Below are 54,785 nucleotides of genomic sequence, written 5' to 3'. Positions count from 1 at the left end.
GTCTCGCCCGGCACGCAGGCCGCCTCGGCGATCTTCCAGATCTGCTCGTCGGTGGTCACGCCCAGCTCGGCCAGGGTCGTGGGCAGACCGACCTCGAGGCAGTAGTCCTGGACGTCCACGAACTCCTCCTCGGGAACGCCCTCGAGCACCAGCTGGACCAGCGTGCCGAAGGCGACGCAGTTGCCGTGGGGCGCGCTGTGGCCGCCCAGCGAGGTCAGGCCGTTGTAGAAGGAGTGGGCCGCGGCGCAGTTAACGTTGTCGGCGCCCACGCCGGAGAGGTACACGCAGGCCTCGACGACGTTCTCGAAGGCAGGGGTGACCACGTGGTTCTGGCAGGCAACGATGGCCTGGGAGCTGTAGTCGCGCAGGGTCTCGTAGCAGAGCTTGGCCAGCGCCATGCCCGCGCGGGTGATGCCGGTGCCCTCGAGGCTCGGGGACTCGGTGCGGATGGACGCGCGGCCCTCGAAGTAGGTGCCCAGGGCGTCGCCCATGCCCGCCACGAGGAAGTGCACGGGTGCGTCGGCGATGACCTGGGTGTCGACCATGACAGCGGCGGGGTTCTCGGGATAGAAGAGGTACTTGTCGAAGCTGCCGTCGTCGTTGTAGATGACGGAGAGGCCGGTGCAGGGCGCATCGGTCGCGGCGACGGTCGGGATGATGACGACCTTCTTGCCGGAGTAGTAGGCGGTCGCCTTGGCGGTGTCGACTGCGGAGCCGCCGCCGACGGCAACCACGGCGTCGATGTTGTCTGCCTCGACGATCGCCTGCATCTTGGCGATCTCGCCCTTGCTGGAGATGCCGCCGAAGACCTCGTAGCGACGGTAGTCGTCGGCGTCGCCGAAGCTCTGCTCGATCTTGTCGTGGCAGGCCTTGTAGCCGCTGTTGGAGCACACGAACAGCCAGCGCTTGCCCATGTAGCCCATCTCCTCCTGGAACTTCAGGAGGGCACCCTTGCCCTGGACGTACTTCAGAGGCTCACGCATCGCACGCAGACGCTTCATGACAATCCTCGATTCAGTCATGGCGGATGATGTCGCCGACGCCGTCCGGCGGCTGGCAGCAATACATGTTAGGGCAACAATTGCGGGCGACTTGCCGCGTTCGGCAACTTTATGCCCCGGATTTATTCACTGGCTTGGACAAGGGGACCTCGTCTGCCTGGCGGAGTCCCCTAGAGGCGTGCGGCGTAGCTCGCGATTGCCGCCCTGACCTTCTCCACCTGGTCCTCCTTCACGACGTCCAGGTAGGCCGGCGTCACGGAGGCGAGGTAGGCCGCGTCGAAGGTTCCCGCGTCCTGGCGGGCGAAGCCCTCCTCCATCAGGCGCTCGGCATCGTCGCGCCTCTCATCCTTGACCATGCCCATCACAAAGTCGTGGAACATCTTCTGCGGCATGTTCATGCGCGTCCTCCTTGGGGCCAGTCCTCTCGCTTGCCTGCGGGCATCCATTCTCGCCCAAAGCCTCGTGTCAACAAATGCCATCCGGCAAGTTCACGTCAAAGCCCGAGCGCTTGGACGGATTGGACTGCTCCGCCGTCATGCAGGCTTTGCCGAGGCTATGCCTCCAGCGCCTGAAGCAGGGAAAGCAGTCGGTCCGGGCTGGCGCAGGGCACCACCGCGTTCTGGATCAGCGCCTTGTCCTCTGTGACGAGGTAGCTCGCGTGAATGCGCTGAGCTGCGGCCATGATGAGGTCATCCTCGAAATCAGGGTGCACCACCTGCAACTTGTCTGCATACCAGCAGTCAGATGCGTCGAGCCCCACCGGCATCGCGAGCTGACGCATGTTCCTGACGCACGCCCATGCCGCATTCGTTGCCGCGAGCGCCGCAGATTCCGTGAGCCCGCCGTCCGCCCTGCGAGAGCAAATCTTGAACTCGGTCTTCAGCAGGTAGAAGATGTCTGCTGCTGACGAGATGGAGAAGTACAGCTCCAGCTCGCGCTCGAGGGCAAAGGTAATGAAGTCTCGCGCCGCGTCATGACCAGGACGACTGCCCAGGTAGTTGTTAATCCAAACGTTGGTGTCAAGGAGGAGCCTGCTGGGTCGCTGCATTATTCCGACACCTTTGGCGCATCCGCATCCGGGCCGGCAGCATGGCCTAGCCGCTCCCACGCCGCTCGTTCGCGTAGCTCCTCAAGCGGGGTCGCATCAGAGAGGCAGAGCTCAACCGCCCTGGCAGAGAGGCCCGAATTGCGAACGATGTCCCATCCTTCGTGGAGCGCCGCGAGCCGGTCAGTCACACCGGGAGAAGCACTTCCCTCCGCCTTGGGAGGCAGGAGACTCGCACCAGAAAGAACCTCTGCCAGCAGCTCCGGTTCCTCCTCATGTCTCACGGCGAGCTCCCACAGGCCTCGGACCGCCTTGGTTGGCGTGAGACCAGCCTTCATGAGGACCTTGTCCCCTCGCTCCTTCAGCGAGGCGTCAATGCGAGTGTTCATCTGGACCACCATGACGTCCACCTTCACACCTCACCTCACACTGTGACAAATGCTCGTATAGCAAAGATAGCATATGTATAGCGCAGGAGCTCTGGTCGAGGAGTCAAGAACAACTGAGGAACAGGGCCCGCAAGGTCGCACGCCGGACATGCCCACGCGGATGTGACCACGGCGAACGTGCATGCGCAGGCGGCTCGAACTTCACCCATCGCGGCGCGACTACACCGTGATCTCTATCTGGTTACCCTCGAAGTTACCGCATCCCGCGATGTCAACAGGCCGGGGAACCGCCGGTCCGTGCCCGCGCGACGCCCGGACAGACCCAGAGCGCCCGGCATCGTCGACCGCATAAACGAGTTTGGAAATCTTCCGCGCTTGCACTAGGCTTCTGTTTTGTTAGCCAAGGCATACACGCAGAGGGGAACCCATGAGGTACGTCTACATCGCCGTCGGATGCGTCACGCTCGCCCTGGGGACGCTGGGGGTCGCCCTGCCCATCCTGCCGAGCGTACCGTTCTTCCTCGTGACCCTCTACTGCTTCTCGCGCAGCTCGCAGAGGTTGCACGACTGGTTCGTGGGCACGGGCTTCTACCAGAAGAACCTCCGGAGCTACGTGCAGGAGAGGGGCATGAAGCGGGCCGCCAAGCTGCGCGTCATGGCGATGGTCACGCTGCTCATGGGCATCGGCTTCGTCATGATGCACTCGCTCTGGGCCCGCGTGGTCCTGGGCGTCGTCTGGATGGGGCACGTCGTCTACTTCATGGGAGTGGTCAGGAGCCTGCCCGAGGAGTAGGTGGAGCTGGCCCCGCCACTCCTCCGGGCGGGGTCGCAGGCAAGGGCGTCGTTCAGAACTCGCCCGAGATTTCAAGATCGTGCGCTCTCAGGCGAGTTCTGAACGATTCGGTTCCGACGTGGTCGCCAGTCAACGCGACCAGGACCCTCTCCCCTGCCCGCCTCCCCTACCGCAGCCTCCCCACGAACACCAGGTACGAGTACAGGTACAGCCAGGCCGTGCCTCCCAGGATCAGCGCGACGAAGAGGCCAACGAGCAGCTCGCCGCCAAGCGCTCCCGCGAACAGAGCCAACGCGAGCATCGCCGCGCCCCACACCACGCTGACGATGCCGCCCATGCGCTGGGTGCGGTCCCAGTTGTGCTCGTCCGCCAGTGCCCAGGGGGTCTTCACACCGAAGGTGTAGTTCTGGCGCACGCGCGGCATGTAGTTGCCCAGGGCAATGAGCAGGACGCCCAGTCCCGCGAAGGTCAGGCTCCCGACCAGGCCACTCCCCTCGGGGATGAGACCGAAGACCGTCGCCTCGGTGACCCAGCTGAACGCCATCATGTACAGGCTGAACCCGCAGACGAAGCCGCGCCACACGCCCCAGGAACGCTCGTAGCCCTCCCGACGTGGGTCGATGGACGGAATCACGCGGAACAGCAGCAGGAACAGGAACGGCAGCGCCGCCAGTATGAGCGCCATGTACCTCGGTCCATAGCCGTTGACCTCGCCGGATGCTCCCCAGTGCGTGGGGACCAGCTCCGGAAGGCTGGGATACGCCAGCAGGTGCGCCACGAAGTTGACGAGCGCGACTGCGGCCAGCACATAGATGAAGCGCCGCGAATGCCTCTTGACCGCCATTGCGACCTACCTCTCTCCAAACGAGTAGAACCACTCCATGACCTCTTGCAGCACAGTCATGTTGAGGTGATAGACGATGCTCTGGCCCTGGCGCTCCGAGCTCACCAGGCCCGCCGAGCGCAGGATGCCCAGATGGTTGCTGATCGAGGGCTTCGAGATGTCGAACTGCTCGGCGATCTGCCCCGCGCTGAGGTCCCCCGCGCGCAGGAGCTCGAGGATGCGCCGTCGCGTCGGGTCCGAGAGCGCCTTGAATGCCTCCCCCGCCATCCGCTTCTACCTCCTCGTTTTAATATTTAGCCAAATGACTAATTACTGGACGAGAGTATGCACGCGACGCGGCCCGAAGTCAAGCGGGAACGCAAGTCGCACGAGGGCGTGAATGGCACGAATGCGTAAGTGGCACGAAAAGGCGTTGCGGCGTCCTGGAACTCCTGGGAACATCGTCGTCTGGGCAGACGAGAATCAATGCGTACGCACTAAATTCAGCTCTTCTCGCCTGAATTGATGCGAACGCACAAAATCTATTAGCTTTCGTTATAATTGATGCGAGCGCATTCGAGAGGAGCGACGATGCCAGAGACGCGTGTCACCAACGCAAGGGACCTCGGCGCCCTCATAAGGTCCACGCGCAAGGAGCAGGGCTTCACCCAGGCCGAGCTCGCCGAGGGCTCGGGCGTGGGAATCACCTTCGTCTCGAAGCTCGAGCGCGGCAAGGGCAGCTCGGAGTTCGACAAGGTGACCCAAGTCGCCCGCATGCTCGGCATCGACCTGTTCGCGCGGACGAGGGGGTAAGTCATGCCAACACACGGAAATAAGCTCTGGATTCTGCGCCATGGCGGATCGAGCACCCTGGTAGTTGGAGAAATCGACCTCAGCACGCGACAACTCGAATACTCACGCCCATACCTCGCCGATCGTACGCAGCCGGCCCTATCGCTTTCTCTACCCCTCCGTGAGGATCCCTTTGCCGAGGCGGAGTTTCGCCCCTACCTCGAAGGCCTTCTCCCGGAAGGAGAGGACCGACGTTCACTCGCGGCCAAGCTGGCCGTCCGAGACGATGACTACCTCGCCATGCTGTCCAACAGCCTCGAATGCATGGGCGACGTAGCTTTTTCCAGGGAGCCAGTCGATGAGGCAAACGACCCGTTCGGAAGGGCACGATACGAGCCGATTGGCATGAATGAGGTATCGGAGGCGTTGTCGAGCTCAGATGCAACCGCCCAGGCCAGCCTGACCTCTCGCCTCTCCCTCACTGGAACCCAACATAAGATGGGGCTCGCCCGATGCCCGGACAAGGAGGGCGAGTCCGTATGGCTGCGCCCCCTTGGGGGAGCAGCCTCTACGCACGTACTTAAATCCGGACAGTTAGACGCCATTCCCGAGCTCGAGTATCTCGTCATGTCCTCTGCCAGCAAGTGCGGAGTCACTGTACCCAAGGTCGAGCTCATCGCCTTGGGAAGAGGTCGACTCGCCATCTGCGTCGAGCGGTTTGATCGACAGACAACGGTCCTCGAGGACGGAAGGCTGGCGGTGCGAAGGCTCCACCAAGAAGACCTCGCCCAGTCGCTGGGAATCTATCCCGGGTCAAAGTATGCGGAGCTTGACCCAAGCAGTGCGAGCGCCATAGCGCACCTGCTGCGGAATCACTCCTCTCAGCCGCTTAGGGACATACAGGGCCTTGCCCGCATCATGCTGCTCAACTATCTGGTAGGAAACTGCGACAACCACCTCAAAAACCTCTCGCTCATGCACGAGGGGGCATGGACAAGGCTCGCTCCGGCCTATGACATCGTTCCGACCACGCTCTTCGATTGCTTCAGCAGGCAGATGGGGATGCGAATCGGACGCCACGGCATAATCGACGAGGTCATACCCGAGGACTTCGTGGAACTGGCGAACGAGCTTGGCATCAGCGAAGAGCTCCTACGCCGCACTGCCAGGGAACTGTGCGATGCACTTCCTCGAAGCATTGACGAAGAGGGAGAAAGGCAGGCCCGAACAGGGTTCGAAGCGCTCGCCTACGACGCCGAGAATCTGATCGCAGACATGCTTCCCAGGAAGGCGACATTGGAGAGCTTCGCGCAACGATAACGTGGATGTGGTTTCCTACTCCAGCAGACCCTCCAGGTTGTGGCGGAAGCGCGCACGGTCCTCCGAAGCGAAGGCCGCCGGTCCCTTGGTGCGGCCACCCGCACGGCGGACCTTCTTCTCCTCGTACCGGATGAAGAGCTCCATGTCTATGGTCGCCCTGTCGAACACGCGACCGCGCACCCCGATGGCGGCGGCGCCCCTGCCCAGGACCATCGCCGCCAGGCCGATGTCCTGGGTCACCACAACGTCCCCCGGCTCCAAGCGCTCCGTAATGGCGAAGTCCGCACTGTCCGCCCCGACGGAGACCGCGAGCACGTCCACCCAGAAGCCGCGACGGGCGTGAGCGACGTCGCGGGGGTCGTCTCGCCTGACATGTCGCTCCAGGTTCTGCGTGCTGTTGCCGGCGATTACCACGGGCACGCCGCGCCTGCGCGCCACGGCAAGAGCGTCGGCCGTCACGGGACACGCGTCCGCATCGATGTACAGCGTGGTCATGCGGCTCCTCTCGCCTGGGCGCGCGGGATGGGCGTGCCGTCGGGCCGTTGCGGGGTGGCGTGCCGTCGGGCCGTTCTTTACTGGTGGGAGTTTCCCCAACGAGAGAAAACCTTAGCAGTAAAGAACGCGGCACATCGCATGGTGCGGCGGCCTGCGGGTGGCGCGTTCTTTGCTGGCTCTGCTTGCGGGCGTCGTGTTCCCTACTGGCCCAGCTTGCGGGTGGCGCGTTCTTTGCTGGCTCTGCTTGCGGGCGTCGTGTTCCCTACCGGCTCTCAGCGACGAAATCTCGCCATCCAAGGCGAGAAAAGAACGCCGACCGCTGCATTTGCCCACATGAGCTGCGGCGGCGTGTTCTTTATCGCCCGCATCAAAGCCACGATGCTTCGATTCGCCCGAGTAAAGAACACGCCGGAGTAGCTGGTCGACACGAGTGCGTCCAACGCGTCTGAATGACAAGCAAGAACGTCCAATGCGTCTGAACGACACGCCAGTACGTCGCACGCGTCTGGGTGACACACGAGAACGTCAAACGCGTCTGGACGTGGCGCGCCAACTGGGCAAACGTGGAGCGGCCAGACGCGTTGGACGCTTTCGGCGAAATAATGCGCGTGTTGGACGTACTCGGCGATATTATGCGCGCGTTGGACGTCGTCGGCGATATTATGCGCACATTGGACGCAGTCGCGAGCAGCAACGCGCGTGTTGGACGTCATGGCAAGCGAGAGAGGCGCACCGTGATGCCGTCGACAAAACGACGCACGTGCCAGGCATGGCTGCAGGCGAGAAAGGCGCACCATGACATCGACGTGCGCGTCGCTCGCCCACACGTCGCACGCTCCCGCACGCACGCCGCTCCCCGCCGACACGAAAAACAAGCGGGCCGGCACACCGCCGACCCGCACGCGAGCTCACGTTCCAACCGCCACTACGCCGCAGCCAACGTCCCGCCTACAGCCACTTCTCCGGGAGCTTCTCTCCCTTGGCAGCCGCCTCCTCCGGGGTGTCCGGGTCGAACGACACCGGGTCCGCATTGGCGTCCGCGCCACCCATGCCGTAGGTGGGACGCGCCGCCTCGTACTGGATCTTGCGCGCGGTGCCGCGCACGTCGGCCTCGGGCATGTTGTCGTAACGGTGGCAGGCGCAGAGATGACCCCCCACGACCTCCCTGAGCTCCGGCGCAGCGACGTCACAGGCTCCCACCTTGGCGAAGCAGCGGCTCGCGAAGCGGCAGCCCGCCGGCGGGTCGATAGGGCTGGGCACGTCTCCCTGCAGGATGATGCGCTTGCGCGAGAGGTGTGGGTCGGGCGACGGGATGGCTGAGAGCAGCGCCTGCGTGTAGGGGCAAAGCGGCTCGTGGTAGAGGTCGTTCTTCTGGGCGACCTCCATGAGCTTGCCCAGGTACATCACGCCCACACGGTCGGATACGTGCTTGACCACGTTAAGGCCGTGCGCGATGAAGAGGTAGGTGAGTCCCAGGTCCTCCTTGAGGTCGTCCAGGAGGTTGAGCACCTGCGCTTGAACGGAGACGTCCAGCGCGCTCACGGGCTCGTCGCAGACGATGAGCTTGGGATTCACGGCCAGGGCGCGCGCGATGCCCACGCGCTGGCGCTGGCCGCCGCTGAACTCATGGGGATAGCGCCTCTTGAGGTCGGGCCTGATGCCCACGCGCTCGAGCAGCTCGTCCACGCGGGCGTCGATGGCCTCCGCGGGCAGGATGCCGTTGGTGACGATGGGCTCGCTCACGATCTGCTCGACGGTCATGCGCGGGTTGAGCGAGGCGTAGGGGTCCTGGAAGATCAGCTGGATGTCGCGGCAGAGCTCGCGACGGCGCTGCTTGCTGGCGTCGGTGATGTCCTCGCCCTCGAAGTAGATTCTGCCGCCGGAGGGCTTGAGCAGGCCCACCAGCATCTTGCCGATGGTGGTCTTGCCGCAGCCGGACTCGCCCACGAGGCCGAAGGCCTCCCCGCGACGGATCTTGAACGACACGTCCTCGACCGCGCGCACGTAGGAGGTGGGCCGGCCGAAGAAGTTGGTCTCGGCCACGAAGCTCTTCGAGAGGTTCTTGACCTCCACCAGGACGTCGTCGCGCGTGGGATCGCTCTTGGGGTCTGCCATGGGCTACTCCTCCCCCTCTTCGTACAGGAAGCAGCGGACGCTGCGGCTGGGGTCGCCGGGGTAGGGCCTGAGCTCGGGGCGCTCGCGGCGGCAGCGCTCCATGCAGCGGTCGCAGCGGTCCGAGAACGGGCAGCCCGAGGGCATGTCCAGCGGGTTGGGCACGGTGCCCTTGATGGTGTAGAGGCGCTTGGAGTCGTCGTCCTCGAGGCGCGGAATCGAGTTCAGGAGGCCCAGCGCGTAGGGGTGCAGGGGCCTCTCAAACAACGCGACCTTCTCCGCCTCCTCGACCACCTCGCCGCAGTACATGACCACCACGCGGTCGGCCACCTCCGAGACGACTCCCAGGTCGTGGGTGATGAAGAGCACGGCCATGTCGAACTCGTCGCGCAGCTGGTAGATGAGGTCAAGGATCTGCGCCTGGATGGTCACGTCGAGGGCCGTGGTGGGCTCGTCGGCGATGAGCAGCCGCGGGTTGCAGGCCAGCGCCATGGCGATCATGACGCGCTGGCGCATGCCGCCCGACATCTGGTGCGGGTAGTCGCGAGCGCGATCGGCGGGAGAGGGGATGCCCACCACGCGCAGCATCTCGACCGCACGCTCCCAGGCCTGGTCCTTCTTCATGGGCGTGTGCGTCTGGATGGCCTCGACGATCTGGTCGCCCACGCGGTAGACGGGGTTGAGCGAGGTCATGGGCTCCTGGAAGATCATCGAGATCTTCTGCCCGCGTACCTGCTCCATCTCCTTCTCGGAGAGGGCCAGGAGGTCCTGCCCGTCGAAGCTGATGCTGCCGGAAGCCACGTGGCCCGGCTTCTGCAGGAGCCCCATGATACTGAGGGAGGTCACGCTCTTGCCGGAGCCGGACTCGCCCACCACGGCCAGTATCTCTCCGCGGTCTATGGAGAAGCTCACGCCGTCCACGGCACGGACGGTGCCCTTGCGGGTGGGGAACTCGGTGACGAGGTCCCTCACTTCGAGAAGTGCCATGCTAGCGCCTCCTGCTCTTGGGGTCGAAGGCGTCGCGGATGCCGTCTCCCAGCAGGTTGAACGCGAGGACGGTGAGGGTGATGGCGAGGCCCGGGAAGATCATGACGTGGGGAGCCTGGAAGATGTAGTCGCGGCCGCGGCCCAGCATGTCGCCCCACTCGGCCTGGGGTGGCTGGACGCCGAGCCCCAGGAAGCCCAGGGCGGCGGCGTCGAGGATGGCGCCCGAGATGCCCAAGGTGGCACGGACGATGATCGAGGGAGCCACGTTGGGCAGGATGTGACGGAAGATGATCTTGGCGTCGGAGTCGCCTATGACGCGGGCGGCGCTGACGTAGTCGTTTGCCTTGACCGCGAGGACCTGGCTGCGCACGATGCGCGCGTACTCGGGGATGGACACCAGGCCGATGGCGATGACCGCCTTGTCGATGCCCTTGCCGAGCGCCGCCATGAAGGTGATGGCCAGGAGGATCGAGGGCACGGCGAGCATGATGTCCATGAGGCGCATGATCACCGTGTCGGCCCTGCCGCCCTTGTAGCCGGCGATGGCGCCCAGGGTGACGCCCACCACGAGCGACAGCGCGACCGAGATGAGGCCGACGGTGAGCGAGACCTGCGCGCCCACCATCATGCGGGCCAGGATGTCGCGGCCCTGCTGGTCGCAGCCAAACCAGTGCGCGGCGCTGGGCGCGGCGAAGGACTGGGTCAGGTCCTGCTCGTAGGGGTCGTACGGGAGCACGCCGGGGGCGATGGCCGTGACGACGGCTATGAGCACGACGAGGCCGATGAAGACCAGGCTGGCCATGGCCGGGCCGTTGTGGCTCAGCGAGTACCAGACGTCCTTCCAGATGGACTCCGCCTTCTGCGGCCTGGCGGCGTCGACGCCCTTCGTGGGCCCCATGGGCTCCTGCCCGGAGTCGAGTGTCTTCTCCACCAAGATCACCCCTCTTCCTGCGAGTACTTGATGCGCGGGTCAAGGTAGGCGTACACGATGTCCACGATCAGGTTGATGACGACGAAGATCACGCCGATGAGAAGCACGGTGCCCTGGACCACCGGGAAGTCGGACTTCAGGATGGAGTCGACCACGTACTTGCCGATGCCGGGCCAGGCGAAGACGGTCTCGGTGAGGAGGGCACCGCCCAGGAGGCTGCCGAACTGCAGGCCGATGACGGTGGTGACCGGCAGCATGGCGTTGCGCAAGGCGTGATGGCGGTCGACGCTGCCCTTGGGCAGGCCCTTGGCGCGGGCGGTGCGGACGTAGTCCTCGCCCAGGGTCTCGAGCATGCTGGAGCGCGTCATACGCGTGATGATGGCCATCGAGTAGAGCGAGAGCGCGAGGGCCGGCAGCACGATGTGCTGCAGGGCGTTGCCCAGGGCCTCGAAGTCGCCGGAGAGCAGCGTGTCAAGGATGAAGAGGCCCGTGCCGCCCACCGGCGCCAGAAGCGGGTCGATGCGCCCGCCCGAGGGCAGGACGTGCAGGGTGCCGGCGAAGAGGATGATCATGAGCACGCCGGACCAGAAGATGGGCATCGAGACGCCCACCAGCGCCACGAAGGTGCTGAGGCCGTCCACGAAGGAGCCCTTGTGGACCGCCGCGAGCGCGCCGAGCACGATGCCGAGCACGGACGCCACGATGATGGCGACGATGGCAAGCTCGACGGTGGCCGGGAAGCGGCTCATGATCTCGGTCGTGACGGAGGTGTGGGTGTAGTACGAGGTCCCCAGGTCGCCGCGGAGGGCCGATCCCAGGAAGTTGAGGTACTGCACCACGATGGGGGCCGTAAGCCCGTTCGCCTCTCGCCAGGCCTGCATCTGCTCCTGCGTGGCATGCTCGCCGAGCACGACGCTGGCAGGGTCGGCCGAGAAGACGCGCATGATCAGGAAGACCACGATCGAGAGGCCCAACAGGACGGGAATCGCCTGCAGGACGCGCTTGATCACATATCTCAGCACGTGTCTTCCTCCTCTCTCTTCTCATCTGTTCGCTCTTGTCGGGTCCGGCGACATGCGCCCCTCCGCGCGCGCCACCAGAAGCGCGACTCGGACCGGGCTCGCGTCCGGCCCGAGTCGCAGCGTTGCCTCGGGATGTCCCTCGGCCTTGGATGGGGGCGTCTCTCCCCCGTCCAGGGCTAGGCAGACTTGGTGCAGTTCCTCAGGAACACGACCGCCGTCGGGTGGTAGACGTAGCCCTCGACGTTGGCCTTGTGGCCCAGGAGGTTCTGAGAGTGCGAGATGGGCAGCCAGACCTGGTCCTCGGCCACGATCTGCTCGCACTGGTGGTAGACGTCGTCACGCTCGGAGCCCGCCGGAGTCGAGAGGCCCTTGGCGATGAGCGCCTTGTACTCGTCGTTGGAGTAGCGTGCGACGTTCATGGCGGTGTCGTCGACCGAGAGGAGGTTCATGAAGTTGTCGGGGTCGCCGTTGTCGCCGTTCCAGCCATAGAAGCAGACGTCGTAGTTGCCCGCCTGGACGGCGTCCTTGTAGGAGGTCCAGTCGAACTGGTCGATGGTCATGTCGACGCCGACCTTGCTCAGGTAGCCCTGGACGGACTCTGCGAGCGCGGTGCCTCCCTTGCCGTTGTAGGGACGCGACACCGAGTAGGTGATGCACTTGACCTTGGTGATGCCCAGGGCGGCGAGCTCGGACTTGGCCGCGTCTGGGTCGTATTGGGTCTGCTGGATGTCGGAGTCGTAGGGGGCCATCCACAGGGGCATGACGGAGTTGGCGTAGGTGGCGTAGCCGTTGTAGAGGCTGTCCACGAGCTCCTGGACGTTGACTGCCTTGGCGAAGGCCTTGCGGGCGTCGGCGGTCTTGAAGGTCTCGCTCTGGGTGTTGAAGGCGAGGTAGTTGATGTTCATGCCGTCGGTCTTGTAGACCTTGTCGCCGTTGTTCTCGACCTGGCTCACCACGGCCTCGTCGATGCCGCTGATGATGTCGGCCTCGCCGTTGGCCAGGGCGGTGACGCGCGAGGCGCTCTCGGCGATGAAGCGGAAGACGATGTTCTTGGCCTTGCCGGCGTTGTCCTTGTCCCAGTAGTCCTCGTTGCGCTCGAGCTTGATGTCGGAGTTCTTGGTCCAGCTCACGAACTTGTAGGGACCGGTGCCGACGGGGCTCTCGTTGAGCTTGCCGCCCTCGGCGGCGGTGGGGCTCACGATGGGCGAGGCCATGCACATGGCGAGGTTGGCCAGGAAGGCGGTGGAGGCGGCGCGCAGCTTGATGACGAGGGTGGTGTCGTCGGGGGCGTCGATGGAGGCGATGCCGTTGCCGTCGGCCTCGGAGCCAAAGGTGAAGGCGGCGTAGGGCATGTCCTCGGTACGCTGGGGCTCGAGCTGGCGCTCGATGGAGGCCTTGGCCGCAGCGGCGTTGAAGTCAGTGCCGTCGTGGTACTTCACGCCGGTGCGGATCTTGAAGGTGTAGGTGAGGCCGTCGTCAGAGACCTCGTAGGACTCGGCGAGACCTGGCTTGACGGCGCAGGAGTCGTCCTCGTACTGCAGGAGGTTCTCGTAGACCTGGACCATGACCATGGCGGACTCGCCGTCGTCGACCATGGCGGGGTCGAGGCCGCGGGGGTCGGAGGCCTGGGCGAAGGTGATGGTGAAGTCGCCGTCGGCGGACTTGGAGGAGCCGCCGGCGCGCTGGCTGCCGCAGCCGGCGAGGGCGAAGGCACTGCCCGCGCTGACGGTCGCCATGGCCTTGACGAAGTTCCTTCTGGAGATCTGTGCCTTGGTGCTAGCCATGTGTACTCCCTCTCTGATGCACAAAGCCTGATATGGCGTCTTGGCCCACCGAGCCGCCGCCCCTCACGGCTATGGCTGCGGCGTAGCGGCCTGTGCGTATGTTTGCATCAGAAATGCAAGGGAGTGATTAAAATGGCGATTTTGAGAAGAAAAGTTTCTTGATACGTAACCAGTTGGACACTTTGCGTCCTTTTTGCGGCTGCCACCGACGCACGGCCCCTCGTCAGTGCAGGGCGGCCTCCGGCGAGAGGGACGATGGGTCGTGGCGTTGTGAACTCCAATCCTAACCATTTTCTTCAGATATCGATAAATGCCTTTGTGTGGAGTACAATCGAATCTAATAGATGACATTGGCTTATAAGGAGTGAGGAATATGGCAGGAACTTTGGCCAATGCGGCACTCTCCACCAAGGTCACGTCTGACGAGAAGACGCTCTTCACCCAGATATGCGACTCCATCGGGACCTCCCCCAGCAACGCGCTCAGGATGTTCGTCTCGGCCTTCAACCGCAGGGGAGGATTCCCCTTCGACCCCTCCAACCCCTACGGCCTTCCCCGCACCACGCTCAGGGCGATGGAAGACGCCGAGCAGGGACGCGTCACGGGCCCGTTCGAGTCAAACGAGGAGATGTGGGCCTCCATCTTCGACGACGGAGAGTAGCCGTGCTGAGCCTGGCCTATACCTCCCAGTTCAAGAAGGACGTTCGTCGCAGACGCAGGCAAGGCGCGGACCTAGAGAGGCTCGGCGAGGTGATCACCCTCCTGCGCAAGGGAGAGGTGCTTGGGGAGCGCTTTCGTGACCACGCCCTCGCCGGCAGGCTTGGCGGGCACCGTGAGTGCCACATAGGCCCGGACTGGCTGCTCGTCTATCGCATCGACGATACGCGCCTCATACTGACCGCCGTTCGCACCGGATCGCACGCCGAGCTCTTCGGCCTCTGAAACGCCCGGCCCCTGCCTTGCATGGCAAGAGCGGGGCGAAGGCCCCCGTCCAAATGGTCGAGCGGCCCCGTCCACGTTGCCGCAGGGCGGGGCCGCTCGAATGCCGGTCTATTCGCGCGTGGGGGACGGGAGCCTTAGAACTCCGCGTTGCCCACCGTGCGGGGGTGCGGCAAGACGTCGCGGATGTTGTCCACGCCGGTGAGGTACATGACCAGGCGCTCGAAGCCCAAGCCGAAGCCGGAGTGGTGGCAGCCGCCATAGCGGCGCAGGTCGCAGTAGTAGCGGTACTGCTCGGGGTCCATGCCCAGCTCGCGGATGCGGCTCTCGAGCACGTCGAGGCGCTCCTCTCGCTGGGATCCGCCGATGATCTCGCCGATGCCGGGAACCAGGCAGTCCGCAGCGGCCACGGTCCTGCCATCGTCGTTGATGCGCATGTAGAAGGCCTTGATCGCGGCGGGATAGTCGGTCACGAAGGTCGGCCTCTTGAAGTGCTGCTCGGTGAGGTAGCGCTCGTGCTCGGTCTGGAGGTCGGCGCACCAGCTCACGGGATACTCGAACTTCGTGCCGGCGGCCTGGGCATCCTCCAGGATCTTGATCGCGTCGGTGTAGCTCACGCGCGCGAAGTCGCTCGTGGCCACGTGCTCGAGGCGCTCGAGCAGGCCCTTGTCCACGAAGCGGTTGAACATGTCCAGCTCGTCGGGGCAGGTCTGTCGCACGTAGTTGATCACGTACTTGAGCATCTGCTCGGCCACGTCCATGTCCTGGTCGAGGTCGCAGAAGGCCATCTCGGGCTCGACCATCCAGAACTCGGCGGCGTGGCGGCGGGTGTTGGAGTTCTCGGCGCGGAAGGTGGGACCAAAGGTGTAGACGTCGCCGAAGCTCAGGGCGAAGTTCTCGGCCTGGAGCTGGCCCGAGACGGTGAGGCTGGTCATCTTGCCGAAGAAGTCCTGGCTCCAGTCGACGCTGCCATCCTCGAGCAAGGGCGGGTTCTTGGGGTCCAGGGTGGTGACGCGGAACATCTCCCCCGCACCCTCGGCGTCGCTCGCGGTGATGATGGGCGTGTTGACGTAGACGAAGCCGTTCTCCTGAAAGAAGCTGTGGATGGCGTAGGCCGCCACGCTGCGCACGCGGAAGATCGCCCGGAAGAGGTTGGTGCGGCTGCGCAGATGCTGCTGGGTGCGCAGGTACTCGCGGGTCTGGCGCTTCTTCTGCATGGGATAGTCGGGGGCGGAGGGGCCCTCCACCACGACCTCGGAGGCCTGGAGCTCGAAGGGCTGGGGGCGGTCGGGCGTCAGGCTCAGCGTGCCGCGCACGACGAGAGCGGAGCCGACGCTCTGGCCCACGAGCTCGTCGTAGCGCTCGCCCAGGGACTCGCGGTTGAGGACGACCTGCAGGTCCTTGAAGCAGCTGCCGTCGTTGAGGGTCACAAAGCCGAAGTTCTTCATGTCGCGGATGGAGCGGACCCACCCGGCGACCGTCAGCTCCTGGCCGCCCAGGCGGTCCATGTCTGCGTAGAGCGTTGCGATCTTTGTGCGCCTCACGAGCTTCCCCCTTGGGTTGTGCGATAAGTAGCTTGGTGACGGACGCCTGTGGGAGAGGCGCCGGACGCGTCAACCCATTGACTGTATCGCAAGTGGAGCCGCACGCACGCGGGGCACGGGCCGCCACGACAAAGGCCCATCGGGACGGAGGACCACCATGGAACACGTGAGCCACGCGGAGCGACCCGACTACGGGCTACTCGCCGAGCAGGTCAGGGCCCTCGCGGAGGAGGACCCGCGCTGGATGCCGCTGCTCTCCAACGCGTCGGCGCTCATCTACGAGGCGCTGCCCGACGTCAACTGGGCGGGCTTCTACCTCATCCCGGAAGGTGAGGGCAGGCTCGTCCTGGGGCCCTTCCAGGGGAAGGTCGCCTGCGTGCACATCGAGTTGGGCCGGGGAGTCTGCGGGACCGCCGCCGCGACGGACGAGCTCCAGCTCGTGGAGGACGTCCACGCCTTCCCGGGTCACATCGCCTGCGACGGCGCGAGCGCGTCCGAGGTCGTCGTGCCGCTGCACGCGGACGGCCGGGTCGTCGGCGTGCTCGACATAGACAGCCCGATGCGCGGCCGCTTCCTTCCCGAGGACGCCCGCGGACTCGAGCTGGTCGCGCAGGCGCTGGAAAGCTGCGCGCGCTAGCCGCGCACGTTGCTCTTGCCGCTCACGCGCTCGATCTCGAGCACGGTCACCGAGGTCTTGGGCAGCGCCGCGGCGATGTAGCGGATGCCCGCCTCCATGTGGCCGGGCGCGTACTTGCGCAGCAGGGCCATGAGCCCCGCGCGCTTCTCGTCGTCGTCCGCGGCGGGACGCAGACGCCCGAACGCCATGGCGGAGGCGTACCTCGTGGTGAACTCCGCAGGCTGGACGTCGTCCTGGGCGACCACGGTGATGCATGCCCTGCAGCCTGCGCCCAGGTTGGTCAGGCGATGGCCGCCCTTCATGGAGCCGTGCAGGTAGATGCGGCCGCCCTCGAGCGCGAAGCTGATGGGCACGCCATAGGGCTCGCCGTCGGGGTCCACGGTCGAGAGCACCGCGTTCGACGCGGACGCGAAGAGCGCGAGTGCCTCCTCGCGGCCCAGCTCCCTCTTCGCACGTACCATCTTGAACTCCATGGCGCTCTCCCCTCTTGCCGTGCGCAGTCGTGCCCATTTGCATGATAGTCAGTCTGCCAAAAGGTATACCCCGACGGCCCGTGCTACGATGTCGTCAGGAAACAGTTAGCCAAAGCTAATTAGTGGCAAGCGGGCAAGGGAGACACATGGGCGAGAGGGACCACCTGCCCCTGTTCGGGGTGGGGCCGGCATACGTGGCGTGCATCCTCCTGACGACGGCTGCGGGAATCGCGGCGACCAGGCTCGGCATGCTGCCACGCGCAAGCGTCCTCGAACTCGAGCTGCCGCTCGTGGTCGCGGGTGCCATCCTCGCAGCGCTTGCCGTGGCCGTATGGGTCATGGGAGCCGTCGTGTCCAAGATCGACGCCCACGTGGAGAGAAACGAGCTCGTGACCACGGGCGTCTACGCCTGGGTGAGAAATCCCATCTACTCCGCCTTCCTCATCGCCTGCCTCGGCGCGATCCTCGTCGCCGGGAACCTCTGGCTCCTCGTCCTGACACCCATCCACTGGCTCGCGCTGACCCTGCTCATGCGGCGCACGGAGGAGCGCTGGCTTGCCGAGCTGCACGGCAGCACGTACCTGGACTACTGCAGGCGGGTTAACAGGGTCGTGCCCTGGCCCCCTCGTCGCAGGGCGTAGCCCAGGGTCGCGGCGCGGCGACTCCGCCGCCCCGCCAGCTGCCGCAAAACGCATGCGGACTCGCAACGTTCGAGGCGTACACTCCTCCCAAGGAACGACCACCCCGCCCCACGAGGGTCGCGGGGCCACAGCCCGGCGATTGGAGCCATCATGGAGAAGCGCCACATCGACCCCTACGAATACGCGAGCGCCATCACGAAGGCCAACGCCCGTGGCATCCTGCTCACCACCAAGGCCGAGGGCGAAGTGGACACGATGGTCATAGGCTGGGGGCTCATCGGAACCCTCTGGGGCAAGCCCACCTTCACCGCCTTCGTCCGCACGAGCCGCCACACCCATGCCCTGCTCGAGAAGAACCCCCAGTTCACCATCAACGTCCCCCTCGACCGCCTGAGCAAGCGCATCTTCGCCGTCGCCGGCACCAAGAGCGGCCGTCATGTGGACAAGGCGGAGCTGCTCGGGCTCACGCTCGCGAATGGGAGCAAGGTGGACGTCCCCGCGATCGCCGAGGCACCTATCACCCTGGAGTGCAAGGTCGTCTACGGGCAGATGATGGACAGGGACGCCGTGCCCAAGGCTACGCGCGAGCGCTTCTACCCCGCAGACGTCACCGACGTCGATGCGAGCGGGAGCTGCTACTACCACGAGATCTACTACGGCGAGATAGTCGACAGCTACGTCCTGGAGTAGCACTGGGACGACGAGGGGGCACGCCACGGGCACCACGCCCAGTCCGCAGCTGCCGGCAGGTCCCGAGGGGAGAGTCACGTGAGGTTCGACGAACTGGGAGACCCCAAGGCACCGACGATACTCATGGTGCCCGGTTCGTTCTGCACGGGCGATTCGGAGCTGCCCATCGCTCGTCGGCTGTGCGACCGCTTCCACGTCGTCACCGTGACCCTCGACGGGCACGTGAAGGGCGGAGGCGACTACCTCTCGAAGGAGGCATCAACCGAAGGCATGGTCTCGTGGCTGCACGGACGTGGCATCGACCACCTTGCCATGGCGCACGGGACCTCGATGGGCGCGATCAGCGTGCTTGACGTCGCTCGGGAGGGCTCGGTCTCTGCCGACGTCTGGTTCTACGACGGCGGACCCTTCTTCGACCTGCCAAGGCCGGTCGAGAACCTCATGCGACGGCTGTTCCGCCGCGTGCTGGGAATCGGGAGGAGGAGGCCGGACGGCACGCCATGGAAGATCGACGTCGACAAGGTGCTGGAGGGCAGCGTGCTCAGGCACTTCCTGGGAGATGACGCACCGATGTACCGGGAGATTCTCGGCAACTGTGCGGAGGTGTGCACGTTCGTCTCGGACGCCACGCTGACCAACGAGTGCAGGACCTTCTGCGAGTGCAGGCTGCCTGAGCTGCCGCCCGACGTGGTGCGCCGTAGCGTGTTCGTCTGGGGCAGCAAGGAGTCGGCACGCGCATCGCGCAAGAGGGTCCAAAGTACGTACCCGGATGCGGAGTTCATTGACGCAGAGGGCTACAACCACTGCGGCCTCCAGTGCGTCAAGCCCGACGAGTACGCCCGTTTGCTGTCGGAGAAGATCGCACAGGGAAGGAGAGGGCCATGTCGTTGACATACCTGCTCGAATACGAGTCGCCCATCGGGACAGTCGTGCTCGCAAGCGACGGCGAGCGCCTGTGCGGCCTCTGGTTCGAGGGACAGAGATATTTCCAAGACAAGCTCGACGTGCGGCTGGGACATCCAGGGGAGCATCTGGGCGAGAGGGACGTCATACGAGGCCCGCAGGCCCGGCGCGCACCGGGCATCTCCGCCGCTTGTGACTGGCTCGACGCGTACTTCGACGGCGCCCCTTCCCCCACGCTGCCTCCCCTGGCCCTGAGAGGGACCCCGTTCCAGGAGGAGGTCTGGCGCGAGCTCGAGGTCATACCATGCGGGACGCTGACTACCTACGGCGACGTCGCACGAGCGATCGCTGCCGGGAGGGACGACGGGACGAGGGTCTCAGCCCGGGCAGTGGGCGCGGCAGTCGGCCACAACCCCATAAGCGTCATCGTACCCTGCCACAGGGTGGTCGGCTCGACGGGCAGCCTCACCGGCTACGCGGGCGGCATCTGGCGCAAGACGTGGCTGCTCGAGCACGAGGGCGTCGACCTGAGCCGGCTCAAGGTCCCCGCGACGTGAGACGGACAGACGGCCCAGAGCAGCCACCGAGGGGGCTCCTGAGGGGGCTCGAAAGGCGATGCCAGGCGGCGCGACCATAGCACGCGCGCACAGACAGGCGGGGCGGACGACATTCGCGCGTCCACCCCGCCATTCTCGCCCAGCCCCCTGATCAGGCCCTATGCCTCGAGTACGAACTCCGGGTTGTCTCGGGTGACGATGCCCTTGTTCTGGACCGTTGCGCCCAGGAGCTCCTCCAGCTGCTGGGCAAGCTCGTCGATGGCGGCCCTCAGGTCGCCCGCGCGCTCCGGCTGCAGGTTCTCCATGATGAAGACGCAGTGCGGGGTCTGGTCCGTCACCTCGGTGCGCTGGCCGTCACGCCAGTTCCAGCAGCGGCACACGGCGCCCGCATCATCGATGTAGGCAAGCTCGCCCGGCAGCGTGGGGTCCGACTCGTCCTCGCCGATGGGCAGGTACTCGTCGCCGCCCTCGGTCACGGCCAGGCGGAAGGTACCCTCGAGGGCGTCTATGTTCTCGGCGCCGATGGGCAGCGCGTACTTGAGCGAGATGGCGTTGGAGAGGTCGACGGAGGGATTGATGTGGCCAACGGGGTTGTCCTTCAGCACGCGCTTGAGCAGGTTCTCGACCGAGCAACGGGCGCCCTTCTTGGTCTTGAACCTGCGGTAGGCGTCGCGCCACACGGCCACGACCTCGTTCTCGCTGATGGTGTTGCTGGTGAGCCAGTCGCTTGCCTTGAGGTTGGCGCGGTCGAGCAGGCGCGCTGCCTTCTTCGCCGCCTCCTCGCTCACCTGGTCGGTGGGCAGGATGCCGTCCACGGCAACGATGCCGATGGATGCTTCGGGGAAGAGCTCCCAGAACGAGTCCTCGGCGACGAACTTCTTCATGCGTCCCTCCTTCTGCGCGGCCGGGCGGCGGCGCACCTGATGTCTTGCCACTGCGGGCATCCTAGCACGAGTGCTGCATGACACCCTCCTAAGTAGGAATATTTTCTCTCGCCTAACCATCTATTCACAGATAATATGCCATACATATGCAAAATTAAGCGGTAGAGAATGAATAGGCGCAACAAGTTGAGAGGGGTAAGCGCCTGCTAGGACGGCCACCCCTCACGGACGTGACGCAAGGAAGGGTCCTCCCAAGCCCAAAAGCTGCATATTGGTCGCAGGACCCAGGCTGGCGCGGACACCAAGGCGGGTGCCGGCACTAGAATGGTGCCCAGGGCAGGCCCGCGCCCCGGGCGGGGCGACGCGGCCCCACCCGCGCAGGCGAAGGCCGAGGCCCACTTACCGGGCAAGGCAGGAGGCAGCATGTCCAAGCAACTCAGCGGCACGGCGACCAAGGCCCTTGCCGTCGCGGCAGCAACGCCCGTCGCGCTGTTCGCCGCCTACTCGGCGGTCTCGCACCTCTACTATCGCAGGTCCAACATCGCCACCGCCTCAGAGGTCTACAACCGCGTGACCTCCGACAAGAACCGCATGGCAGACCCCATAGCCTGGGACAACTACATACTCGCCCACGCCGAGAGCAACGAGCAGCGCTACTCCCTGCCACCCCTCGTGGGGCTGCGCGTCTCGGTGGAGGACAGCGACTTCGAGGGCATGCAGACCTTCGTCCTCAACCGCCGCAACCTCAACGACCGCGCGGTCGTCTACCTGCATGGCACGTGCTTCGTGAACCAGCCCACCATCTATCACTGGCGCTTCCTCGACAGCCTGGCCCGCCGCACGCGCGCCGAGGTCGTGGCGCCCATCTACCCGCTTGCGCCCGTCCACGGCCACGACGAGGCCTTCGCCGCCATCGAGGGGCTCTACCGCTCCATGGTCGAGAAGTACGGCGCTGACTCGGTGACCCTCATGGGGGACGCCTCCGGCGCGGGCATCGCCGCCTCCTTCTGCCAGCTGCTCCCCGAGCTCGGGCTGCCCCAGCCGGAGCGGCTCGTGCTCATCTCGCCCTGGGTGGACGCCAGCCTGGCCAACCCCGACGTCGCCGCCTATGAGGCGGCAGACCCCATGTTCGCCCTCCAGGGCCTGCGGCGCATCGCCCACACCTGGGCCAAGGGACTGGACATCAACGACCCGCGCGTGAGCCCCATCAACGGCGGCGTGCGCATGCTTCGCAACGTGATGGTCTTCACGGGCACGAGGGAGCTCTTCCACCCGGACGCAGTCCTCTTCCACCAGCGCGTCAACGCGGCGGGCATCCACTCCGAGCTCCATGTGGGCTCGGGCCTCAACGCGAACTACCCGCTGTATCCCATCCCCGAGGCAAACCGGGCGTTGGAAGAGATCGTCTCGGCCGTTTCGATGGACTAGCACCGACACGAACGGGCACGGCGAGGGGGGCGGACGCACGGCGAGGCGCCGCTCCGTGGGGCAGGCCGCCAGCACGCGACAACGGACAAGCAAGACGGGCAGAGGGAGGAACGTGGACGGATATCGCATCGAGCACGACTCCATGGGAGAGGTGCGGGTTCCCACGGACGCGCTCTGGGGCGCCCAGACACAGCGCTCGTACCAGAACTTCCGCATCGGGACCGAGACCATGCCCCCCGAGCTCATCCATGCCTTCGCGCTGGTCAAGAAGGCGGCGGCCCAGGCCAACGTCGAGCTTGGCTGCCTCGAGCCCAGCGCCGCCACCGCGATCGAGGCCGCCTGCGACGAGCTGCTCGAGGGCCGTCACGCGGACGCCTTCCCACTCAAGGTCTGGCAGACGGGGTCCGGCACCCAGACCAACATGAACCTCAACGAGGTCCTCGCCCGACGCGGCAACCAGATCGCAGGCGAGAGGGGCCTCGCCCTCTCGGTCCCGCTGCACCCCAACGACTCCGTCAACCGCAGCCAGAGCTCCAACGACACCTTCCCCACCGCCCTGCACGTGGCGGCCGACCTGGCCGTGACGCAGCGCCTCATCCCCGCCGCCGAGCGCCTGGTGGCGACCCTCGCGCGGCTCGAGCGCCAGAACGAGGGCATCGTCAAGTGCGGCCGCACCCACCTTCAGGACGCCGTGCCCATAGCCTTCAGCCAGGAGATATTTGGCTGGCGCGGGCTCGTGGAGTCCGCCGTCGAGGAGCTGCGCGCGAGCCTCCCGGGCCTGCGCCGCCTCGCCCTGGGCGGGACCGCCGTCGGCACGGGTCTCAACGCACCGGCGGGCTTCGACAGGCTCGTGGCGGCCAGGCTCGCCGAGCTCACCGGCGAGCCCTTCCAGACCGACCCCAACAAGTTCCACGCGCTCACCGCCAAGGACGCCGTGGTCTTCTCGCATGGCGCCGTCAAGGCGCTGGCGGCGAACCTCATGAAGCTGGCCAACGACGTGCGCTGGCTGGCCTCGGGCCCGCGGCTGGGCCTGGGCGAGATAAGCATCCCGGCCAACGAGCCCGGCAGCTCCATCATGCCGGGCAAGGTCAACCCCACCCAGTGCGAGGCGCTCACCATGGTCGCCGTGCAGGTCATGGGCAACGATGCCGCAATCGGCTTCGCCGCGAGCCAGGGCAACTTCGAGCTCAACGTCTTCATGCCCGTGATCGCCCACGACTTCCTGCAGAGCGTGCGGCTGCTCTCGGACGCGATGGCGTCCTTCGACGAGCACTGCCTGAGCGGTCTCAAGGCCAACCGCGAGCGCATGGAGCGCAACCTCCACGACTCGCTGATGCTCGTCACCTGCCTCAACCCGCACATCGGCTACGAGCGGGCCGCACAGGTGGCGCACAAGGCGTACGAGGAGGGGACGAGCCTGCGCGAGGCCTGCGTGGCGCTGGGCTTCCTCAGCGCGGAGGAGTTCGACCGGGTGTTCAAGCCAGAGGAGATGGTCTAGCAGATGAACGAGACGAGCGAGCGCAGTCTGAGGCTGCATGAGGAGCTTCACGGCAAGATCGAGGTCATCGCGCGCGCCGAGGCGCGGACGGCGGAGGACCTCGCGCTCCTGTACACGCCGGGCGTGGCAGAGCCCTGTCGCCAGATCCAGAGGGACTACCAGAGGAGCTGGGAGCTCACGCGCCGCGGCAACCTGGTGGCCGTCATCACCGACGGCACGGCCGTCCTGGGCCTGGGGGACATCGGTCCCGCCGCAGGCATGCCCGTGATGGAGGGCAAGTGCCTGCTCTTCAAGGAGTTCGGCGACGTCGACGCCATCCCCCTCTGCGTAGACACGCACGACGTGGACGAGTTCGTCCGCACGGTGCAGCTCATCAGCAAGAGCTTCGGCGGCATCAACCTCGAGGACATCGCCGCGCCGCGCTGCTTCCAGATCGAGCGCAGGCTCCAGGAGCTCTGCGACATCCCCGTCTTCCACGACGACCAGCACGGAACCGCCATCGTCACAGCCGCAGGCTTACTCAACGCCGTGCGCCTGACGGGCAAGCGCATGGGCGAGCTCAGGGTCGTCATGAGCGGCGCGGGGGCGGCGGGCATCGCCATCGCCACCCTTCTCATCCACATGGGCTTCGGCGACGTCATACTCTGCGACCGCCAGGGTGCCATCTACGAGGAGCGCGACGGGCTCAACCCCGCCAAGGATGAGGTCGCCCGCATCTCCAATCGCGCACGCGAGTCCGGATCGCTCGCGGACGTCCTGCGCGGGGCAGACGCCTTCATCGGCGTGTCGCAGCCAGGGCTCCTCACGAGCCAGATGGTCGCGACCATGAACGAGGGCATCGTCTTCGCCTGCGCCAACCCCACGCCCGAGATCATGCCCGCCGAGGCGCTTGCGGGAGGTGCGAGGGTCGTGGCAACCGGCAGGTCCGACTTCCCCAACCAGATCAACAACGTGCTGGTCTTCCCCGGCATCTTCAAGGGCGCCCTCGCTGCCCGCGCGCCCAGGATCACGGAGGAGATGGAGGTCGCCGCGGTGCACGCCATCGCCGGCCTGGTGACGGACGAGGAGCTCAGCGCGGAGTTCATCATCCCCAGCGCGCTGGACAGGCGCGTGGCAGACGTGGTCGCCGCCGCGGTCGCCGAGCGCGCGAGGTCCTAGCCGTTTGGTGCCAAGGACTTGTTTACGCCTCGGTACCGACAAAGTTTGCGCCCCGGTAGCGACAAATAGGGAGGCTCCCGCCAAGCAGTGGACTGTCGAGGCCTGCGGCGAGGAAGGGGCCTCCCGTGTCGCGGCATCCCAGCACAAGGCCGGCCCCGAGGGTGCGACGGACTCTGGTCGAGCACGTCGAGTCGGGACAGCGGGTCGCCGAGGCCTCCCGTCTATGCCACTCGTCGTCGGCGTAAACAACGTCATGGCGCACAACAGCTAGGACGAGCCGGGGGGTTAGCCGGCTGGGGTCAGCTGCGGTGTCTTTCGCTTTCAGGGTCCGCGACCGATCCAGTCGCGGCCCCTCTCCCCCACAGGCAAGCGTCGAGTGCGCAGTCTGAAGGCTTCAGCTTGCGCACTCGGCTTCCGGCCACCTGGCCTTTCGTGGCGAGAGGGGCGGTTTTCGCCGTCGAGTGCGCAATTCCGACCTTTAAGCTTGCGCACTCGGCGGGGATTCCAGGCGGGAAGACCGAACGAAGTGCCAGGCGAGAGAGACGCGCTACCCGAGACGAAACCCTACTCCACGAAGTAGGAGGCGCAGTTGAGCGGGGTCTCGTACACGTCGACCTGACTCACCGGCATGCCCTCCTCCAGGAGGCGGTCGGCGAAGTAACGGGCGAGGTTCTCGGCCGTCGTGCGGAAGGGAAGGACGCTGAGCGAGAATCCCTCGTCCTCCTCGAGTGCGCGGATGGTGCCCGGCTTGAGCGAGCCCTCCTCGACCAGGAAGCTGTGGTCGAGCTCGGCCACGAGCGAGCGCAGGGCGCGCTTGAAGACGCCGAAGTCGATGACCATGTCGCGCATGGTCCCCTCGTCCTGCAGGCTGGGCTGCCTCAGGTAGGCGACGACCCGCCAGCGGTGACCGTGGAGGTTCTCGCACTTGCCATAGTAGTCAGTGAGGAAGTGGGCCCCGTCGAAACTCGCCTCGGTCTTGAGTCCGTACGGCATGTGCGCCCCCTACTCGCCGGAGGGCGCGCTTCCGCCCTTGCCCTCGGATCCGCCCTGGCCGCGGCCCCTGCCGCCGCGGTGACGGCGACGGCGAGCCTTCTCGGCCCCGTCGGATGAGCCGCCGGGTTCGCCGGACCTCTGCTGCAGGCGCTCACTGGGGCCTCCCGGCTGCCGGTCCTGACCGCGCCGGCGCGGGCTCCTGCCGCCGTTGGGCTGCTGGGCCTGCTGCGACGCCTGCTGCTGGCCGCCATGGTCTCCCGGATGGCGCTTGCGCCTCGTGGACTGCGTGCCGCGGGGCCTCTCCCCCGCCTTGGGCGCCTGCTGCGTGGCCTGCTGGCCACCGCCCGCCTGGCCCTCGCTGCCGTCCGAGGAGTGGTGGCGCCTGCGACGGTGGTTCGTGGCGGGCTGGGACGCGCCGCCGCCCTGGGCCTGCGTGTGCTCTGCGGCGTCACGCCGCTGAGCCGAGTCGCCCATGCCCGCCCCGGGACGCTTCTTGCGGCGACGTTGGCGCGGTGTGGTGGCCGGCCCCTGCTCGGGCCCGGCATCCGCGGCGTCGTCCTGGTGCCTCCTGCGGGGGCGGGGGGCATCCTGTGCCGACGAGCGCGGGCCCGCAGCACCCCTGGCGCCGCTTCCGGACTCCCCCGCGCCAGGCTCCTGCCTGCCGTGACTGCGGCGATGCCTGGTCTTCACGAAGATGTCCGACGAGTCGAAGCCCTGCTCGACGCCCACGCCGTTGGCGCGGTCGAGCTCGGCGAGCGCCATCTGCACGTCGGGAGACTCGAGCCTGTCAAGCGCCTCGCGAGTCACGGTGTCGGGCCTGCAGGGGCAGTGGAGCTCCTCGCTCTTGCGCACCGCGGCCTCGCTCGCCTGCATGCCCGAGAGCGGCACGCGGATCTGCTTGCCGTTCTCGAGCCTGAGGGCGATCTGCTCCTTGGGCGTGTCGTACTCCACGATCTTCGCCTTGCCCAGCGGCGTGTCAATGACGGCGTTGCGCTTGGGCGCGCGTGACTTGAAGTCGCGGTAGGCCTCGAACTCGTAGCGCAGGCAGCACATGAGGCGCCCGCAGGCGCCGCTGATCTTGGTGGAGTTGAGGGGCAGGTCCTGCTCCTTGGCCATGCGAATCGAGACGGGCTCGAACTGGTGGCCGAAGCGCGCGCAGCAGAGCTCCTGGCCGCAGTGGGCGTAGCCGCCCACGATCGCCGCCTCCTCGCGCACGCCGATCTGCCTCATGTCGATGCGACCGTGCAGCTCGCGGGCCAGATCGCGGATGAGCTGCCTGAAGTCCACGCGCTCGTCGGCCGAGAAGTAGCACACCACCTTGTCGCCGCCGAAGAGGTGCTCCACACCCACGGGCTTCATGTCCAGCCCGGACTCGTGGACGAGTCGTCTGAAGGTGACGAGGTCCCTCTCGCCCTGGTCCGCCAGGCGGGAGGCGTGGTTGAGGTCCTCCTGCGTGGCGATGCGCAGGACCGACTTGAGGCGGGACTCGCCGATGGTCTGGGCGAGCTCCTCCTCGCCCAGCTCGAGCGCGTCCATGGTGGCGAGCCCGATCTCCTGTCCGCGCTCGGTGGCGCAGATCACGTGGTCGCCCTCCTGGGCACCGGTGCCCGCGGGGTCGAACCAAAGGTCCCTGGACGCATACTTGAACTTCACCGGGATGACGGTGGGCATGCGAGTGCCTCCTTGGCAGAGAGAAGCATGGCCTCAAGGGCCAGCTGGGGGTTTACGTTGCGGGCGAGCTGGTGCCTCGCCTCGAGGACCGCGTCGAGGGCCCGGATGACGCCCTCGGTACCCGCGCCGCTCGCGATGCGGTCCACCACGTCGGCCGCGTCTTCGTTCACGATTGCCTCCCGGGCGCCCTCGCAGCGCAAGAGCACGTCCCTGAGCAGGGATTCTGCGGCTGCCAGGGCCTCCATCATACCCGAACGCTCCTTGGCGGTGAGCTCTCGGCGCTGGTCGAGCTCGAGCTGGCGCAGGGCGGCGGTGCTCAGGTAGTCGCTGCCCTCCCTGAGCGACTCCTCCTGCTCCACGCGCAGGCCGTCCAAGGGGGCTCCGACCTCGGCCACTATCCTGCGAGCGGCGACGAGCACGTCCCAGGAGTCATCGCGCCCCAGCTCGCCGAGGCTGCGCACCACGAGGCGACGCAGCTGGCGGCGCTCGGGCGAGGCCAGGAACTCGGCGGCGCGGTCGGGGGTCCCGGCGACGGAGAGGGCTATCCTCGCCTCGGCACCGCTGGCGCCGTCAATCGCCGCGAGCGCCTGGAGGGCGTCGTCCTCGCCCAAGATGCGGAACGGCACCTGCTGGCAGCGCGAGACGATGGTGGGCAGGACCGCCGCGGCAGAACGCGCGATGAGGATGAAGTACACGCCCGAGGGCGGCTCCTCTATGGTCTTGAGCAGGGCGTTTGCTGCAGCGTCACGCAGGAGGCCGGCATTCTGGACGATGTAGACCTTCGCCTTCGCCCGCACCGGCGCCAGACAGACGTCGTCCAGGAGCTCGCGCACCTGAGACACCAGGTAGCCGCCGGCGCTTCCCGGAGAGACCAGCCGCACGTCGGGATGGGTGTGATGGGCCACGCGGATGCACTCGTCGCAGCTGGCGTCGCCGCCGTTGGGGCAGACGAGGCACTGCGCGAGGGAGAGGGCCGCCTCCTCCATGCCGGAGCCGGGGGCTCCCAGGAAGAGGTAGGCCTGGCTCAGCCGCCCCTCGGCGAGGGCGGTGGAGAGGAACGCGCGCACGCGGGGCTGCTGGCCCAGCCCCTCCAGCGCGGGGGGACGGCCGGCTGCAGCGGGTCCCTGCCCTGGGCGGCCAAGCTACTCTCCTCCCTTGGGGAGGGGGACGTTCAGGTCCTCCAGGTCCCGCCCCGAAAGCGCGGGCAGGAGCGCGACGAGCTCGCCCACGAGCCGTCCCAGGACCTCGCGCTGGCTGCCTCGCGCGTCAATCACGCGCACGCGCGCGGGTTCCTCCGTGGCAAGGCGCAGGTAGGCGTCGCGCGTCCTCCTCTGGAAGGCGAGGCCCGCCTCCTCCATGCGGTCGACGCCGCCACGGGTCGCGCGCTCGAAGCCCAGAGCGGGGTCGATGTCCAGAAGCAGGGTGAGGTCAGGCGAAAGGCCGCAGCTCCCCAACTCGTTGCAGCGCCTGACCAGGCCCTCGTCCAATCCGCGCCCGCCGTGCTGGTAGGCATAGGTGGAGTCGTAGTAGCGGTCGCAGAGCACCACGGCCCCCCGCGCGAGGGCGGGCACGATGACCTGGCGCACGAGCTGCGCCCGCGAGGCCTCGTAGAGCAGAAGCTCGCACTCGTCCGCCATCATGTCGTTGGCGGGGTCGAGGAGGATGGAGCGGACCTTCTCCGAGACCTGGGTCCCGCCGGGCTCGCGCAGGCTCACGACCTCCAGGCCGACCCCCTCCATGAGGCGGGCGAGGAGCGCCGCCTGGGTGGACTTGCCGCTCCCGTCGATTCCCTCGAGGCTGACGAAGGCGCCTCGCGCGGGCACGGCAGGGGCCTTCGCGGACCCGTAAGTTGCTTGGCTCATGAGGCTCCCCTCCCGTCCTGCCGTCGTCACGCCCCTCGTCGTCCCTCTCTCCTAGCCCTTCTTGGCCCTGCTCCCGCGCGCGCCCGAGCCGCGCGTCGTTCCCGAGCCGCGCTTGGCGCCCCTGCCACGGGCGGGCTTCTTCTCCTTGCCCGGGCAGTCCATGTTGACGCAGATGCGCCAGGGGCCGCGCTGGGTGACCACCTCGACGATGGGCGCGCCGCAGTGCTCGCAGACCTCGCCGGTGGCATGGAGCTCTCCGCGTTGGGGCAGCGGGTAGCTCGTCCCGCAGACGTCGTAGTTGCTGCAGCGGATGAAGCGCTTGCCCGTGCGCTCGCTCTTGTGGGCGATCAGGTCGCCGTGGGTGCCCGCGGCCTTGCAGGTCGCGCACTCCCCCACCACCAGGTCGGGCTCGCGGTTGGTCTCGCAGGCGGGGTTGACGCAGACCTCGTAGGGCTTGGAGCGGAAGGGCGTGCACCTGATGCGCGGCGCGCCGCACTTGGGGCAGACGCCGGCCTCCCCCTCGATGGGCGCCACCTTCACGTTTGAGGGCACGGGGTAGGTCACGTCGCAGTCGGGCCAGCCCATGCAGCCGATGAAGCTGCCGCGGGTCTTGGCCGAGCTCTTCATGACCAGGTCGCGGCCGCACTTGGGGCAGGTGCCCACCTTGGCGTCGGCGGTGACCGCGTCGGCGATGGCGTCGCCCAGGTCGTCCTTGTGCTCGATCAGGGCGTCGATCATGCCCGCGAGCAGCGCCCTGGAGTGCGTGACCACGCCCTCCTGGGTGTCGCTGCCCTCGGCCACCTTGGTCATGTCGGCCTCGAGCTCCGCCGTCATGTCGGGGCTCGTCACGTGCGGCGCGTACTGGGTCAGGGCCTCGATGACCGCCATGCCCAGCTGGCTGGGCTCGACGGGGTCGTTCTTGAGGTACTTCACGTCGTAGAGGCGCTGGATGATCGAGGCGCGCGTGGACTTGGTGCCCAGCCCGCGCTTCTCCATCTCCTGGATGAGCCGGCCCTGGCTGTAGCGGGCGGGGGGCTCGGTCTGCTTGGCCTCGAGCCCCATCCCGACCACGTCGCAGACGTCTCCTTCGGCAAGGGCGGGCAGCTGCTCGTCCTTGCGCGAGCCGAAGGGGTAGATGGCGCGGAAGCCCGGCTTCACGATCACGGTGCCGCTGGCCTGGAAGGGCTCGCCGGCGACGTCGAAGCCCAGCTTGGTGCTCTCGCTCACCGCGGGGTCCTCGAGCGTCGCCAGGAAGCGGCGGGCGATGAGGTTGTAGAGCCTCCACGCCGGCCCCTCCAGGCGGTCCGGGTCGGCCGCGGCGGTGGGGTAGATGGGCGGGTGGTCGGTGGTCTCCTGCTTGCCGCGGGTGGGGTGCAGGGGCCCTCCCGCCAGGAGCCTGGAGCAGGTGGGACGGTACTGCGGCACGGCGCTCAGCGCCTCCACGACCTCCCTGAGGTCAAGCGACTTGGGGTAGACCGTGTTGTCCACGCGCGGGTACGAGATGAGGCCGTCCATGTAGAGGCCCTCGGCCAGGCGCATGGTGCGCGCGGGAGAGATGCCCTCCGCCGCGGCGGCGGCCTGGAGCGAGGTGGTGTTGAAGGGCGCGGGCGGACGGGTGGTGTGGCTCTTCTTCTCCACCTTGGTCACCGTCGCCTCGCGGGCGTCGCGGACGCGCTCGAAGGCGGCCTTTGCGGCAGCCTCGTCCTTGAAGCGGGCGGTGGCGTGCGACACCTTGAAGCGGGCGTCCTCGTCCACGTCGCCCTGCGGCGCGAGCTGGCCCGAGATGACCCAGTAGTCCTCGGGCACGAAGGCCTCGCGCTCGCGCTCCTTCTCGACCACCAGGGCCAGCGTGGGCGTCTGGACGCGGCCGGCGGAGCGCACGTTGCCAAAGCCGCCGAAGCGGGCCATGGTGAGGTAGCGCGTCAGCACGGCGCCCCAGATGAGGTCGATGTACTGGCGGCTCTCGCCCGCGTCGGCCAGGTCCTGGTCAAGCTCCACGAGGTTCTGGAAGGCATGGTCTATCTCGGCCTTGGTGAAGGCGGAGTAGCGCGCGCGGCTCACGGGCGTGTCCGGGGCCACCTCGCGCATCTGGCGCAGGGCGTCCGAGCCGATGAGCTCGCCCTCGCGGTCGAAGTCGGTGCCGATCACGATGGAGTCGGCCTTCTTGGCCAGGTTCTTGAGGGCGCGGATGATGCCCTTCTCGGCCGGCTCCTTCTGGATGGGTGTCCACACCAGGTACGGGAGGCTGGCCACCTTCCAGCCCTTCACGTCGACGCCGTCCTTGGTGAAGGGCTTGCGCACCTTCTCGTAGGGCGGGCGGGCGAGGCCGTCGGGGATGCTGGCGGGGAGGACCTCCCCCTCCTTGGTGACGCCGACCCAGCCGTCCTCCTTGCTGTACCTGAGCTCCACGGGGAAGTCGGGCCGCATGATGTGGCCCCTGAGGCCTATGGTCACCCAGTCCTCCCCGTCATGCGAGAAGCGATAGACGGGCGTGTCGTAGACCTTGTCGGCCTTGGGCTTCCCCGTGGTGCAGAGCAGGCGTGCGATCTGCTGCGCGGCGTCGTTCTTCTCGGTGACTACGAGCTTCAACTAGTCGTCCTCTTCCTCGAGCTTGTGGTCCTGGTACTCCTCGCGGGTCCACTTGAGCGACTCCTTGCCGTCACGCGCGACGAGCACGTAGCGGGCGACGGCGAGGGCCACCTCGTACAGGGCGACGAGGGCGGCGAACATCAGGATCATGGTGACGGGCGAGGCGTCGGGGGTGACGACGCCCGAGAGCACGAGCAGCGCCACGTAGACGGTGCGCCACTGCTCGCGCAGGGTCTTGTAGGGGACCAGGTGCAGGACCGAGAGGTAGAAGATCACGAGCGGAAGCTGGAAGGCGAGGCCGAAGCCGATCTCGAGCAGCATCATGATGTTGAGGTAGTCCTCGGCGTCCGCGATCACGCCCGCGAAGTCGATGGCCTGGTCGACCATCCACCCGATGGCCGCCTTCTGGATCACGAAGTAGCAGAAGAGCATGCCCAGGAAGAAGAGGACGACCATGGCGCCCACCGTGGGCACGACCCACTTGCGCTCGTTCTCCTTGAGGGCGGGCAGGAAAAAGCCCATGGCCTCCCAGACGATGATGGGCGTGCAGACGATCACGCCGAAGAACATGGCCACCTTGAAGCGGATGGTGAAGCCGCCCAGGACGGTGAGGACGGTGAGCGTCGTCCCCTCGGGGAGCGAGGAGCGGATGGGGTCCATCATCATGTCGATGAGCGTGGGCGTGGCGGCATAGACCACGACGGCGGTCACGAGGACCGAGACCACGACGATGGTGAGGCGCCGCCTGAGCTCGCCCAGGTGGTCCATGAGCGGCATGCGCGCTGGTCCGATAGGCATTGTCTAGTCCTCCTTGGGATCCGTCGCGTCGGCGCCGGAGTCCGCGTCCGAATCGGGGACGGGAACGGTCGTGCTGGAGTCAGCGTCCCTGCGCTTTCGGGGCCTCATGGCATAGAGGGCGGCGGCGGAGGTGTCCGGCTTCGCGGGCGCCTCCTCGGGCACGGCCGGAGCGTCCTCGGACGTGGCCGTCGCCTCGTCGGCGCCGGTGACCGTCGCGCCCTCGCCCTTGGTCCCGTCCGCTGGCGAGACGGGCGCGGGCTCCGAGGGCACGGGCTCCTCCTGAGCCGACGCGGCCTCCTTCTGGGCCGCGGCGCGCTCCGCCTCAAGGCGGGCCTTGCGCTGGGCGAAGGTCTCGGTGCTGCGACGGGAGGGGACGTCCGCGTCCGCGTCGAGGTCGGAGTCCTCGTCGAGGGCGGAACGGCGGGCGTCGCGCGCCTTGCTCGCCTGGGCGGGATCGCCCATGGCCTCGTTCAGGGGGTCGATGACCTCCGCCTGGACGACGGAGGTGAAGCCCTCCTGCGCCTCGCGGAACTGCCTGATGGCGCGGCCGATGGTCCGCCCCATGCCCGGCAGCTTGTCGGGGCCGAAGAGCAGGAACGCAAAGAGCACGATGATCGCGAGCTCGGTCTCTCCTATGCCAAACAAGATGGCCCCCTACTCCTGGGTTCCCGCCCCGAGCTCCTTGTCGACGCCGAGGAGCGAGAGCACACGGGCTATGTTCTTCTGAAGGTTGGTCACGCTGAGCGTCGCGTTGGCGTCGGCGCTGCGGTGCGCGGCACCGACCAGCACGCCGATGCCGGTCGAGTCTATGTAGGGCACCTCGGAGAAGTCGACCTCGATGGACGCGGGGCCCTCCTCGATGGCGCGGTCGAGAGCGTCGCGCAGCTCGCTGGCGTTGGACACGTCCACCTCGCCGACGACGGAGAGCACGCTCGTCTCTCCCCTCCGGCCGCTCGTAATGGAGATTCCCATCTTCGCTCCTTCGTCCATGCGGGGCTGCCCCCGCGCGCGTGTCTACAGGCTGGTGCCGGACTTGCTCGCGAGCACGTCCGAGAGCCCCTGGGTCGTGGTGCCCGAGCTCGTCCCCGTCGTGCCGGTCTGGCCGGACGTGCTGCCGCTGCCGGACGTGCCGCCGGACTCGGCCGCCTTCGCCGCGGCATCCATGGCCGAGAGCCGCCTCTGGGCGTAGCTCTTGGCCCCGTACTCGTCGTTGGCGTCCTTCTCCTCCGCCTTCTGGTAGGCCTCCCTGGCGGAGTCGGACTCGCCGGCCGCCTCGTAGACCATGCCGAGGTTGGCCCAGGCGGGACCGTAGTCGGGCTGCGCGGCGGTCAGCTCCTCGAGGGCGGCCCTGGCCGCGTCCGCGTCGCCCGAGTAGAGCTGGCAGAGGGCTCGGTTGACGCGCACGGCGTTCGAGTCCTTCTGCTCGAGGTACTGGTCATAGTAGGAGATGGCGCTCTTCCAGAGCTCCGCGACCTGCGCCTTCTGGTCGTCGCTCGTGGCGTAGGAGCTGGAGGCGTAGGCCCAGCTCATGTAGTCGTTGCCCAGGTTGAGGAGGGTGGCGAGGCCCTTGGGGTCGGAGTCGAGCCTGGCCTTGAGCTCGTCCACGTCCTTCTGGTACCGGGCATTGACGGCGTCGATGCCGGTGGCGGCGGAGTCGCTCGACGAGCTGGCCGCCTGGTCCTGGGAGCCGGGGTCCGACTGCCCCTGGCTGGAGTCCGCCTGCTGCGAGGAGGCCGCGGGCGAGAAGATTGCGGCGAGCGAGGGCAGCATCATGGAAAGGGCCATGAGCACCGCGAAGGCCCCCACCACTATGGCGGTGACACACCTCTTGCGGGCCTCGCGGCGCTCGCGGGAGCCCGCGGCACCGGCCTTGCCCCCCCCGCTGTCCGTGGAGGCGGCAGGCTTCGCCTTGGCGAGGCGCTTCTTGCTTGTGGGGCCTGGCTTGCGTGCCATGTGCGCGACCTTCCTCGGGACCGGGACCGACGGGTGGATTCTTGCTACAAGAGGTTAGCGCGCGGCCCCAAGGGACCACACGCATGTCGCATGATTCTACCCAAAACCCTGAGATGGACCCAAATCCCAATCAGCGGGCGCGCCTCTCGCCCTCCATCCGGGCACAGGCGAGGCGCACCGCGAGCACGAAGACGTCGAGCGCGCGGCCGAGGTCCTCGAGCGAGGGGTAGGTGGGGGCTATGCGGATGTTGGAGTCTCGCGGGTCCCTGCCATAGGGCCAGGTGGCCCCCGCGGGCGTGAGCTTCACGCCCAGCTCGCCCATGAGGGCGACGATGCGCCTCGCCGACCCCTCCGGGCCGTCGAACGAGACGAAGTAGCCGCCGTGCGGGTGGGTCCAGCGGGCGAGGCCCATGCCGCCCAGGCCCTCCTGGAGCTTCTGCTCCACCAGCGCGAAGCGCGGACGCACGATGGCCGCATGCCTGGCCATGTGCTCCCTCACTCCCTCGAGGTCGTGCAGGAAGAGGGGGTGCGCCAGCTGCGAGAACTTCTCGGAGCTCACGCGCTCGACCGCGAAGGCGGCCTTTACCTCGGCGATGTCCTCGTCGTCCGCGGCAACGAAGGCCATGCCCGAGCTGGGAAAGGTGACCTTCGCCGTGGAGCCGAACTCGTAGGCGAGACGCGACCCGCCCGCCTTCCCGATGGCCGCGAAGATGTCGAGGAGCGCGTCGTCCCGGCCCTCGAAGCAGTGGACGACGTAGGCGTTGTCCCAGTAGATGCGGAAGTCGGGCGCGGCGGGCCTCAGGCCCGCGAAGCGGCGGACGACCTCATCGGAGTAGGTGACCCCCGTGGGGTTGGCGTACTTGGGGACGCACCAGATGCCCTTGACCGTGGGGTCGCCCTCCACGAGGTCCTGGACCAGGTCCATGTCAGGCCCGTCCTCGCCCATGGGCACCGGAACGTTCTTGATGCCGAAGCTCGCCGTGACGGCGAAGTGTCGGTCATAGCCCGGGCTGGGGCAGAGCCACTTGACCTCGCCCTGGCGGCAGAGGGGCTCGCAGCCGCCCACGCCATGGACGAAGGCGTGGGCCACGAGGTCATGCATGAGATTGAGGCTCGAGGAGCCGGAGACCACGACGTTCTTGGCGTCGACGCCCAAGATCTGGGCCGCGAGGCGACGCGCGGAGGGCAGGCCCTCGGGCGTGCCGTAGTTGTCGACGATGGCGTCGCCGTCCACGAGGGGCGTGGAGGAGCTGACGAGGTCGAGCATGGGACGCGAGAGCGCGGTCTGCTCCGGCGAGGGCTTCCCGCGGGCCATGTCCAGCTTGAGTCCCCGCGCGGCCGTCTCGTCCGCCTGCGCCTCCAGGCGTGCGAGCTCGGCGTCCAGCTCTGCGTCCGTTAGCTGCTCGTAGGCGTTTGCCATGGCTTCCTCCTCGGCTCTGGTCTGCGCAAGAAGTATATCCCCGCCCGGCGGGGCCACGGGACGCGCCGGGAAATCGGCAAGGGAGGCGAAACCTTCGCGGCCGCGGAGACGGCGGCCAAGGAGGCGACCCTCGCCCGTACCCTGGGCCGAGGCCAAGATGGCCCGGGGCCGCCCGTCCCTACTGGACCGTCCCGTAGACCGACCCCCAGCCGTGCGCGGTGATGATCGAGTTCATCTGGTCGCAGAGCCTGGGGCGGGTGTAGCTCCCGCTGGGCATGAGCTCGACGACCTCGGCGAGGTCGTCCGGGAGGTCGACCAGCTGGGCGCGGAGGACGAGGTCCATGCGACTCACCATTCCCCCGGGTGCGTCCTCGAAGACCGCGTCCACCAGGCGCTGGAGCTCGCCGTACTCCGCCGCCGGGGCCGCCCACTCGGGAGGGACGCCCCGGCCGCCGGAGGCGCCGTCGGGAAGGGGCGCGAAGGGGTTGAGACCCTGGCCGTCGCGCCTGCCCATGCTAGCCACGCTCCTCTCGCCCTGAAGCGTGTCCTCCGGCGACCCCGTCGGACGTGCCGCCCGCGCCGTCGCCGGCCGCGGCTGACGCCTCTGACGCCCCCGCGGGTCCGCTCTCGTCGCGCGCCGCCAACACCCGCTCGCTCACCCGCACGAAGGCGATGCCCAGGAGCGCCGCCGCGAAGGAGCCCGCCAGGATGGCGCACTTGGCGGCCACGACCTCCTCGGGGTCGGGGAAGGCCAGCCCGGCGATGAGGATGGACATGGTGAAGCCCATGCCTCCCATGATGCCCACGGCGAAGATCTGGTCCCAGCTCACACGGCGTGGCAGCCGGGCGAAGCCCACCCTCACCAGGACCCAGGTGACCAGGATGATGCCCAGGGGCTTGCCCAGGACGGCCCCCAGGAAGACGCCCTGCGCCACGTGGTCGCCCAGCACCAGACCGAGGTCGGTGCCCACCAGGCGCACCTGGGCGTTGGCAAAGGCGAAGAGGGGCAGGATGAGGAAGTTCACCGGGACCGAGATGAGCCGCTCGACGCGCTGCAGGGGCGGGGTCACGTGGTGCATGACCTTCTCCACGCGGACGGCCGCCTCGGTGAAGTCGTGCTGGCCCAGGACGTGGCTCGAGTCGTCGTAGCGCTCGTCCAGGCTGCCCGCCTGGTGGCCCAGCCAGTCCCTGAGGCCCGAGAGCCTGACATCGGACTTGGCGGGGAGGAAGAAGGCCAGGACCACGCCGGCAAGGGTCGCGTGGATGCCCGAGTTGTACATGCAGAGCCAGAGGCCCACGCCCACGACCAGGTAGGGCTTGGCGGAGTAGACCCTCATGCCGCTGAGCGCGGCGAGCAGGAGCACCATGAGCAGCGCGGCCGCGCACCAACCCACGTCGATCGCCTGGCCGTAGAAGAGCGCCAGGACCACGATGGCCAGGATGTCGTCGGCGATGGCCAGGGTCTGGAAGAAGACCTTGGTCTCGGACGCGACGCGGTCTCCCAGAAGCGACATGACGCCCAAGGCGAAGGCGATGTCCGTGGCGATGGGTATGGCCCAGCCATGGTGCGCACCGCCCCAGTTGAGAGCCAGGTATATGGCCGCGGGCACGCACACGCCGCCCACCGCCGCGAGCATGGGCAGCGCCGCCTGGCGGGGACGGCGCAGCTGGCCAACGGTCATCTCGTACTTGAGCTCGATGCCCACGAGGAGGAAGAAGATGGCCATGAGGAAGTCGTTCACGAAGGCCTCGACGCTCATGGAGGCGACGACGGGGCCCAGCCCGAGGACGAGCGGCGCCTCGAGGAACTCGTGCACCAGCAGGTAGGCCGGAGAGTTTGCCACGGCGACGGCGAGCAGCGCCGCCGCGACCATGACGGCGGCGGCGATGGTCCCGTTGCTGGTGATGCGCTCTATCGAGCTCGAGCGGGAGAGGCGCCTCACCACCGCCGGCTCCCTGATGATCCCCGGATGGCGACGCAGCGCCGCTGCGCTGTGCCTCTTGCCGGACGCTTCCCTCTTGTCGGTCATTGCACTCCCTGCATGCGTGTTCGTGTCTGGTTCGTGTCTGGTTCGTACCTGGACCCGTGGCCCGGCGCCCGCTGGCGCCGACCTCCCGTGCGGGGCCGTCCCTATAGCTTACCCATGCCCCTCTCGCCTTCGGATGGGCCTGGGGCCGTTTCCATCACTCGCCCAAGGCGAGGGACCCTCTGCCGCCGCGGCATGCAGGAGGCGCGCCCATGCCCTACCATCGACGTAGGGCGACGTCTCCTTCGCCCCATCCCAGCAGGCCGCAGACCCGGGAGGGCGCAGGCGCCATGAACGATCAACGCATCGCCGTAATCACCGATTCCGGAACCGACGTCGACGCGACGTTCGCCCGGGTGCACGACGTCCGGGTGGTGCCTCTGCGCATCATCTACTCGGACGGCTCGACCTTCCAGAGCGGCGTGGACATAAGCCCCGACGAGGTCGTGAGGCGGCTCGCCGAAGAGATTCCCACCACCTCGCTGCCGTCGCCCAAGCAGATCCAGGCCACGATCGAGCAGGCGCGCGACGACGGCTACCAAAGCGCCGTCGTGGTGACCATCGCGAGCGCGCTCTCGGCCACCAACCAGACGGCACACATGGTCGCGGAGTCCATGGACTTCCCCGTCACCGTGGTCGACACGAAGTCCATCGGCATGATGGCCGGCTTCGTGGTGGAGCGCGCGGTCGAGATGATCGAGGCCGGCGTGCCCTACGAGGAGCTGGGGGACCGCCTCGCCGACGTGGCCGAGAAGACCGACGTGTTCTTTGCCGTCAAGTCGCTCGAGTACCTCTACAAGGGCGGGCGCATCAACAAGCACATCTACCGCATAGGCAGCATGCTCAACATCAAGCCGGTGCTCACCTGCGACGAGGGTGGCTACTACGTCATGGCCAAGAAGGCCCGCGGATGGGAGAAGGCCCTCTCGACCATGGTCGAGCTCTGCGCCGAGAAGGCGGGCCGCTACGAGCGCTGCCACATCGGGCTCTGCGCCTCCATCAACACCAAGGACCTGCTCGATGACCTCGAGGCGCGCATCCGCGAGAAGGTGCCCAACGTCGCCTCCGTCCAGCGCTACGAGCTCTCGGCCGACCTTCTGGTCCATACCGGCCCGGATCTCGTGGGCATGGGCGCGCAGGAGGCGTAGGCGACGGGCGTGACGGCTCTGGATGAGACGAGCGTGCTGGGCCTCGGCCTGGGGGAGCTCGCCACGAGGGCGGGCTTCCTGGTCGTGGTGCTGGGCATCGCCCTGGTGGTGCAGCACTTCGTGGTGCGTGCCGCGCGCAAGGCGCTTGACGGCTCCAACGTGCCCTCCGCGTCGATCTTCGTCAACCTCCTGAGGGCGCTGGTGTGGTCCTTCGCCCTCCTGGGAGTGCTCAAGCCCGTCTTCGGCGTGGAGCCCACCGCCTTCGTCACGGCGCTGGGCGTCACCTCGCTCGTGGTCTCGCTCGGCCTGCAGGACACCATATCCAACCTGGTGGGTGGCCTGGGGCTCATGGTGGCGCACGTGGTGAGGCCCGGGGACCAGGTGACCGTCGGTGACATCTCGGGCGAGGTGGTGGACGTGACCTGGAGGTCCACCATGGTCCGCGCGCGGGACGGCAAGCTCCAGCTCATCCCCAACTCGGTGCTCAACAAGACGGCGCTGACGCGCAGGACCCGCTGGCAGGTGACCGTGGCCGACCTGCCGCTCGTGGTCGCGCCGGGCGCGGACCTGGACGCCGTGACGGAGGAGGTGCGCGGGCTGGCCCAAACGCTGCTCGCAGGGCAGCTCGACCCGGAGTTCGACGTGGAGCTGACCTTCGGGGAGCTCACTCCGTTTGGCGCACGGGGCGTGGTGCACCTCCACGTGCGCGACGACGTTGTGCCCGCGGCCGCCGTGGACACCCTGGCGCGGGCGCTGGCGAGGCGTGCCTGGCTCGCGCGGGCCGAGGTCGGGCAGGCCTAGGCGTTGTGAGCCATGGTGATGTTGACGCCCGCGACGCATGACGTAGGCAGGAGGCCGCGGCGAAGGCCGCACGCCACTCTCGCCTGATGTTCTGCCCTCGCCTGACGCGTCGCTCTCACCTGGCATATCATCTGCTGGAAACGACATCGCAGCCGTGGGCGCGACCCCGGCAAGGAGGACAAGCATGGAGAAGATCGCCAGCTTCCAGATCGACCACCTCACGCTCGAGCCGGGCGTCTACGTGTCGCGCGTGGACTCGTGGCAGGGCGTGGACGTGACCACCTTCGACCTGCGCCTCACCGCGCCCAACCGGGAACCGCCGATGGACACCGCCGCGGCGCACGCGGTCGAGCACCTCGCCGCGACCTTCCTGCGCAACGATCCCGAGTGGTCCGACCGCGTGGTCTACTTCGGGCCCATGGGTTGCCGCACTGGCTTCTACCTGCTGCTCTTTGGCCTGCTCGAGTCCAAGGACGTGATTGGCCTGGTGACGAGGCTCTTCGAGTTCATCGAGGGCTTCGAGGGCGAGGTGCCCGGCGCCCGACCCGAGGAGTGCGGCAACTGGCACGACAGCGACCTCGCACAGGCGCGCTGGTGGGCACGGCGCTACCTTGAGGGGACGCTGCGCGGCATCGACGAGGCTCACATGAGCTATCCCACCGGAGCGTAGGACCTGGCGCCACCGGAGATTGCGCACTCGACCGTCTCCTGCGCTCAAGTCATGCCTCCCAGGACGCCCAGTGCGCACTTCTCGGCTGCCACTACGTCCGGCGCGCGCCTCTCATCCGCCACGACGTCAAACGCGCGCGAGCATCGCCCTCGCAACGTCAAATGCGTGCCTCGCTGCATCGACTACGTCCAGCACGCGTAAGCATCACCCGACTGCGCCCGACGCGCGCCATACGTCACCAATAACGTCGAGCGCGTGCGAATTTCGCTCGACAACGTCGAACGCGTTTTTCGGCAATCGCCCAACTGGGCAAACGTGACGCTCTCGGGCGCATTGGACGCTTTCGACTGCATTCGGCACGCGTTGGGCGTCGTCGGCGGTACACGGCACGCATCGGGCGTCGTCAGTGGAACATAAGACGCGCTGGACGCTCTCGGTTGGGGGCGGCGCGCGTCGGGCGTTTTCGGCGGCGCGCGGCGCGCGTTGAGCACAGTCAGTTGCCTCATGCGCACCGAGCGCCGACGATGACTGACACTTTTTGACCGAACGACACATGAAAGCGCAGGTGGCAAACACTCACAACATGCCGACGGCACCACGGCGAGCGCCGGGCACCGTCAGCGGTCGTCTTTGGACGGCGGGCGTCACGGAATTCTCGCCACCCTCCCTTGCCAAGGAACGCCACGCATCATTCAGCCTGGCCTTTCCGCAGCTCACGAAGTCGCACACCAGTCTGGTGCAAGCTGCATGCAAGTCTCGTGCAAGCACGTTTTATTCCGTATCCTAAATCCGCGCGTGCCCCACGTACGGTGGTTGTTACGGCCCTATGGCAAGTCCCAGGGCCTGACCGACCAGAAAAAGGCATCACACGTTGTGAAGGGGACACGGGCCATGCCGAGGAGAGAGGACTTCCTCAACAGGATCGACGCGCGGCTCGACGAGGCGGATCGCGACGGACGCTTCGCCTGCATGCTCGGCAGAACTGACAGGGAGGCAATGGGACGGCTCGTGCATAGTGGCATGTTGCACAGCCCCTATCCGGGGGTCTTCGTCCACAGCGAGCTATGGCAGTCCCTTGGAATCGGGGAGCAACAGCTGAGGCTCGCACGTTCCCTCGGCGCAATGCACCCTGACTGGACTTTCTGCGACGCGACCGCCGCACTCGCTCACGGCCTCCCCGTGTCCCACCGACCGCTCTCCCACGTACACGTCTGCCACCTTGGCAGCGGGCGTCACTCCCACGGCCTCGTGCGATGGCACACCACCGATGCTGGAGAAACGACGTTCGCCTCGGGCATCAGGGTGACCTCCCTGGAGCGAAGTGCCGTCGACTGCCTTCTCTCGATGGACTTCGGAGACGGTCTGGCGGTAGCTGACGCGACGCTGCGGCGCCTGGAATCGCATACGGACTCACTCGACAAGGCCCTCGGCCGGCTTGGCGCCGGACGGCGCGGCATCAGGCAGGCGCGTCTCACCCTCTCGCATGCCGACCCCCGTTCCGAGAGTGGTGGCGAGTCAATCGCCCGTGCGCGGATGATAGAGCTCGGCTTCGTCGTACCTGAACTGCAGGTGGAGTTCGTCGACCCTCTCACTGGCAAAGGTAGCCGCGTCGACTTCCTGTGGAGGCTCTCGGACGGAAGCATGGTCGTCGGTGAACTCGACGGACGGCAGAAGTACGTCGATCCGGCCATGACGCAGGGACGAGACGCCGTCGAGCTGCTCTCGGCAGAGAGGCTGAGGGAGTCGAGGCTCACGCGGTCGGCAAGGGTCGTTCGCTTCTCGTTCGCGGACGTCTGCAACGCAGACTACTTCGAGCGCCTCCTGGATTCGTTTCGCATACCACGACGTCCGGGCTTCCAGCACGTGTGACGACACCCAGCGCGCACGAGCGTCGTTCCGTAACGTCGGACACGCGCGAGTTTCTCCCCACGACGTCCAGCGCGTCTTATGTTCCACTGACGGCGCCCGATGCGTGCCGTGTACCGCCGACGGCGCCCAACGTGTGCCGAATGCAGCCGAAAGCGTCCAATGCGCCCGAGAGCGTCACGTTTGCCCAGTTGGGCGATTGCCGAAAAACGCGTTCGACGTTGTCGAGCGAAATTCGCACGCGCTCGACGTTATTGGTGACGTATGGCGCGCGTCGGGCGTAACCAGTAGCGCATGGCGCGCGTCGGACGTCGTCGGTGACTGCCAACACGCACTGGGCGCTCCCGGCAGCCCCGGACGCTCGTACGAAACTCCGCTCGAAGGCCTAGAATCCGTGACGTCGACGAACGGAGCACAAGAAAGCTAAATCGCACGGCATGGCAGGGAGGAGCCGCACATGAAGGTCGGAATCATCGGCGCCATGGAGGTCGAGGTCGAGAGTCTCGTCGCGGGCATCGCGGACGACGAGGTCACGAGTCTCACGGGTATGGAGTTCCACGAGGGCACTCTCGAAGGTGTTCCCGTCGTGGTGGTGCGCTGCGGCGTGGGCAAGGTCAACGCAGCCGTCTGTGCGGAGGCCCTGGCGGTCCGCTTCGACGTCACGCACGTCATCAACACCGGCGTCGCCGGCTCGCTCAACGCCCGCCTCGACATCGGAGACATCCTCGTCTCGCACGACGCCGTCCACCACGACATGGACGTGAGCGCGCTGGGATACGCCAAGGGAGAGGTGCCCGGCCTCCCCGTCGTGGCCTTCCCGGCAAGCGAGGGGCTCGTCTCTGCCGTGGCTCGCGCCGTAAGCAAACTTGACCTGGGCATCTCTTGCATAGAGGGACGAGTCGCCTCGGGCGACCAGTTCGTGAGCGGCCAAAGCCAGAAGGACCACATCGTCCAAGAGTTCCAGGCCGACTGCTGCGAGATGGAGGGCGCGTCCATCGCGCATGCCTGCTGGCTGAACGGCATCCCCTTTGCCATCGTGCGTGCGATCAGCGACAAGGCGGACGGCTCGGCACAGCAGGACTACCCCAGCTTCGAGCGCAAGGCCGCCCACGACTGCGCGGCAATCGTGCGAAAGACCCTCGAGCTGCTGGGCACCTGAGCTGCTGGGCGCCTGAGCCGCTAGCCCTCGATCTTGACGATGGGAGCGAAGCCCTTCATCAGCTTCTTCGTCTTGCCCGTCCGGCTGAAGAAGACCTCGATCGTGTCCCCCGAGGCGGACTTCACGACGCCAGGACCAAAGGTCTTGTGAGAGACGCGGTCCCCGGGGGCAAAGCTCTCGGCCGCCTTCGCGCGGTCGCGCTGGATCGGAGCCGGACCCGTGGGACGGGCCGCGGGAGAGCCTCCGGTCGAACGGGTCCGCGAGCCGAAGACGTGCCCTCCGTAGACCTCCGAGCCACGTCCGGAACCGTAGGTTCCATGGCGGTCGCCACGCTTCTCCCAGCCCACGCCGCTGAAGCCCGAGGAGCCCACACCGGTGGCATGGACGTCCTCCGCGGGAATTTCGTTCAGGAAGCGGCTGCGTGGGTTCGTCGAGACCGAGCCAAAGGTCCTGCGCGTCGCGGCATAGGTGAGATAGAGCCGCCTCTCCGCACGCGTGATGGCGACGTAGGCGAGCCTCCTCTCCTCCTCGATGCTCTCGGGATCCCCCTCATGGGCACGGTGCGGGAAGATGCCCTCCTCGAGGCCGGCCACGAAGACGACGGGGAACTCCAGTCCCTTGGCGGAGTGCACGGTCATCATGGTGACGGCGCTGGACTGGCCCGCCAGGGAGTCGAGGTCGGAGCGCAGGGCGAGCCACTCCATGAGGGCGGGAAGCTTCTCCGCGGCTGCAGATGGCATCTCTCTGTCTTCTGGCAGTTCGACGTTCGCTTCGCTCGCTCGCCAAGGCGACTCACTGTCAGAGGACAGAGAGACGGCAGCTGCGGGAGCTTGGTCCGCCAACACGTCAGGGGCACCGGCGAGGTCGAGGGCGCCGGCCTCGCGAAGCTGGCGCAGGCTCTCCAACGTCTCGGTGACGTCGTCGTGAGTCTCGTCGAACTCCTGCGCGACACCGAAGAACTCCTTGATGTTCTCTACGCGGCTGTCCGCCTCGACCGTCTGCTCCGCCTTGAGCGCCTTTATGAGGCCCGAGCGCTCCACGATCATCTGGACCACGTCGCCCAGGTCGCCCGAGAAGTGACGGGCGACCTCGATGGCACCGGTAAACTGGGCGAGGCCGCCTCGGGCCTTTGCGCCCACGATGCCAGGCTCGTCCACGCAGGCCTCCGCGGCGGCGAAGAACGAGATGCCCTCCTCGGCGGCGTACTGCTGAATCTTGCGGATCGAGGTGCTGCCGATGCCGCGCCTCGGCGTGTTGACCACGCGCAGGGCGCTCACGTCGTCGTTGGGGTTCACGACGAGCTTGAGGTATGCCATCACGTCACGGATCTCTGCGCGGTCGAAGAAGCGCGTGCCACCCACGATCTTGTAGGGCACGCCCGCGCGCAGGAACATGTCCTCGAGGATGCGCGACTGCGCGTTGGTCCGGTAGAAGACTGCCACGTCGTCGTAGCTGGTGCCCTGGTCGTGCAGCTTCTCTATCTCGGAGCCGATCCAACGTCCCTCGTCGCGCTCGTCGGAGGCCTGGAAGACCTCGATCTTCTCGCCATCGCCACCATCCGTGAACAGGCGCTTCGCCTCGCGACGCGAGTTGTTGCGCACCACGGCGTTGGCGGCGCTCAGGATGTGGCCGGTGGAGCGGTAGTTCTGCTCGAGCTTCACCACCGTGGCCCCCGGGTAGTCCTTGCGGAAGCTCAGGATGTTCTGGATGTCGGCGCCGCGCCAGGAGTAGATGGACTGGTCGTCGTCGCCCACGACCATGAGATTCTTGTACTTGCGCGCCAGGAGGTTGGTGATGGCGTACTGCACGCCGTTGGTGTCCTGGTACTCGTCCACGCTGATCTGGCGGAAGCGCTCCTGGTAGGAGTCGAGCACCTCGGGATACTTGGAGAGGAGCTCGAAGGTCTTGACCAGGAGGTCGTCGAAGTCCATGGCGTTGGCCCGGGCGAGGCGGCGCTCGAGGGAGTGGTACACGCGAGCGGCCGCGCGCTCGACGGGCGACTTGGCCTGCGCCTCCATCTCGTCGGGCGAGACGAGCGCGTTCTTCGCCTTGCTGATGAGCGAGCGGATGGCGGGGAGCGGGCATTGCTTCTGGTCTATGTCGAGGTCCGACATGATGGACTTGACCAGGCGCTTCGAGTCGTCGTCGTCGTAGATGCTGAAGTTGCCCCGGTAGCCCAGGCGCTCGCCGTCCTCGCGGAGCATGCGCACGCACATGGCGTGGAAGGTGCAGACCCACATGCCGCGGGTACCACCAGGCAGGAGCTTGTCCAGGCGCTCGCGCATCTCGGCCGCAGCCTTGTTGGTGAAGGTGATGGCCAGGACCTGCCAGGGTCGCACCCCCTCGTCCTGGATCATGTGGGCGATGCGGAAGGTGAGGACGCGCGTCTTGCCCGACCCCGCACCAGCGAGCACCAGCAGGGGCCCCTTCGTGCACTCCGCCGCCCTGCGCTGGGCGGGATTGAGGCCCGCGAGGTCCACGCCGCCTTGCGCGGCGCGGGGGTTCGCGGGCGGGACCCAGGCGGGCTCTTCCGCGGCACGGGCCGCATCGGCAGCCACGGGGGCTGTCGCAGCATCGGGCCGGGCGGGATGCGCCGGCATCGTGGGCACGGGCGCGGTCGTAAGGTCACTGCCAAAGAGGCTGGTCTGGAACTCGTCGAAGCTGGGCATTGCACTCCTGAGGTCGGTGGCGTCCGTAAGAGTCTAACCCCCGCCCCGGACACATTGGCAAACCCCATGCCCAATCCGCACGGTTGGCCTCATTCCCCGTCAGTCGGCAGCTCGTGCACAGTGTCGACGCCACACTCCTCGCAAAGTGACAGGAGCCCCTTGTCCAAGGTGAAGAGCGTTGCCCCGAGCCTACGAGCGAGCACCAGGTAAAAGAGGTCGTAGGCGGGATGGCCCAGCCTCATGGACTCGCCCAGCGCCTCACGGGCGAGCACCACCATGTCCGCGAAGCCATCCACGAGCGCGAGAGAGTCTTCGAGAAGCGCCAGGGCACCAGCCCTGTCAAGCAGCCCCGCCCGGAAATACTTGAAGGCGACGTTGCTCGCCTCTACCAGCAGGAGGGAGGGCGCGACAATGGTCTCGTCCTCATGCATCAGTCCCGCAAGCGCCCTGCCCTCAGCACTGTCTCGGGCAATCTCCACGGCCGCCGAGCAATCCAGCACGATCATCGGGTATCACGGTCCTCTCTCACGAGTTCCGCAGCGTTGGGAAAGCCATCCGGGAGCTCGAAGCAGACGCGCGAGCGAATCCTCTCGAGAACAAGCCGGCGCCTCGCCCTGCGCTCCTCGCGATTCCCCTCGATGCGGATTCCTAGGCTCTCGAGCTCGGGGGTCTCGATGTGGCGGTTCCGCTCACGGAGGACACACCCCTCTGCGAAGTGCTCCTCGACGATCACTGTCATCTGCTGCGCCAAGGAGCGGCGCTCGAGCCGCGCCTCCTCCGCCACTTTCTCGTAGAGGTCCTGGGGCATCTCCCTCACCTGTACGGCTGGCATCTTATCTCCTTCGTTTTGCATGCGTCACGCATCCATACTAGCATGGTGAGAAAGCCAGAAAGACATGATTGGCGGCATGCCGTTCGCCAAGACGGGTTCGGGGTACCATTCCACGTTACCGGGCATCGCAAGCCCACGGACTCCAGAGCGGCGGTCGAGTCAGGAGGTAGCGGGTGTCTCACAAGATTCTTCTCCACACCGTCGTAGACGACGAGGAGGTCATGCGCATGGCCATAGGCGCAACCTGCGAGCTTCTCGTCGAGGGACGAACGTTGGCCCATGTCGTGGCCGCCACATCCCACTACAAGGAGGGCCATGACTGAGTGGCTGGTGCGGACCTTCGTCAGGGACGCGGACAACACCTCGTCGGCAGCGGTGCGCTCGGGCTACGGCAGGCTCTCGAGCGTCACCTGCATCGTGCTCAACGTATTGCTCTGCCTCTCCAAGGGCATGGTCGGCGTCGTGGTGGGCTCCGTCTCGATCGTCGCCGATGCCATCAACAACCTCTCCGACGCCTCGAGCAACGTGGTGAGCCTCATCGGCTTCAAGCTCGCCAGCCGCCCTGCCGACGAGGGCCATCCCTACGGGCACGGCCGCTACGAGTATCTCGCTGGCATGGTGGTGGCGGTCCTGGTCGTGGCCGTCGGCGTGCAACTCGCCCGCTCCTCGGTGGAGAGGATCCTCGCCCCCCAGGCCCCCGGCCTCGACCTGGTGACCGTGGGAATCCTGCTCCTTTCCATCGTGGTAAAGCTGTGGATGGCACGCTTCAACAGGTCGCTCGCCCGACGCATCGGCTCGGGCGTGCTCGAGGCCACGGCCGTCGACTCCAGGAATGACGTCATCGCCACCTCGGCCGTCCTTCTCGCCTCGCTCGCCTCCGCGGCAAGCGGACGCGACCTGGACGGCTGGGCGGGACTTGCCGTCGCCGCCTTCATCGTGGCGAGCGGCATCGGCCTGTTGCGCGACACCGTGGACCCCCTCATGGGCCAGACACCCTCCGCCGAGCTGGTGCAGCGGGTGTACGAGAGGATCATGTCATATCCAGGGGTGTTGGGCACGCATGACCTGCTGATTCACGACTACGGTCCCGGAAGGCAGTTTGCCAGTGCCCACGTCGAGATGGCTGCGGACGCCACCGTGCGGCAGAGCCACCTGGTCCTGGACCGGATCGAACGGGAGCTGCTTCAGGACGAGCACCTGCGCATCATCCTGCACTGCGACCCCATCGAGACCGAGGTCGGCAGCGATGACCTGCGCAACTGGGTCTCGGGCGAGCTCGCTGGGCTCGACCGGCGCCTGAGCGTCCACGACGTGGACTTCTGGCGGGACCGGGGGCTCATGCGCGTGCGACTGGACTGCAGGAAGCCGGACGGCGTGGACATCTCGGACGACGAGCTGCGCCAGGCGGTCGAGGCCATCGTGCGCAGGCGCGTGCCTGGCGCGGACGTGGAGCTCACCATCGACACGGGCTACGTCTCCCCCGCCTCAGAGGAGTAGCGCCCCCTCGGCTTGCGCTCTCGCGACCCCGAAGTTAGTCTTGACTAATGGACTCAACGAATGACTTCGTCGGGCGACGGAACGGGCGGGCCGAATTGGGCAAGGACGAAAAGGTCGAGAGAAAGCGCCGACGCGAGGCCGAGGTCGTCTCGCAGATGATCGCCCTGCGCTGCCATGCGCTCCATGGCTCGCGTGACGGCCTGTGCGACGAATGCGCCGACCTGCTCGACTACGCGCTCGCCCGCATAGCTCGCTGCCCCCACATGGCGACGAAGACCTTCTGCTCGCAGTGCCCCACGCACTGCTACGCCCCGGCGCGTGCGGAACAGATCCGCGAGGTGATGCGCTGGGCGGGACCCCGCATGCTCCTGCACCACCCCGTCATGGCCATCCATCACGCACTCGAGACCATGGCTGCGGCGTGGCGCGCCAGGCGCGCTCAGGCGAGCTGAGCGAGAGGCGCTCCCTTCTCCTCCGATCGCCCTGACTACGAGCCGGCCTTTATCGCAAGCAAGGCATCTCGACTCGAATCCAAATCCAGGCTCGTCAGATAGGGAATCGCACGGTCCAGCTGCCCGTCGCTGAAGTCCCACCACCTTAGGGCCTCGAGGAACTCGATGGTCTCGTCCTCGAAGCGAAACCTGACGACCTTGGCGGGGTTGCCCACGACAACCGCATATGCGGGAACGTCCTTGGCCACCACGGCACGCGCGCCGATGATTGCCCCATCCCCGATGCGCACGCCCGGCATGATGGTCGCCTGACGCCCGATCCAGACGTCGTTGCCTATGATCGTGTCGCCCCTGTCGAGCATGTCCTTCTTCTCGATCGTCGTCCTGCGCGCCCAATCCAGGCTCACCTGGTTGAAGGGAAAGGACGAGAAGCAATCAATCGCATGGTTCGCCGCACCCATGATTATCTCCACGCCCACCGCAATCGAGACGAAGCTTCCTATCTTCAGGCTCCCATGGCCGGGATAGTTGTAATGAACGACATCCCGGTCAAAGACCGTGTCCGGGTCGTCGTCCAGCGAGTAGTAGGAGTACTTCCCGACCGAGATGTTATCGGCCAGCCTTTGCTCGCTCAGTATCAGCATGTTCTTGTTTCTGACGTCCATGCCAGGCTCTTTCCTCTCCGCTATGCCAGCTGCTATGCCAGCGCACTTCGTTCCGCCAGCAAGATGAAGTCGTCCGCCTTACTGGTACCCAGCGTCAATGCGCCTGATCGTCGCAGACGAGCCGGGCGAGAAGCGCCGCGCACCCAACGCTCACGTCGCGATACGTTGCGTCGAAGTCGCCCGTGTACCAGGGGTCGGCCACGTCTCGACCCTCCCCCGCCCAGTCCAGGAGCTTCGAGACCTTGCCTTCCGGGTCGTCGCCGATGATGCGCGAGAGGCCCCGGCGGTTCTCCTCGTCCATGATCACCAGATAGTCGAAGGAGTCGTAGTCAGCGCGCGTGACCTGACGCGCGCGATGGTGCCCGCAGGGCACGCCCTCGCGCTCGAGCTTCCTCCGGGTGCCGGGATGGACGTCGTTGCCTATCTCCTCGCGGCTGGTCGCCGCGGAGTCGATCCGGAACTCCGTCTCAAGTCCCATCTCGCACACGAGCTGCTCCATCACGTACTGAGCCATGGTCGAGCGGCAGATGTTTCCGTGACAGATGAACAGGATGCTGGTCATGGGTCTCCTCGTCAGTCTTGCCTTGCCCGGATGTAGTCCCACAAAGCACCCTTGGATGGTAGCAAGCGCCGCAGCCAGCTGCGGACCTCCCTTTTGGCAAAGTCTGCAGCTGGCTCAAGCACACAAGGAGAAGCGGGCGAGAGAGGCGCCCCCTCTGGTCAGGGCCGACAGCCAAGAGGACCACCCCCTCGGCCCGAACCTCCGCAGCTCTCGCCTAGTGGCCCTTGATGGAGTCCAGGAAGTCCCTCGCACGCTGGGACTTGGGATGGTCGAAGAACTCCGCCGGCGAGCCCTCCTCCACGATTTGGCCGTCGGCCATGAAGACCACGCGGTCGCTCACGCGGCGGGCGAAGTTCATCTCGTGCGTGACCACCACCATGGTCATGCCCTGGCGGGCGAGCTCGACCATGACGTCCAGGACCTCGTTGATCATCTCGGGGTCAAGGGCGCTCGTGGGTTCGTCGAAGAGCATGGCCTTGGGGTGCATGGCCAGCGAGCGCGCGATGGCCACGCGCTGTTGCTGCCCGCCCGAGAGCTGGGCCGGCACCTTCTGCGCCTGCTCGGCCACGCCCACGCGCCTCAGGAGCTCCATCGCCTCGGCCTCGGCCTCCTTGCGGGGCCTTCCCAGCACCTCGACGGGACCCATGGTCACGTTGTCCAGGATGCTCTTGTGCGCGAAGAGGTTGAAGGACTGGAACACCATGCCGATCTCGGCGCGCACGGCGGCGAGATCGCGGCCCTCCTCGGGCAGGGGCCGGCCCTCGATGAGGATCTGGCCATCGTCGATGGTCTCGAGCCGGTTTATGGTGCGGCAGAGGGTCGACTTCCCGGAGCCCGAGGGCCCGATGACCACGACGACCTCGCCCTTCTTGACCTTGAGGCTCACGTCGCGCAGGACGTGGAGGTCTCCGTAGTGCTTGTTGACGTGGTCAAGCTCGATGACGGGCAGCTGGGTGCTGGTCTCTTCCATGGCCATCTGTGTCTCCGATCGACGTTGCGTTTGGTTCTTTGCCCTGCGTTGCGGCAGGGGATGGTTCGTGGCTCTCGCCTGCATGGGATGCGTCCGCTCGCCTCGCGCCGACGGACTTGGACAGACGAGCTGCCACGACGTCCGCGCGACCGGCGACTTCCCTACACGGCGGCCGTGCTCGTGCGCGAGATGATCTTGGTCCCCGTCTTGCGCGCCACCGCGACAGACGCCTTGTTGATGAGGTAGTTGAGCAGGATGTAGATGATCGCGATCACGAAGTAGGTGCTCACGAGCGCGTCGTAGTTGGTGATGAGCACGCGCGCGTTCTGCAGCATGTCGGGGTAGCTCACCACGTAGGCGACCGTCGTGTCCTTGACCACGACCACCAGCTGCGAGATGAGCGTGGGTATCACGAAGCGGATGGCCTGGGGCAGCACGATCTTGAAGGTGATCTTGTGCTTGCTCATGCCCAACGACATGGCCGCCTCGACCTGGCCGCGCGGCACGGCGTTGACGCCCGCGCGGAAGACCTCGGCGAGCACGCCCGAGGCGGCAAGCCCCACCGGCAGCGTGATCATCCAGAAGGACGAGAGCTTGATGCCATACTGGGGAACGACCAGGAAGAAGAAGTAGATCAGAAGCAGGCTGGGCACGCCGCGGAAGAAGTCGATGACCACGCGCGAGACGAGCGCGACCGGCCTCAGGGCGCTGGTCCTTCCCAGCATGAGCACGAGACCCAGCACCAGGGCGATGACGCCCGCCACCAGGGCGACCTGGATGGTGCCCAAAAAGCCGCGACCCAGGAAGGCCCAGGTGGACGCCTGGCCGAAGAAGGTCCAGTACTTGGCGGCGAGCTGGCCTGTCAGGTAGAAGCGCTGGACGACGAGCCCCAACGCGACGGCGACGAGGACAAGGGAGATGGCGGTGCCCACACGGATGTTGCGGCGCATCCTCGGGCCGGGCGCCTCGAAGAGGGCGTCCCTCATGGACATGGTATCGGTATGGGAGCTCATCGGACGATCCTCACCCTCTTGTCGATGCGGTTTCCGACGAAGCCGATGACCACGGCGGTCAGCACGTAGCCCAAGGCCGAGATGGCGAAGGCAAGGATGCCGCCAGTGGACCTCGTGTTGATATACGACACTGCCCCCGTGAGCTCATTGGGGCTCAGCGGCACCTGGGATCCCAGGGCCGTGGTGAGCATCACCGCGATGAGCAGGTTGGTCATGGGGAGGACCGCCGAGCGCAGCGCCTGGGGAATCACGACCTGTCGCTGGATCTGGACGAAGCCCATGCCCAACGAGCGTGCCGCCTCGATCTGCCCCACGCCGATGGTGTTGATGCCGCTCATGAAGTTCTCGGAGCCGAAGGCGGATCCCAGGAGCACGCAGGCGATGACCACGCTTGGCCCATAGTCCAGCACGACCTTGAGGACGGGCAGCGCGTAGACGATGATGATCACCAGCGAGACGCCCGGGATGTTGCGGAACACCTGGACGTAGAGGTCGCCCACGACGCGCAGGGGCCTGATGGGGGACACGCGCATGACGGTGACCACCAGCGCGAGCACCATCGCGCCCACGTACGAGACGGCAGTCATCTTCCAGGTGGTGAGCAACGCCATCAGGTAGACGTCGCCATATGTGGTGAGAAGCTCAGAGAGCCCCATGTGCCTCTCCTTACCGCAGCGGGGCCATCGCGCGCAGGGAACGCACGAAGGCCCCGTTGCTAAGGTTCATGTCGTGGGCGACTCGCCGCGGCCGTCCCGTCCGCTTCGGGCTAGGCCTGGATGGCAGGGGCCTCGGGAGCGGAGGCGACACCGGTGCGGTCACCGATGGCGATCTGCCAGAGCTTGGCCCAGGCGCCCTCGTCCTCGATCTTCTTGAGGAAGGCATTCACGAATGCGACACCGTCGGAATCCTTGGGGAGGCCGATGCCGTAGTCGTCCTCGGGGCCAAAGGGGTCGCCGGCGATGCGGTACTTTCCGGGGTTCTTGACGACGCTGCCGTAGTGCAGGGTGATGTCGATGACGTAGGCGTCGACGCGACCCTGCTCGAGGGCGGCGCGGGCCTCCTCGTCGGTGCTGAACTCCTGGACCTTCGCCTCGGGAGCGTACTCGGCGACGACGCTGGGACCAGTGGAGCCGGACTGGGCGGCGACGTTCTTGCCCTTGAGGTCGTCCACGCCGTTGATGTCGGTGTTGTCGGCCTTGACCAGGATGCCCTGCTTGGAGGTGTAGTAGGGACCGGCGAAGGAGATGAGCTTCTTGCGCTCGTCGGTGATGGAGTAGGTCGCGAAGACGGCGTCGACCTGGTTGTTGGTCAGCACGGACTCGCGGGTGTCAGAGGTGACCTGCGTGATCTCGATCTTGGACTCGTCACCAAGGATGTAGCGGGCGAGCAGCTGCGAGAGGCCGGAGTCGAAGCCGCGGAGCTTGCCGTCCTTCTCGTTGAGGAGGCTGAAGAGGGTCGAGGTGCGCGTGGTACCCACGCGGAAGCTGCCGGCGTCCTTGATGGCCTTGGCCCAGCTGCTGGCCTGGACGGTAGCGTCGTCGGCGACGGCACCGGAGGCGATCAGGCTGTCGTAGGCGGTGGCGTCGATGGCGACGGGGGTGGCGTCAGCCGAGGCGTCGGAGGAGCTGGCGCCATTGCTGGAGCTGGCGTCGTCGGGGCTGCAGGCGGCGAGCGCGAGGGCCGCGAACCCACCGACGCCCAGGCCGAGGGCCTGGCGACGAGTCGCGAAGGGCGTGCGCTTGGTAGCATCGTTCTTCATGGTGGTGCCTTTCTCCTTGGGCGGGCGCGGGCATGATGCCCTCCCGCACTCCTGCCCTCACGGGCAAGGTAGCAAAGCTAATCATACTTGACGGGTAGGAATAAGCTTCGGCTACGATACCCCCAAGGGGTGCCGTCCTATACAGCCGTTACCCCCTGTTCATCAAAATGCTCAGGGTCGCGGACGCGTCCCCTGAAAAGTCGAGCCGCCATCTCACGCCGCCATCCGCGACGATGCGGCAAAAAAGGGCTCGTCGTCACTTCTGGTGGCCAGCACACTCCGGCGCCAGCCGGGCCGGGAAGTCCAGGCGTCCCGGCCTGGGGAAGGCCATGGCCTCCGGGTGGGCCAGGCTCCCGAAGCCCCCCGGGGCCCTCCTGACGGACTGGGTGGCCGAGCCGGGCCCCTCCGGGACCGCGTTCGTCGCGTCGCGGGGGAACCAGTCGAGGATGCCCTCCCTCCCCTCGCTCACGGCCCTCGCGGCCGCCTTCGTCCTCGGGACGTCCGGGCGCACGATCCGGCCGGCGGCCCGACCCGGCCCCCTGGGGGCCGGCCCCCGCCCGGGC

At 66.9% G+C, this 54,785-nt stretch carries 58 protein-coding genes (1 of these 58 only partly in view); 21 read left to right on the top strand and 37 right to left on the bottom strand.

Features of this window, described 5'->3' with window-relative positions; all coding sequences use genetic code 11:
• The 4 genes from HMPREF1008_RS05195 to HMPREF1008_RS09865 all read right to left on the bottom strand — a co-directional run.
• Positions 1-1,001, bottom strand: the 5' portion of a protein-coding gene (locus HMPREF1008_RS05195; protein ID WP_009278804.1) for a glycerol dehydrogenase. Its footprint begins 94 nt before the window's first position; only the first 1,001 of its 1,095 coding nucleotides appear in the window; its start codon is at positions 999-1,001; the stop codon falls past the left edge of the window.
• A 170-nt stretch (positions 1,002-1,171) separates the two neighbouring features.
• Positions 1,172-1,399, bottom strand: coding sequence for a hypothetical protein (locus HMPREF1008_RS05190; protein ID WP_009278803.1), 228 nt, complete (start codon positions 1,397-1,399; stop codon positions 1,172-1,174).
• A gap of 155 nt (positions 1,400-1,554) precedes the next feature.
• Entirely contained in the window at positions 1,555-2,049 is a 495-nt protein-coding gene (locus HMPREF1008_RS05185; RefSeq protein WP_009278802.1) for a PIN domain-containing protein, read from the bottom strand.
• Positions 2,049-2,462 (bottom strand): hypothetical protein, encoded by a 414-nt coding sequence (locus HMPREF1008_RS09865; RefSeq protein ID WP_156797602.1) that lies wholly within the window; start codon positions 2,460-2,462, stop codon positions 2,049-2,051. The genes HMPREF1008_RS05185 and HMPREF1008_RS09865 overlap by 1 nt, the downstream gene beginning before the upstream one ends.
• Before the next feature lie 400 nt (positions 2,463-2,862).
• Between HMPREF1008_RS09865 and HMPREF1008_RS05175 the strand changes: the two genes are divergently transcribed.
• A complete protein-coding gene (locus HMPREF1008_RS05175; RefSeq protein WP_009278800.1) occupies positions 2,863-3,228 on the top strand; it encodes a YbaN family protein in 366 nt (121 codons plus the stop codon).
• 166 nt (positions 3,229-3,394) lie between these two features.
• On the opposite strand, the gene HMPREF1008_RS05170 is transcribed toward HMPREF1008_RS05175, so the two are convergent.
• A complete protein-coding gene (locus HMPREF1008_RS05170; RefSeq protein ID WP_009278799.1) occupies positions 3,395-4,072 on the bottom strand; it encodes an SdpI family protein in 678 nt (225 codons plus the stop codon).
• A gap of 6 nt (positions 4,073-4,078) precedes the next feature.
• Positions 4,079-4,339 (bottom strand): autorepressor SdpR family transcription factor, encoded by a 261-nt coding sequence (locus HMPREF1008_RS05165; protein ID WP_009278798.1) that lies wholly within the window; start codon positions 4,337-4,339, stop codon positions 4,079-4,081.
• Between the two features lie 303 nt (positions 4,340-4,642).
• On the opposite strand from HMPREF1008_RS05165, the gene HMPREF1008_RS05160 reads away from it, so the two are divergent.
• Together HMPREF1008_RS05160 and HMPREF1008_RS05155 are read left to right on the top strand one after the other, a co-directional pair.
• Positions 4,643-4,864, top strand: a complete 222-nt coding sequence (locus HMPREF1008_RS05160) for a helix-turn-helix transcriptional regulator (RefSeq protein WP_009278797.1) — start codon at positions 4,643-4,645, stop codon at positions 4,862-4,864.
• Positions 4,865-4,867: 3 nt separating this feature from the next.
• The gene (locus HMPREF1008_RS05155) at positions 4,868-6,163 is read left to right on the top strand and encodes a HipA domain-containing protein (RefSeq protein ID WP_009278796.1); all 1,296 of its coding nucleotides are present in this window, start codon (positions 4,868-4,870) and stop codon (positions 6,161-6,163) included.
• Positions 6,164-6,178: 15 nt separating this feature from the next.
• Here the strand turns inward: HMPREF1008_RS05155 and HMPREF1008_RS05150 are convergent, their stop codons facing one another.
• The 6 genes from HMPREF1008_RS05150 to HMPREF1008_RS05125 form a co-directional block, all read right to left on the bottom strand.
• Positions 6,179-6,658, bottom strand: coding sequence for a DUF188 domain-containing protein (locus HMPREF1008_RS05150; RefSeq protein WP_009278795.1), 480 nt, complete (start codon positions 6,656-6,658; stop codon positions 6,179-6,181).
• A 948-nt stretch (positions 6,659-7,606) separates the two neighbouring features.
• Entirely contained in the window at positions 7,607-8,773 is a 1,167-nt protein-coding gene (locus HMPREF1008_RS05145) for an ABC transporter ATP-binding protein (RefSeq protein ID WP_009278794.1), read from the bottom strand.
• Positions 8,774-8,776: 3 nt separating this feature from the next.
• A complete protein-coding gene (locus HMPREF1008_RS05140) occupies positions 8,777-9,757 on the bottom strand; it encodes an ABC transporter ATP-binding protein (RefSeq protein ID WP_009278793.1) in 981 nt (326 codons plus the stop codon).
• 1 nt (position 9,758) lies between these two features.
• Complete coding sequence (gene nikC / locus HMPREF1008_RS05135; protein WP_231782261.1) at positions 9,759-10,688, bottom strand: nickel transporter permease; 930 nt, start codon at positions 10,686-10,688, stop codon at positions 9,759-9,761.
• Between the two features lie 5 nt (positions 10,689-10,693).
• Positions 10,694-11,710 carry an ABC transporter permease gene (locus HMPREF1008_RS05130; RefSeq protein ID WP_009278791.1) on the bottom strand — a complete coding sequence of 339 codons (1,017 nt, stop codon included), beginning with the start codon at positions 11,708-11,710 and terminating at the stop codon, positions 10,694-10,696.
• A 176-nt stretch (positions 11,711-11,886) separates the two neighbouring features.
• The gene (locus tag HMPREF1008_RS05125) at positions 11,887-13,494 is read right to left on the bottom strand and encodes an ABC transporter substrate-binding protein (RefSeq protein ID WP_009278790.1); all 1,608 of its coding nucleotides are present in this window, start codon (positions 13,492-13,494) and stop codon (positions 11,887-11,889) included.
• A gap of 373 nt (positions 13,495-13,867) precedes the next feature.
• On the opposite strand from HMPREF1008_RS05125, the gene HMPREF1008_RS05120 reads away from it, so the two are divergent.
• Positions 13,868-14,155, top strand: a complete 288-nt coding sequence (locus HMPREF1008_RS05120; protein WP_009278789.1) for a type II toxin-antitoxin system RelB/DinJ family antitoxin — start codon at positions 13,868-13,870, stop codon at positions 14,153-14,155.
• A 2-nt stretch (positions 14,156-14,157) separates the two neighbouring features.
• Positions 14,158-14,436, top strand: coding sequence for a type II toxin-antitoxin system YafQ family toxin (locus tag HMPREF1008_RS05115; protein WP_009278788.1), 279 nt, complete (start codon positions 14,158-14,160; stop codon positions 14,434-14,436).
• 134 nt (positions 14,437-14,570) lie between these two features.
• Here HMPREF1008_RS05115 and asnS read toward each other — a convergent pair whose 3' ends face one another.
• Positions 14,571-15,977, bottom strand: a complete 1,407-nt coding sequence (asnS, locus tag HMPREF1008_RS05110; RefSeq protein ID WP_009278787.1) for an asparagine--tRNA ligase — start codon at positions 15,975-15,977, stop codon at positions 14,571-14,573.
• 157 nt (positions 15,978-16,134) lie between these two features.
• On the opposite strand from asnS, the gene HMPREF1008_RS05105 reads away from it, so the two are divergent.
• A complete protein-coding gene (locus HMPREF1008_RS05105) occupies positions 16,135-16,614 on the top strand; it encodes a GAF domain-containing protein (protein WP_009278786.1) in 480 nt (159 codons plus the stop codon).
• Here the strand turns inward: HMPREF1008_RS05105 and HMPREF1008_RS05100 are convergent.
• Positions 16,611-17,087, bottom strand: a complete 477-nt coding sequence (locus HMPREF1008_RS05100) for a pyridoxamine 5'-phosphate oxidase family protein (RefSeq protein ID WP_009278785.1) — start codon at positions 17,085-17,087, stop codon at positions 16,611-16,613. The genes HMPREF1008_RS05105 and HMPREF1008_RS05100 overlap by 4 nt on opposite strands.
• A 146-nt stretch (positions 17,088-17,233) precedes the next feature.
• Between HMPREF1008_RS05100 and HMPREF1008_RS05095 the strand changes: the two genes are divergently transcribed.
• The 4 genes from HMPREF1008_RS05095 (at position 17,234) to HMPREF1008_RS05080 (ending at position 19,878) form a co-directional block, all read left to right on the top strand.
• Entirely contained in the window at positions 17,234-17,728 is a 495-nt protein-coding gene (locus HMPREF1008_RS05095) for an isoprenylcysteine carboxylmethyltransferase family protein (protein WP_009278784.1), read from the top strand.
• A 150-nt stretch (positions 17,729-17,878) separates the two neighbouring features.
• Entirely contained in the window at positions 17,879-18,418 is a 540-nt protein-coding gene (locus HMPREF1008_RS05090; protein ID WP_009278783.1) for a flavin reductase family protein, read from the top strand.
• 78 nt (positions 18,419-18,496) lie between these two features.
• On the top strand, positions 18,497-19,309 hold the full coding sequence (locus tag HMPREF1008_RS05085) for an alpha/beta fold hydrolase (RefSeq protein ID WP_009278782.1): 813 nt from the start codon (positions 18,497-18,499) through the stop codon (positions 19,307-19,309).
• Positions 19,300-19,878 carry a methylated-DNA--[protein]-cysteine S-methyltransferase gene (locus HMPREF1008_RS05080; RefSeq protein WP_009278781.1) on the top strand — a complete coding sequence of 193 codons (579 nt, stop codon included), beginning with the start codon at positions 19,300-19,302 and terminating at the stop codon, positions 19,876-19,878. The genes HMPREF1008_RS05085 and HMPREF1008_RS05080 overlap by 10 nt, the downstream gene beginning before the upstream one ends.
• Positions 19,879-20,036: 158 nt before the next feature.
• On the opposite strand, the gene HMPREF1008_RS05075 is transcribed toward HMPREF1008_RS05080, so the two are convergent.
• Entirely contained in the window at positions 20,037-20,762 is a 726-nt protein-coding gene (locus HMPREF1008_RS05075; RefSeq protein WP_009278780.1) for a B3/4 domain-containing protein, read from the bottom strand.
• A 423-nt stretch (positions 20,763-21,185) separates the two neighbouring features.
• Between HMPREF1008_RS05075 and HMPREF1008_RS05070 the strand changes: the two genes are divergently transcribed.
• The 3 genes from HMPREF1008_RS05070 (at position 21,186) to HMPREF1008_RS05060 (ending at position 24,846) form a co-directional block, all read left to right on the top strand.
• Positions 21,186-22,190: an alpha/beta hydrolase fold domain-containing protein gene (locus tag HMPREF1008_RS05070; protein WP_009278779.1), complete on the top strand. Its 1,005-nt coding sequence runs from the start codon at positions 21,186-21,188 to the stop codon at positions 22,188-22,190.
• Between the two features lie 112 nt (positions 22,191-22,302).
• Positions 22,303-23,688 carry a class II fumarate hydratase gene (fumC, locus tag HMPREF1008_RS05065; RefSeq protein ID WP_009278778.1) on the top strand — a complete coding sequence of 462 codons (1,386 nt, stop codon included), beginning with the start codon at positions 22,303-22,305 and terminating at the stop codon, positions 23,686-23,688.
• Positions 23,689-23,691: 3 nt separating this feature from the next.
• Positions 23,692-24,846 (top strand): NADP-dependent malic enzyme, encoded by a 1,155-nt coding sequence (locus HMPREF1008_RS05060; protein WP_009278777.1) that lies wholly within the window; start codon positions 23,692-23,694, stop codon positions 24,844-24,846.
• A 564-nt stretch (positions 24,847-25,410) separates the two neighbouring features.
• Here HMPREF1008_RS05060 and HMPREF1008_RS05055 read toward each other — a convergent pair.
• The 12 genes from HMPREF1008_RS05055 to nhaA form a co-directional block, all read right to left on the bottom strand.
• Positions 25,411-25,839 carry a 6-carboxytetrahydropterin synthase gene (locus HMPREF1008_RS05055; RefSeq protein WP_009278776.1) on the bottom strand — a complete coding sequence of 143 codons (429 nt, stop codon included), beginning with the start codon at positions 25,837-25,839 and terminating at the stop codon, positions 25,411-25,413.
• Between the two features lie 9 nt (positions 25,840-25,848).
• The gene (gene ricT, locus HMPREF1008_RS05050) at positions 25,849-27,510 is read right to left on the bottom strand and encodes a regulatory iron-sulfur-containing complex subunit RicT (protein ID WP_009278775.1); all 1,662 of its coding nucleotides are present in this window, start codon (positions 27,508-27,510) and stop codon (positions 25,849-25,851) included.
• Positions 27,489-28,577, bottom strand: a complete 1,089-nt coding sequence (locus HMPREF1008_RS05045; RefSeq protein ID WP_009278774.1) for an ATP-binding protein — start codon at positions 28,575-28,577, stop codon at positions 27,489-27,491. The genes ricT and HMPREF1008_RS05045 overlap by 22 nt, the downstream gene beginning before the upstream one ends.
• Positions 28,578-28,652: 75 nt before the next feature.
• The gene (tmk, locus tag HMPREF1008_RS05040) at positions 28,653-29,372 is read right to left on the bottom strand and encodes a dTMP kinase (RefSeq protein WP_009278773.1); all 720 of its coding nucleotides are present in this window, start codon (positions 29,370-29,372) and stop codon (positions 28,653-28,655) included.
• Positions 29,373-29,423: 51 nt separating this feature from the next.
• The gene (locus HMPREF1008_RS05035) at positions 29,424-31,961 is read right to left on the bottom strand and encodes a DNA topoisomerase I (RefSeq protein WP_009278772.1); all 2,538 of its coding nucleotides are present in this window, start codon (positions 31,959-31,961) and stop codon (positions 29,424-29,426) included.
• A complete protein-coding gene (gene tatC, locus HMPREF1008_RS05030; RefSeq protein WP_009278771.1) occupies positions 31,962-32,759 on the bottom strand; it encodes a twin-arginine translocase subunit TatC in 798 nt (265 codons plus the stop codon).
• A gap of 3 nt (positions 32,760-32,762) precedes the next feature.
• Positions 32,763-33,404, bottom strand: a complete 642-nt coding sequence (locus HMPREF1008_RS05025; RefSeq protein WP_009278770.1) for a twin-arginine translocase TatA/TatE family subunit — start codon at positions 33,402-33,404, stop codon at positions 32,763-32,765.
• Positions 33,405-33,413: 9 nt separating this feature from the next.
• Positions 33,414-33,731 (bottom strand): STAS domain-containing protein, encoded by a 318-nt coding sequence (locus HMPREF1008_RS05020; protein WP_009278769.1) that lies wholly within the window; start codon positions 33,729-33,731, stop codon positions 33,414-33,416.
• A gap of 42 nt (positions 33,732-33,773) precedes the next feature.
• The gene (locus tag HMPREF1008_RS09860; RefSeq protein WP_009278768.1) at positions 33,774-34,712 is read right to left on the bottom strand and encodes a lipopolysaccharide assembly protein LapB; all 939 of its coding nucleotides are present in this window, start codon (positions 34,710-34,712) and stop codon (positions 33,774-33,776) included.
• Positions 34,713-34,842: 130 nt separating this feature from the next.
• Positions 34,843-36,132, bottom strand: a complete 1,290-nt coding sequence (locus HMPREF1008_RS05010; protein WP_009278767.1) for an aminotransferase — start codon at positions 36,130-36,132, stop codon at positions 34,843-34,845.
• A gap of 178 nt (positions 36,133-36,310) precedes the next feature.
• A complete protein-coding gene (locus tag HMPREF1008_RS11070) occupies positions 36,311-36,646 on the bottom strand; it encodes a hypothetical protein (protein WP_009278766.1) in 336 nt (111 codons plus the stop codon).
• Position 36,647: 1 nt separating this feature from the next.
• Positions 36,648-38,162 (bottom strand): Na+/H+ antiporter NhaA, encoded by a 1,515-nt coding sequence (gene nhaA, locus HMPREF1008_RS05000; protein ID WP_009278765.1) that lies wholly within the window; start codon positions 38,160-38,162, stop codon positions 36,648-36,650.
• A gap of 287 nt (positions 38,163-38,449) precedes the next feature.
• On the opposite strand from nhaA, the gene HMPREF1008_RS04995 reads away from it, so the two are divergent.
• The 5 genes from HMPREF1008_RS04995 (at position 38,450) to HMPREF1008_RS04975 (ending at position 43,803) form a co-directional block, all read left to right on the top strand.
• Positions 38,450-39,307, top strand: a complete 858-nt coding sequence (locus HMPREF1008_RS04995) for a DegV family protein (protein ID WP_009278764.1) — start codon at positions 38,450-38,452, stop codon at positions 39,305-39,307.
• A gap of 9 nt (positions 39,308-39,316) precedes the next feature.
• Positions 39,317-40,108, top strand: a complete 792-nt coding sequence (locus HMPREF1008_RS04990) for a mechanosensitive ion channel family protein (protein ID WP_009278763.1) — start codon at positions 39,317-39,319, stop codon at positions 40,106-40,108.
• A 184-nt stretch (positions 40,109-40,292) separates the two neighbouring features.
• Positions 40,293-40,778 carry an S-ribosylhomocysteine lyase gene (locus tag HMPREF1008_RS04985; RefSeq protein ID WP_009278762.1) on the top strand — a complete coding sequence of 162 codons (486 nt, stop codon included), beginning with the start codon at positions 40,293-40,295 and terminating at the stop codon, positions 40,776-40,778.
• 891 nt (positions 40,779-41,669) lie between these two features.
• Positions 41,670-42,647: a hypothetical protein gene (locus tag HMPREF1008_RS04980; protein WP_009278761.1), complete on the top strand. Its 978-nt coding sequence runs from the start codon at positions 41,670-41,672 to the stop codon at positions 42,645-42,647.
• A 454-nt stretch (positions 42,648-43,101) separates the two neighbouring features.
• Positions 43,102-43,803, top strand: a complete 702-nt coding sequence (locus tag HMPREF1008_RS04975) for a 5'-methylthioadenosine/adenosylhomocysteine nucleosidase (protein WP_009278760.1) — start codon at positions 43,102-43,104, stop codon at positions 43,801-43,803.
• Between the two features lie 20 nt (positions 43,804-43,823).
• Here the strand turns inward: HMPREF1008_RS04975 and HMPREF1008_RS04970 are convergent, their stop codons facing one another.
• The 3 genes from HMPREF1008_RS04970 to HMPREF1008_RS04960 form a co-directional block, all read right to left on the bottom strand.
• Positions 43,824-46,472 carry an ATP-dependent helicase gene (locus tag HMPREF1008_RS04970; protein ID WP_009278759.1) on the bottom strand — a complete coding sequence of 883 codons (2,649 nt, stop codon included), beginning with the start codon at positions 46,470-46,472 and terminating at the stop codon, positions 43,824-43,826.
• An 89-nt stretch (positions 46,473-46,561) separates the two neighbouring features.
• Positions 46,562-46,978 (bottom strand): type II toxin-antitoxin system VapC family toxin, encoded by a 417-nt coding sequence (locus HMPREF1008_RS04965; protein WP_009278758.1) that lies wholly within the window; start codon positions 46,976-46,978, stop codon positions 46,562-46,564.
• Positions 46,975-47,304, bottom strand: a complete 330-nt coding sequence (locus tag HMPREF1008_RS04960; RefSeq protein WP_009278757.1) for a hypothetical protein — start codon at positions 47,302-47,304, stop codon at positions 46,975-46,977. Before HMPREF1008_RS04960 ends, HMPREF1008_RS04965 begins: the two co-directional genes overlap by 4 nt.
• Positions 47,305-47,477: 173 nt before the next feature.
• Here HMPREF1008_RS04960 and HMPREF1008_RS10425 point away from each other — a divergent pair, with 173 nt between their 5' ends.
• The 3 genes from HMPREF1008_RS10425 to HMPREF1008_RS04950 all read left to right on the top strand — a co-directional run bounded on the left by HMPREF1008_RS10425 (position 47,478) and on the right by HMPREF1008_RS04950 (position 49,253).
• Entirely contained in the window at positions 47,478-47,627 is a 150-nt protein-coding gene (locus HMPREF1008_RS10425; RefSeq protein ID WP_009278756.1) for a hypothetical protein, read from the top strand.
• Entirely contained in the window at positions 47,620-48,801 is a 1,182-nt protein-coding gene (locus HMPREF1008_RS04955) for a cation diffusion facilitator family transporter (RefSeq protein WP_009278755.1), read from the top strand. The genes HMPREF1008_RS10425 and HMPREF1008_RS04955 overlap by 8 nt, the downstream gene beginning before the upstream one ends.
• A gap of 95 nt (positions 48,802-48,896) precedes the next feature.
• The gene (locus HMPREF1008_RS04950; protein WP_009278754.1) at positions 48,897-49,253 is read left to right on the top strand and encodes a nitrous oxide-stimulated promoter family protein; all 357 of its coding nucleotides are present in this window, start codon (positions 48,897-48,899) and stop codon (positions 49,251-49,253) included.
• Positions 49,254-49,288: 35 nt separating this feature from the next.
• Here HMPREF1008_RS04950 and HMPREF1008_RS04945 read toward each other — a convergent pair whose 3' ends face one another.
• The 7 genes from HMPREF1008_RS04945 to HMPREF1008_RS10420 all read right to left on the bottom strand — a co-directional run.
• Positions 49,289-49,918, bottom strand: coding sequence for a CatB-related O-acetyltransferase (locus HMPREF1008_RS04945; RefSeq protein WP_009278753.1), 630 nt, complete (start codon positions 49,916-49,918; stop codon positions 49,289-49,291).
• Between the two features lie 94 nt (positions 49,919-50,012).
• A complete protein-coding gene (locus tag HMPREF1008_RS04940; protein ID WP_009278752.1) occupies positions 50,013-50,480 on the bottom strand; it encodes a low molecular weight protein-tyrosine-phosphatase in 468 nt (155 codons plus the stop codon).
• 214 nt (positions 50,481-50,694) lie between these two features.
• Positions 50,695-51,456: an amino acid ABC transporter ATP-binding protein gene (locus tag HMPREF1008_RS04935; protein ID WP_009278751.1), complete on the bottom strand. Its 762-nt coding sequence runs from the start codon at positions 51,454-51,456 to the stop codon at positions 50,695-50,697.
• A 155-nt stretch (positions 51,457-51,611) separates the two neighbouring features.
• The gene (locus HMPREF1008_RS04930) at positions 51,612-52,463 is read right to left on the bottom strand and encodes an amino acid ABC transporter permease (RefSeq protein ID WP_009278750.1); all 852 of its coding nucleotides are present in this window, start codon (positions 52,461-52,463) and stop codon (positions 51,612-51,614) included.
• A complete protein-coding gene (locus tag HMPREF1008_RS04925; protein ID WP_009278749.1) occupies positions 52,460-53,119 on the bottom strand; it encodes an amino acid ABC transporter permease in 660 nt (219 codons plus the stop codon). The genes HMPREF1008_RS04930 and HMPREF1008_RS04925 overlap by 4 nt, the downstream gene beginning before the upstream one ends.
• A 110-nt stretch (positions 53,120-53,229) precedes the next feature.
• On the bottom strand, positions 53,230-54,222 hold the full coding sequence (locus tag HMPREF1008_RS04920) for a glutamate ABC transporter substrate-binding protein (RefSeq protein ID WP_009278748.1): 993 nt from the start codon (positions 54,220-54,222) through the stop codon (positions 53,230-53,232).
• Positions 54,223-54,478: 256 nt separating this feature from the next.
• A partial coding sequence (locus tag HMPREF1008_RS10420; protein WP_009278747.1) for a hypothetical protein occupies positions 54,479-54,785 on the bottom strand: 307 nt, incomplete at its 5' end.

The organism is Olsenella sp. oral taxon 809 str. F0356, assembly GCF_000233535.1.
Classification (GTDB): Bacteria; Actinomycetota; Coriobacteriia; order Coriobacteriales; family Atopobiaceae; genus Olsenella_I; species Olsenella_I phocaeensis.
The sequence above is the reverse complement of the archived record's forward strand: the minus strand, read 5'-3'. Positions and strand labels throughout refer to the sequence as shown.

Excerpts from the sequence above, each read along its gene's own strand:
- HMPREF1008_RS05190 (WP_009278803.1), bottom strand. The coding sequence starts at position 1,399 with ATGAACATGCCGCAGAAGATGTTCCACGACTTTGTGATGGGCATGGTC.
- HMPREF1008_RS05185 (WP_009278802.1), bottom strand. The coding sequence starts at position 2,049 with ATGCAGCGACCCAGCAGGCTCCTCCTTGACACCAACGTTTGGATTAAC.
- HMPREF1008_RS05175 (WP_009278800.1), top strand. The coding sequence starts at position 2,863 with ATGAGGTACGTCTACATCGCCGTCGGATGCGTCACGCTCGCCCTGGGG.
- HMPREF1008_RS05170 (WP_009278799.1), bottom strand. The coding sequence starts at position 4,072 with ATGGCGGTCAAGAGGCATTCGCGGCGCTTCATCTATGTGCTGGCCGCA.
- HMPREF1008_RS05165 (WP_009278798.1), bottom strand. The coding sequence starts at position 4,339 with ATGGCGGGGGAGGCATTCAAGGCGCTCTCGGACCCGACGCGACGGCGC.
- HMPREF1008_RS05160 (WP_009278797.1), top strand. The coding sequence starts at position 4,643 with ATGCCAGAGACGCGTGTCACCAACGCAAGGGACCTCGGCGCCCTCATA.
- HMPREF1008_RS05155 (WP_009278796.1), top strand. The coding sequence starts at position 4,868 with ATGCCAACACACGGAAATAAGCTCTGGATTCTGCGCCATGGCGGATCG.
- HMPREF1008_RS05150 (WP_009278795.1), bottom strand. The coding sequence starts at position 6,658 with ATGACCACGCTGTACATCGATGCGGACGCGTGTCCCGTGACGGCCGAC.
- HMPREF1008_RS05145 (WP_009278794.1), bottom strand. The coding sequence starts at position 8,773 with ATGGCAGACCCCAAGAGCGATCCCACGCGCGACGACGTCCTGGTGGAG.
- HMPREF1008_RS05140 (WP_009278793.1), bottom strand. The coding sequence starts at position 9,757 with ATGGCACTTCTCGAAGTGAGGGACCTCGTCACCGAGTTCCCCACCCGC.
- HMPREF1008_RS05125 (WP_009278790.1), bottom strand. The coding sequence starts at position 13,494 with ATGGCTAGCACCAAGGCACAGATCTCCAGAAGGAACTTCGTCAAGGCC.
- HMPREF1008_RS05120 (WP_009278789.1), top strand. The coding sequence starts at position 13,868 with ATGGCAGGAACTTTGGCCAATGCGGCACTCTCCACCAAGGTCACGTCT.
- HMPREF1008_RS05105 (WP_009278786.1), top strand. The coding sequence starts at position 16,135 with ATGGAACACGTGAGCCACGCGGAGCGACCCGACTACGGGCTACTCGCC.
- HMPREF1008_RS05100 (WP_009278785.1), bottom strand. The coding sequence starts at position 17,087 with ATGGAGTTCAAGATGGTACGTGCGAAGAGGGAGCTGGGCCGCGAGGAG.
- HMPREF1008_RS05095 (WP_009278784.1), top strand. The coding sequence starts at position 17,234 with ATGGGCGAGAGGGACCACCTGCCCCTGTTCGGGGTGGGGCCGGCATAC.
- HMPREF1008_RS05090 (WP_009278783.1), top strand. The coding sequence starts at position 17,879 with ATGGAGAAGCGCCACATCGACCCCTACGAATACGCGAGCGCCATCACG.
- HMPREF1008_RS05080 (WP_009278781.1), top strand. The coding sequence starts at position 19,300 with ATGTCGTTGACATACCTGCTCGAATACGAGTCGCCCATCGGGACAGTC.
- HMPREF1008_RS05075 (WP_009278780.1), bottom strand. The coding sequence starts at position 20,762 with ATGAAGAAGTTCGTCGCCGAGGACTCGTTCTGGGAGCTCTTCCCCGAA.
- HMPREF1008_RS05070 (WP_009278779.1), top strand. The coding sequence starts at position 21,186 with ATGTCCAAGCAACTCAGCGGCACGGCGACCAAGGCCCTTGCCGTCGCG.
- HMPREF1008_RS05060 (WP_009278777.1), top strand. The coding sequence starts at position 23,692 with ATGAACGAGACGAGCGAGCGCAGTCTGAGGCTGCATGAGGAGCTTCAC.
- HMPREF1008_RS05055 (WP_009278776.1), bottom strand. The coding sequence starts at position 25,839 with ATGCCGTACGGACTCAAGACCGAGGCGAGTTTCGACGGGGCCCACTTC.
- ricT (WP_009278775.1), bottom strand. The coding sequence starts at position 27,510 with ATGCCCACCGTCATCCCGGTGAAGTTCAAGTATGCGTCCAGGGACCTT.
- tmk (WP_009278773.1), bottom strand. The coding sequence starts at position 29,372 with ATGAGCCAAGCAACTTACGGGTCCGCGAAGGCCCCTGCCGTGCCCGCG.
- tatC (WP_009278771.1), bottom strand. The coding sequence starts at position 32,759 with ATGCCTATCGGACCAGCGCGCATGCCGCTCATGGACCACCTGGGCGAG.
- HMPREF1008_RS05020 (WP_009278769.1), bottom strand. The coding sequence starts at position 33,731 with ATGGGAATCTCCATTACGAGCGGCCGGAGGGGAGAGACGAGCGTGCTC.
- HMPREF1008_RS09860 (WP_009278768.1), bottom strand. The coding sequence starts at position 34,712 with ATGGCACGCAAGCCAGGCCCCACAAGCAAGAAGCGCCTCGCCAAGGCG.
- HMPREF1008_RS05010 (WP_009278767.1), bottom strand. The coding sequence starts at position 36,132 with ATGGCAAACGCCTACGAGCAGCTAACGGACGCAGAGCTGGACGCCGAG.
- HMPREF1008_RS11070 (WP_009278766.1), bottom strand. The coding sequence starts at position 36,646 with ATGGGCAGGCGCGACGGCCAGGGTCTCAACCCCTTCGCGCCCCTTCCC.
- nhaA (WP_009278765.1), bottom strand. The coding sequence starts at position 38,162 with ATGACCGACAAGAGGGAAGCGTCCGGCAAGAGGCACAGCGCAGCGGCG.
- HMPREF1008_RS04995 (WP_009278764.1), top strand. The coding sequence starts at position 38,450 with ATGAACGATCAACGCATCGCCGTAATCACCGATTCCGGAACCGACGTC.
- HMPREF1008_RS04985 (WP_009278762.1), top strand. The coding sequence starts at position 40,293 with ATGGAGAAGATCGCCAGCTTCCAGATCGACCACCTCACGCTCGAGCCG.
- HMPREF1008_RS04980 (WP_009278761.1), top strand. The coding sequence starts at position 41,670 with ATGCCGAGGAGAGAGGACTTCCTCAACAGGATCGACGCGCGGCTCGAC.
- HMPREF1008_RS04975 (WP_009278760.1), top strand. The coding sequence starts at position 43,102 with ATGAAGGTCGGAATCATCGGCGCCATGGAGGTCGAGGTCGAGAGTCTC.
- HMPREF1008_RS04970 (WP_009278759.1), bottom strand. The coding sequence starts at position 46,472 with ATGCCCAGCTTCGACGAGTTCCAGACCAGCCTCTTTGGCAGTGACCTT.
- HMPREF1008_RS04965 (WP_009278758.1), bottom strand. The coding sequence starts at position 46,978 with ATGATCGTGCTGGATTGCTCGGCGGCCGTGGAGATTGCCCGAGACAGT.
- HMPREF1008_RS04960 (WP_009278757.1), bottom strand. The coding sequence starts at position 47,304 with ATGCCAGCCGTACAGGTGAGGGAGATGCCCCAGGACCTCTACGAGAAA.
- HMPREF1008_RS04955 (WP_009278755.1), top strand. The coding sequence starts at position 47,620 with ATGACTGAGTGGCTGGTGCGGACCTTCGTCAGGGACGCGGACAACACC.
- HMPREF1008_RS04945 (WP_009278753.1), bottom strand. The coding sequence starts at position 49,918 with ATGGACGTCAGAAACAAGAACATGCTGATACTGAGCGAGCAAAGGCTG.
- HMPREF1008_RS04940 (WP_009278752.1), bottom strand. The coding sequence starts at position 50,480 with ATGACCAGCATCCTGTTCATCTGTCACGGAAACATCTGCCGCTCGACC.
- HMPREF1008_RS04935 (WP_009278751.1), bottom strand. The coding sequence starts at position 51,456 with ATGGCCATGGAAGAGACCAGCACCCAGCTGCCCGTCATCGAGCTTGAC.
- HMPREF1008_RS04930 (WP_009278750.1), bottom strand. The coding sequence starts at position 52,463 with ATGAGCTCCCATACCGATACCATGTCCATGAGGGACGCCCTCTTCGAG.
- HMPREF1008_RS04925 (WP_009278749.1), bottom strand. The coding sequence starts at position 53,119 with ATGGGGCTCTCTGAGCTTCTCACCACATATGGCGACGTCTACCTGATG.
- HMPREF1008_RS04920 (WP_009278748.1), bottom strand. The coding sequence starts at position 54,222 with ATGAAGAACGATGCTACCAAGCGCACGCCCTTCGCGACTCGTCGCCAG.